Annotated in this window: 36 protein-coding genes (2 of these 36 only partly in view); 13 read left to right on the forward strand and 23 right to left on the reverse strand. The window is 70.5% G+C overall.

All coding sequences use genetic code 11. The features are described from left to right. Positions 1-579, forward strand: partial view of an ATP-binding protein gene (locus tag IOD16_RS06710; RefSeq protein WP_201439317.1) — the final stretch only. The gene continues 1,887 nt to the left of window position 1, outside the view; the window shows 579 of its 2,466 coding nt (coding positions 1,888-2,466); its start codon lies beyond the left edge, outside the window; its stop codon occupies positions 577-579. Between the two features lie 96 nt (positions 580-675). Here the strand turns inward: IOD16_RS06710 and IOD16_RS06715 are convergent, their stop codons facing one another. Beyond that, on the reverse strand, positions 676-1,914 hold the full coding sequence (locus IOD16_RS06715) for a glycosyltransferase (RefSeq protein ID WP_201439318.1): 1,239 nt from the start codon (positions 1,912-1,914) through the stop codon (positions 676-678). Positions 1,915-2,358: 444 nt separating this feature from the next. Here IOD16_RS06715 and IOD16_RS06720 point away from each other — a divergent pair, with 444 nt between their 5' ends. From IOD16_RS06720 to IOD16_RS06730, 3 genes are read left to right on the forward strand one after another with little or no spacing between them, the layout of a single operon-like run. Then, positions 2,359-15,762, forward strand: coding sequence for a hemopexin repeat-containing protein (locus IOD16_RS06720; RefSeq protein ID WP_201439319.1), 13,404 nt, complete (start codon positions 2,359-2,361; stop codon positions 15,760-15,762). Between the two features lie 19 nt (positions 15,763-15,781). Then, positions 15,782-17,254: a ribonuclease domain-containing protein gene (locus tag IOD16_RS06725; protein ID WP_201439320.1), complete on the forward strand. Its 1,473-nt coding sequence runs from the start codon at positions 15,782-15,784 to the stop codon at positions 17,252-17,254. After that, positions 17,251-17,721, forward strand: coding sequence for a barstar family protein (locus tag IOD16_RS06730; protein WP_201439321.1), 471 nt, complete (start codon positions 17,251-17,253; stop codon positions 17,719-17,721). Before IOD16_RS06725 ends, IOD16_RS06730 begins: the two co-directional genes overlap by 4 nt. 182 nt (positions 17,722-17,903) lie before the next feature. On the opposite strand, the gene IOD16_RS06735 is transcribed toward IOD16_RS06730, so the two are convergent. From IOD16_RS06735 to IOD16_RS06750, 4 genes are read right to left on the reverse strand one after another with little or no spacing between them, the layout of a single operon-like run. Then, positions 17,904-18,284: a hypothetical protein gene (locus tag IOD16_RS06735; RefSeq protein WP_201439322.1), complete on the reverse strand. Its 381-nt coding sequence runs from the start codon at positions 18,282-18,284 to the stop codon at positions 17,904-17,906. A gap of 22 nt (positions 18,285-18,306) precedes the next feature. Further along, positions 18,307-19,608, reverse strand: a complete 1,302-nt coding sequence (locus IOD16_RS39965) for a WXG100 family type VII secretion target (protein ID WP_236594790.1) — start codon at positions 19,606-19,608, stop codon at positions 18,307-18,309. After that, complete coding sequence (locus IOD16_RS06745) at positions 19,605-19,910, reverse strand: type VII secretion target (protein ID WP_201439323.1); 306 nt, start codon at positions 19,908-19,910, stop codon at positions 19,605-19,607. The genes IOD16_RS39965 and IOD16_RS06745 overlap by 4 nt, the downstream gene beginning before the upstream one ends. Positions 19,911-19,914: 4 nt before the next feature. Beyond that, positions 19,915-20,358 (reverse strand): YbaB/EbfC family nucleoid-associated protein, encoded by a 444-nt coding sequence (locus tag IOD16_RS06750; RefSeq protein WP_201439324.1) that lies wholly within the window; start codon positions 20,356-20,358, stop codon positions 19,915-19,917. Between the two features lie 336 nt (positions 20,359-20,694). Here IOD16_RS06750 and IOD16_RS06755 point away from each other — a divergent pair, with 336 nt between their 5' ends. Both IOD16_RS06755 and IOD16_RS06760 read left to right on the forward strand, forming a co-directional pair. Then, the gene (locus tag IOD16_RS06755) at positions 20,695-23,709 is read left to right on the forward strand and encodes an AAA domain-containing protein (RefSeq protein ID WP_201439325.1); all 3,015 of its coding nucleotides are present in this window, start codon (positions 20,695-20,697) and stop codon (positions 23,707-23,709) included. Between the two features lie 338 nt (positions 23,710-24,047). Next, a complete protein-coding gene (locus tag IOD16_RS06760; protein ID WP_201439326.1) occupies positions 24,048-24,347 on the forward strand; it encodes a hypothetical protein in 300 nt (99 codons plus the stop codon). Positions 24,348-24,397: 50 nt separating this feature from the next. On the opposite strand, the gene IOD16_RS06765 is transcribed toward IOD16_RS06760, so the two are convergent. The 5 genes from IOD16_RS06765 to IOD16_RS06785 form a co-directional block, all read right to left on the reverse strand. After that, the gene (locus IOD16_RS06765) at positions 24,398-25,684 is read right to left on the reverse strand and encodes a protein kinase domain-containing protein (RefSeq protein ID WP_201439327.1); all 1,287 of its coding nucleotides are present in this window, start codon (positions 25,682-25,684) and stop codon (positions 24,398-24,400) included. After that, the gene (locus tag IOD16_RS06770) at positions 25,653-27,002 is read right to left on the reverse strand and encodes a protein phosphatase 2C domain-containing protein (RefSeq protein ID WP_201439328.1); all 1,350 of its coding nucleotides are present in this window, start codon (positions 27,000-27,002) and stop codon (positions 25,653-25,655) included. The genes IOD16_RS06765 and IOD16_RS06770 overlap by 32 nt, the downstream gene beginning before the upstream one ends. 32 nt (positions 27,003-27,034) lie before the next feature. Next, positions 27,035-27,733: a vWA domain-containing protein gene (locus IOD16_RS06775; RefSeq protein ID WP_201439329.1), complete on the reverse strand. Its 699-nt coding sequence runs from the start codon at positions 27,731-27,733 to the stop codon at positions 27,035-27,037. 79 nt (positions 27,734-27,812) lie between these two features. Beyond that, entirely contained in the window at positions 27,813-28,412 is a 600-nt protein-coding gene (locus IOD16_RS06780) for a hypothetical protein (protein ID WP_201439330.1), read from the reverse strand. Beyond that, positions 28,409-30,214, reverse strand: coding sequence for a hypothetical protein (locus tag IOD16_RS06785; RefSeq protein ID WP_201439331.1), 1,806 nt, complete (start codon positions 30,212-30,214; stop codon positions 28,409-28,411). The genes IOD16_RS06780 and IOD16_RS06785 overlap by 4 nt, the downstream gene beginning before the upstream one ends. Before the next feature lie 926 nt (positions 30,215-31,140). Here IOD16_RS06785 and IOD16_RS06790 point away from each other — a divergent pair. After that, on the forward strand, positions 31,141-32,742 hold the full coding sequence (locus tag IOD16_RS06790; RefSeq protein WP_201439332.1) for a tetratricopeptide repeat protein: 1,602 nt from the start codon (positions 31,141-31,143) through the stop codon (positions 32,740-32,742). 176 nt (positions 32,743-32,918) lie between these two features. Here the strand turns inward: IOD16_RS06790 and IOD16_RS06795 are convergent, their stop codons facing one another. Next, positions 32,919-33,869: a hypothetical protein gene (locus IOD16_RS06795; protein WP_236594791.1), complete on the reverse strand. Its 951-nt coding sequence runs from the start codon at positions 33,867-33,869 to the stop codon at positions 32,919-32,921. Positions 33,870-34,046: 177 nt separating this feature from the next. Next, the gene (locus IOD16_RS06800) at positions 34,047-35,387 is read right to left on the reverse strand and encodes a toll/interleukin-1 receptor domain-containing protein (RefSeq protein ID WP_201439334.1); all 1,341 of its coding nucleotides are present in this window, start codon (positions 35,385-35,387) and stop codon (positions 34,047-34,049) included. A gap of 197 nt (positions 35,388-35,584) precedes the next feature. On the opposite strand from IOD16_RS06800, the gene IOD16_RS06805 reads away from it, so the two are divergent. Then, positions 35,585-35,815 (forward strand): hypothetical protein, encoded by a 231-nt coding sequence (locus tag IOD16_RS06805; RefSeq protein WP_201439335.1) that lies wholly within the window; start codon positions 35,585-35,587, stop codon positions 35,813-35,815. 1 nt (position 35,816) lies between these two features. Then, positions 35,817-37,454 (forward strand): TIR domain-containing protein, encoded by a 1,638-nt coding sequence (locus tag IOD16_RS06810; RefSeq protein ID WP_201439336.1) that lies wholly within the window; start codon positions 35,817-35,819, stop codon positions 37,452-37,454. 338 nt (positions 37,455-37,792) lie between these two features. Here the strand turns inward: IOD16_RS06810 and IOD16_RS06815 are convergent, their stop codons facing one another. After that, the gene (locus IOD16_RS06815; RefSeq protein ID WP_201439337.1) at positions 37,793-39,157 is read right to left on the reverse strand and encodes a TIR domain-containing protein; all 1,365 of its coding nucleotides are present in this window, start codon (positions 39,155-39,157) and stop codon (positions 37,793-37,795) included. Positions 39,158-39,251: 94 nt separating this feature from the next. Here IOD16_RS06815 and IOD16_RS06820 point away from each other — a divergent pair, with 94 nt between their 5' ends. Further along, on the forward strand, positions 39,252-39,740 hold the full coding sequence (locus tag IOD16_RS06820; protein ID WP_201439338.1) for a nucleotide exchange factor GrpE: 489 nt from the start codon (positions 39,252-39,254) through the stop codon (positions 39,738-39,740). Here the strand turns inward: IOD16_RS06820 and IOD16_RS06825 are convergent. The 10 genes from IOD16_RS06825 to IOD16_RS06870 form a co-directional block, all read right to left on the reverse strand. Next, a complete protein-coding gene (locus IOD16_RS06825; protein ID WP_201439339.1) occupies positions 39,718-39,855 on the reverse strand; it encodes a hypothetical protein in 138 nt (45 codons plus the stop codon). The two genes, IOD16_RS06820 and IOD16_RS06825, sit on opposite strands and share 23 nt — an antisense overlap. Then, complete coding sequence (locus IOD16_RS06830) at positions 39,852-41,456, reverse strand: TRAFAC clade GTPase domain-containing protein (RefSeq protein ID WP_201439340.1); 1,605 nt, start codon at positions 41,454-41,456, stop codon at positions 39,852-39,854. The genes IOD16_RS06825 and IOD16_RS06830 overlap by 4 nt, the downstream gene beginning before the upstream one ends. A 1-nt stretch (position 41,457) precedes the next feature. Next, positions 41,458-43,716, reverse strand: a complete 2,259-nt coding sequence (locus tag IOD16_RS06835; RefSeq protein WP_201439341.1) for a GAP1-N2 domain-containing protein — start codon at positions 43,714-43,716, stop codon at positions 41,458-41,460. Next, complete coding sequence (locus IOD16_RS06840) at positions 43,716-44,816, reverse strand: TRAFAC clade GTPase domain-containing protein (protein ID WP_201439342.1); 1,101 nt, start codon at positions 44,814-44,816, stop codon at positions 43,716-43,718. The genes IOD16_RS06835 and IOD16_RS06840 overlap by 1 nt, the downstream gene beginning before the upstream one ends. Then, positions 44,816-47,353, reverse strand: a complete 2,538-nt coding sequence (locus IOD16_RS06845) for a hypothetical protein (protein ID WP_201439343.1) — start codon at positions 47,351-47,353, stop codon at positions 44,816-44,818. Before IOD16_RS06845 ends, IOD16_RS06840 begins: the two co-directional genes overlap by 1 nt. After that, complete coding sequence (locus IOD16_RS06850) at positions 47,350-48,924, reverse strand: Hsp70 family protein (RefSeq protein WP_201439344.1); 1,575 nt, start codon at positions 48,922-48,924, stop codon at positions 47,350-47,352. Before IOD16_RS06850 ends, IOD16_RS06845 begins: the two co-directional genes overlap by 4 nt. Beyond that, a complete protein-coding gene (locus IOD16_RS06855) occupies positions 48,921-50,090 on the reverse strand; it encodes a vWA domain-containing protein (protein ID WP_201439345.1) in 1,170 nt (389 codons plus the stop codon). The genes IOD16_RS06850 and IOD16_RS06855 overlap by 4 nt, the downstream gene beginning before the upstream one ends. A gap of 120 nt (positions 50,091-50,210) precedes the next feature. Further along, positions 50,211-51,722: a TIR domain-containing protein gene (locus tag IOD16_RS06860; RefSeq protein WP_201439346.1), complete on the reverse strand. Its 1,512-nt coding sequence runs from the start codon at positions 51,720-51,722 to the stop codon at positions 50,211-50,213. Between the two features lie 110 nt (positions 51,723-51,832). Further along, a complete protein-coding gene (locus tag IOD16_RS06865; protein ID WP_236594792.1) occupies positions 51,833-52,351 on the reverse strand; it encodes an NUDIX domain-containing protein in 519 nt (172 codons plus the stop codon). Positions 52,352-52,933: 582 nt separating this feature from the next. Then, positions 52,934-54,133, reverse strand: a complete 1,200-nt coding sequence (locus IOD16_RS06870; protein WP_201439348.1) for a helix-turn-helix domain-containing protein — start codon at positions 54,131-54,133, stop codon at positions 52,934-52,936. Between the two features lie 411 nt (positions 54,134-54,544). Here IOD16_RS06870 and IOD16_RS06875 point away from each other — a divergent pair, with 411 nt between their 5' ends. The 3 genes from IOD16_RS06875 to IOD16_RS06885 form a co-directional block, all read left to right on the forward strand. Continuing rightward, entirely contained in the window at positions 54,545-55,243 is a 699-nt protein-coding gene (locus tag IOD16_RS06875; protein WP_201439349.1) for an NUDIX hydrolase, read from the forward strand. A gap of 202 nt (positions 55,244-55,445) precedes the next feature. Then, positions 55,446-56,309, forward strand: a complete 864-nt coding sequence (locus IOD16_RS06880) for a 5'-methylthioadenosine/S-adenosylhomocysteine nucleosidase family protein (protein WP_236594793.1) — start codon at positions 55,446-55,448, stop codon at positions 56,307-56,309. After that, positions 56,306-57,671 carry the 5' portion of a YgaP family membrane protein gene (locus IOD16_RS06885; RefSeq protein WP_201439351.1) on the forward strand. The gene runs 623 nt beyond the window's last position, so only the first 1,366 of its 1,989 coding nucleotides appear in the window; the start codon lies at positions 56,306-56,308; its stop codon lies off the right edge, out of view. The genes IOD16_RS06880 and IOD16_RS06885 overlap by 4 nt, the downstream gene beginning before the upstream one ends.

A 57,671-nucleotide genomic window follows, 5' to 3' on the forward strand; every position in this document is an offset into this window, starting at 1 on the left:
GGCGACTACGAAGCGGCATCGACGATCCTGAACAAGGCGTTGACCCTGTTCTGCGACCTGGGCAACCGCCACGGCGAGGCCAACGCGCTGAACTACCTCGGCGACGTGCAACGCCTCCTCGGCGACCACCCCGCCGCCATGACCAGCCAGACACGGGCGCTGGCGCTGTACCGGGAACTCGGCAACCGCCACGGCGAGGCCAACGCGCTGAACTACCTGGGTGAGGTGCAGCGCCTCATCGGGGAACACGAAGCCGCCGCGGCCTGCCAAGCCCAGTCGCTGCGATTGCACCGCGAGTCGAGCAACCGCCACGGCCAAACCCGGACGCTGATCAGCCTGGGTGAACTGGCACTGGACAGCGGGGACCCGGCAGGGGCGCGAGAGCGCTTCCAGGAAAGTCTCGGCATCGCCCACGCCATTGCCGCCCAGCACGAGGAAGCCGAGTCCTGGGCGGGCTTGGGTCGCTGCGCGAGCGACACCACGTCGGCGGCCGCGGCGCTGCGCCAGGCGCTCGACATCTACCGTCGCATCTCCTCACCTCGAGCACAGGCGCTGGCGGAAGAGCTCTCAGGCTCGTGATCAGCCGTTGAGGGCTCGGTGGGGTCGGCGGTGGTCGTAGTGGGCCGTGTAGCGGTCCGGCACTGTCCGCGGGGTGGTGGACCTGCCTGTGCGGCACTACTGGGAGGGTGTTGGGTTGGCCAGGTGTTCCAGCACGGTGACGGCTGTGCCGGGGCCGTCTTCCGTTGCCACGCGGGTGGCCAGGGCGCGGGCTGAGGGGGTGCGGGACAGGGTGGTGCGCAGGGCGTCGGTGAGGACGTCGGCGGTTGTGCGGGTTCGGGTGGGGGTGGTGGTGCCGACTCCCAGTTCGGTGACGCGGCGGCCCCAGAAGAACTGGTCGGCGAAGAACGGCACGACGACCGATGGGATGCCGGCCAGCACGGCGGCGGCCGTGGTGCCGGCGCCGCCGTGGTGGACGGCGGCGGCGCAGCGCGGGAACAGGGCGCGGTGCGGGACGTCGTCGACGACCAGCACGTCGTCGTCGGTGTCGGCGTGGCGCAGACCGCTCCAGCCCGACAGCAGCACGGCTCGCCTGCCGACCCGGCGGGCGGCGGTGAGCAGCAGGTCGGCGGCGGCCGCGGGGTCCGGATCGGGCATGCTGCCGAAACCCAGGTACACCGGGGGTTCGCCGGCGTCGAGGAAGTCGGTCAGGGCGGGCGGCAGGGTGCTGTCGGTGTCGGTGAACCAGTAGCCGGTGACGTGGTCGGTCGGCGTCCAGTCCCGCGGGGGCGGGACCAGGGAGGGGCTGAAGCCGTACAGGCGGGGCGCCCGGCGTCGCGGCGGCGGGGTGCGGCGGGGCAGCGGCGGGAGGCCGAGGTCGGCGCGCTGGTCGTCCAGCAGGGGGCGGAAAGCGCGCCACAGCAGGGCTTCGGAGAACCGCCAGGTGGCGTGGTTGAGGACGGCGGGCACCGGCCGGGGCAGGGCCGTCATCGGGAACGCCCTGGTCGGCGTGTTCGGGGACAGGTGGGCGGCGGCGACGGGCACGTCCAGGTGCTCGGCAACGGTCGGGCCGAACGCCACCAGCGTGGAGTAGACGATGACGTCGGCGTCGCGGCACGCGTCGACCGCCGCCGTCAGCGACCTGCGCAGCTCCGGGCCGACCACCTCGCGCAGCCTCCGAACCAGCGTGACCGGGTTGCGGGCGGCGAGCAGCGCCTGCCCCTGCGGTCCGGCGAGGGTGGCCTTGGGGTCGCCGGGCAACTCGGCGAAGTCGAGCCCGGCGGCGCGCACGACGGGCTCGAACTCGCGGTGCGTCACCAGCCGCACCCCGTGCCCCTCCGCGCGCAGCCGTCCGCCCAGGGCGAGGAACGGCTCGACGTCACCTCTCGACCCGGCGGTCAGCACCGACACCCGCATCCCCGGCCCCTTCCCCTGCACGACAAGACCGCAAAGGTAGCGCCGGGGCGGTTCGGGCCTGGTGGGCCCATGATCATCCGCCACCTGGCCGTCCGCGTTACCCCTGACGCGCCACCGGTCGCGGCCATCCGGTCCAAATACGTCGTGTGGGCGTAGCGGTGGGTCGGGGTGTGGCGATGTCGGCTTCTAGGGGGCGGGCACCTGTTTCCGCTTGGTGCCCGGGAAGGGCGGATGGTTCGTTTGTGCGTTGTGGTGACGGTTGTAGGGTGCTCGTTCACACCACACCGGCGAACAGCCGGTGAAAACGCTCGACCCCACCCCTGATCTCACCGTGCTCCACCGCGTCGCATGACCACGTCGATCCGTCGCTGATCGTCTTGTGCGCCAACGTTTTCGGTTCGCAGCCGAGTCACTGTGTTCACCAATTCGCCATGAGGGGCCCTAGTGCGTCGTGACCATTCCTTGCCGACCTACGAGCAGCTTTTCGGAGCGCTCGACTTCCGCGCGGTCGACGAGGGGCGTTCGGTCTACTCGCCGGCGGCCTACCTGGCGGATCTCCTCGAACTGATCGACGACAACTTCGACGGCGACCCGCTGACCGGCGCGGATCGGCGGCCGGACCTCGTCGGGATTCCGCTGGACGGCGAGCACGCCTACGCGGAGTCACCGTATCTCGATGTCGTGAACCGGGTGCTCGCCGCCGTCATCGGTCCGGACGCGCACCAGGAGCTGAAGCGGCTGCGATTCCCGTTCGCGCTTCCGTTCGACCTGGACCGGGAAAAGGTGCGCCGCTACCTGGACCACTTCCGGGTCGGTCCGGTCGAGCTGTACGAGTTGTTCGCGCACCGGCCGGACCGCGATGTCGTCGCACGCGAGTTCCTGGGTCTTTCCGCGGTCGACGTGTCGCTGGTGACCACGGTCGTCACCGACGCGGACGACTTGCTGACGACCTACTACGGCGTCAACGGGTCTTTCGCCGACCTCCAAGACGTCCTCGCCTTCATCCGCGCCACGCGGTTGACCGCCACCGAGTTCGACGCGCTGGTCCACCTGGGCGCCGACGCGTTCGTCCACCAGGGCGGGCCGTGCGTGACCGTCGACGCCACGGGCAGGGAACTGGTCTGGGGTGACGGCTCGGGTCCCGTTCCGCCGGAGTGGTTCGAGCGGGTCGGCAGGTTCGTCCGGCTGGCCCGCCGCAGCGGCTTGACCCTCGCCGAGGCCGACGTGGTGCTGCGCCGCTGCTGCGGCAACCGGATCGACCTGGCCGCCCTGCGCGTGCTGGCCGTCGTCGTCCACCTGCACCGCGGCCTGGACCTGCCGGTCGACGTCGTCACCGGTCTGGCGGGACCGATCGACGACGACCTGTTCGAGCGCGTGTTCAACGAGCCGTTCGCCGCCGAGCGCACGGTGATCGCCGGGCCCGCGACGCGGCCGTCGGACGGTGTGCGGGTGCTGGGCGTCTCCGGTGACATCCTGGCGCCGCGCAACAAGGACTACCGCGTCCGCGTCAGCCGCGCGGTGGGCCTGTCGGAAGCCGACCTCGCCACCACGGTCCGGCGGGTGCGGCAGCGGTACGCGGGCACCGTGGCGCAGTCGGGTCCGTTCGACCACGACGACGTCGGCTTGGACGCGCTGTCCTTGCTGCACCGGGTCGGGCGGCTCACCCGTGCGCTCGACCTCACCGCCACCGAGCTGTTCGGCGTCCTGGACGCGTTGGACGACGAGCCGTCGAGCAGGCACGCCGGCGCCTTCGGCGGGCTGCTCGACACCGAACCGGTGACGTCGGACCTGTACCGGATGCTCGAAGCCCCCGACGTCGGTTCGGGCCTGTGCCTGGCGCAACTGCTGCTCGGTGTCGTGAGGTGGATGCAGGCGCTCGGCATGGACAGCGCGGAGCTCGGCGACGTCCTGGGCGGCACCGCACCGGGTGAGGTCGACGAGGACTGGGACGCGGTCCGCGGCCGGGTGGACGACAAGCTGGACGAGGTCGGGCTGACCCCTGAGCTGTTCGTGTCCGAGCGGTTCGGGCGGCGCGCCGCCCAGGTCCTGCACGACGCGCTCACCTGGTCCGATGGTGTCGTCGCACGCGATCCCCGCGTGCTGCGGCTCGACCCTGCGCTGGTGCAGGGGGCGGTGTACGACGCCGTGACCGGCCTGGCGGCGGTCGTCGAGGAGGACTTCCGCGGTCTCGGGGCGGCCGAAGCGCTGGCGGGCAAGGTCTTCACCAACCTCGTGCTCAGCGGCACGCTCGACTCCTCGGGTGTGCTGGTGGTCGACCGGCTCCCGTCGACGGCCGCGCGGTTCGAGGCGGCGGGCGACTTCCAGGACGTCGGGGAACCGCTGTTCGCCCTCGTCGCCGAGCGTTGCGCGGGCGACCTGCCCGGCTTCTACCCCTCGGACCTCGCGACGCTGGGCGGACTCGCCGAGGAGCGCCAGGCGGAGCTGTACGACAACCTGGTCGTGCTGGGCCACCTCGCCCCGTCGGGTGAGATCCGCACGCCGGACTTCTTCCTGGCGCCGGAGAACGTCGCCGAGTTCGCGGTCACCGTGCCCCTCGACGCCGTCGCGCCGGAGGTGTTCGACCTGCTGCACGGGCTCGCCGAGCGGGTGTGGAGCGAGCCGGTGGCGCTCGACCCGGAGATCTTCGCCGAGGTGGCGCTCACCGCGCAGCAGCGGGGCGAGCTGCTGGAAAGCCTGCGGTTCAACGGCTACACCGATGACGAGGACAACTACGTCGACCCCGCGGCGCTCGTCCGCCTGCCCCTCGACGGGTTCGGTCTCGCCATCACGTTCCACCCGCACCGCGCGGCCGTCCTGCACGCCATCCAGGGCCAGCTCGCCTCGGCCCGCACGGCGGCGCTCACCGTGGACGCGGAGCGGTTCGGGGAGATCGCCGACGGCGCCACCGCACGCGCGGTGGCCGAGGCCCTGGCCGGCACGTACCTCGACGACGACGTGGCGCCCCGGGAGACCCGGGCCTTCTTCGCCGATCCGGACAACGTGGTGTCCCTCGCCGGGTCGCCCTGGGCGCGGCTGTTCTCCGCCGGCGACCTGGCGACGATCACCCACCGGATCGCCACCGTCCTGACCGACCAGCGGCCCTACCGGTTCGACCTCGACGCGGTCGCCGAGCTGGGCTTCGACGCCGACGAGACCACCCGGCTCGTGGAGGTCCTCGTCGCCCGGGGCGATCTCCGCGACGACCTCTCGGTGCCCGCCGACCGGCTCGCCTGGTTCGCCACCCCGTCCAACGCCCTCGGCTACGCCCTGCCCGCGTTGGAGGACTACGCCACCGACGTCTTCTACCTGCTGCACATCGCCGCCCGTGAGCTGGTGGCGGGTGTCGCGGAGGTGACCGCCGCCCTGACCGCCCGGGCGGACGTGCAGCGCGCCGCCCTGCTGGAAGTGCTGGCGGACGCGACCGGGCAGCCCGTGACGACGGTCGAAGCGCTCTGCGCGGGGGTGTGCGGCGGAGTGCCCGAGGCGTTCGACGTGCTGCCGGCGCCGGGATCGGCCGGCCGCCGCGCCTACCACCGCATCCGGCGGTTCGCGCTGCTGGTCACCCGGCTGGGTCTGGACGCCACCCAGGTCCGCATCGCCTTCCACGACCAGGACCTGGCGGGCAAGTTCGCCGAGCCGCTCGTGCTGCCGGCCGGCGTCGACCGCGTCGACGCCCTGCTGGACTCCGCAGACGGCGACCGCCACCTGTTCCGCGGCACCGGGTGGTGGACCTACCCGGACGGCGCCGAGGTCGCGACCGGGCCGAGGCCGCTGGCCGAGCTGTCGCCCCGGTTCGCCGGGCTCGACGGCGTGGACGCCGCGTTCACCGACGCGCAGGGCGCGGACTGGGTCGTCGGGCACGACGCCAGCGGGTCGCACGCCTTCGTCCGGAAGCCCGGCGCCGCGCACTGGGACCGCACCACGCAGGTCTGGGGCGCGGTCCGCAACACCTTCGGCGGCGAGCCGTCCCGGATCGACAGCGCCTTCGTGGACGGGGAAGGCCGGACCTACCTGTTCCGGGGCGACCAGTACGTGCGCTACTCCGGCACGGACTACACGTTCGTGGACGAGGGCTATCCCCGCGCGATCGGCGAGTGGTGGGAGGGGGAGGGGCGGCACGCGCCGTTGCCCGACCGGTTCCGGACCGCGGTGGACGCGTCGTTCCAGGACCGCGACGGCACGACCCACCTGTTCTCGGGCGATCGGTGGCTGGCCGTGGGCGACGTGCCGGCCGAGCGGCCGAGCGCCGAGGTCTGGGGCCGGGTCCGCAACGCGCTGGCCGACACCGGGCGGGTCGACGCGGGTTTCGCCGAGGCGTCGTCGCTCGTGCTGTTCTCGGGCAACCAGGTGGTGCGCTACTCCGACAGCGTCGAGAACGACGGCGTCCTCGTCGACGAGACCTTCCCGCGCTCGATCGAGTCCTACCTGCCCGGTGTGCCGGTCGGCTTCGACGGCGCGCTGGACGCGGCCTTCGCCGACGCCGCGGGGGTGGTGCACCTGTTCAAGGACGGCCGCACGGTCGCGCTGGAGCCCGGCGGGGCCGGTGCGGCGGCGCCGGTCGCACCGGCCCCGACCGCGCAGCGCTGGGGTGTGCTGGGGCCGGTCCTCGCCGACGGCGCGGTCGACGCCGCGTTCGTGGGCCTGGACGGCATGACCTACCTGTTCAGCGGCGACAAGTACCTGCGGTACTCCGGCGCCGACTACTCGGTGGTCGACTCGGGCCACCCGCGGCGCATCGCCCCCGACTGGGGCGGGTTGCGGCGGGTCGGCGCGTCCTTCGTGCTGGACGGCGCGACCCACTTGTTCGGCGCGGGCGGAGCGCTGTTCGACCTCCCGGTCGAGCACGAGCCCGACCTGGCCGCGGGCGCCGTGTCCCGGGCGCTGCGCGACCTGCTCCAAGAGCACGGGATCACCGTCGCCGTGGACACGCGCGTCACCGGCGCCGCGCCGGAATGGCGTCTGCAGGCGGAGAAGGGGATCAGGCTCGTCCTGCGGCGGGCGACCGACAAGGTCGAGGTGCGAGCCGATCCCGGGCAGGACGTCCAGTACCACGTCCGCTACTCGACCCGTGCCTACGCGGCACCCGACCCCGGCTACCCGAGGCCGTTGGCCGAGAACTGGTGGAACTTGCCCGACGAGGGGTTCTCCACCGTCGACGCGGTGTTCACCGGCCAGGATGACCGGACCTACCTGTTCTCGGGCGGCCAGTACGTCGTGTTCGACAACAAGCGGCGCTGGTGGTCCGAGCCGAGGCCGCTGGGCGACCGGTGGGACAGCCTGCCGTTCGACCGCGTCGACGCGGCGTTCGTGGGCAGGGACGGCAGGACGTACGTCTTCTCGGGCACCCGTCACGTCCGCTACTCCGGCCACGACCACTCCGGCTTCGACGACCGCTACCCGGCCTCGAACACGGCAGCCTGGGGCAACGTCGTCAACACCATCGCCCGGCACGGCCGCGTCGACGCCACGCTGGTGCTGGACTCCGCCACCTACCTGTTCAGCGGCAACCAGTACGTGCGCTACGACGGCGCGGACCACTCGACCGTCGCCGACGGCTACCCCAGGTCGCTGGAGGCGCTGCGGTCCGAGCCGAGGTTCGCCGGGCTGCCCGGGCCGCTGACCGGTCCGGTCGAGGTGGCCTTCGCCGACCGGCGCACCGCCTACCTGGTGGTCGACGGCCGCTGCCACGCCGTGTCCGACACCCTGCACCGCCGCTACCAGGACTTCGGCGACGTCGGGTGCGCGTTCATCGAGGACGGCTCGGTCCTGGTCGAAGGCGCCGAGGGCTGGCGGCGCTACAGCGCCTTGGAGGGCGCGACCGTCACCAAGACCCCCGTGCGGCCGCGGGTCCTGCGCACGGCGCCGGCGGGGTTCCGCACCGGCTTGGACGCCGTGCTGCGCGGCGCCGACGGCAACACCTACCTGTTCAAGGGCACTTCGTGCTTCGACGTGCGGCTGAACCGGGAGTACCCGCTCGCCGAGGACTGGGGACGCGGCCGCAACACCATCGCGCTGGACAATCACGTCGACGCCGCGTTCGTCGGGCGCGACGGGCGCACCTACGTCTTCAGCGGCGACCAGTTCGTCGTCTACGAGGGCTCCCAGGTCGCCGACGCGCACATCGTCGGCGAACCGCGGTCGATCGCCGAACACTGGGCCGGCCTGACCAGCGTGACCCTGGCCTACGTCCGGGACGGCCTGACCCACGTGTTCGAGAAGCCGGACGCCCGGGGCGCCCAGCGCCACCTGGTGTTCTCCGGGGCCGACTACACGCGGGCGGACGAGGGCTACCCGTCGCGCGTCGAAGCGGCCTCCTGGGACGTCCCCGCCGACCTGCGGCCCGCCGGTTTCACCGCGCCCGACGCGGTGCTGTTCGAGGGCCGGACCATGCTGGTGCTGGTCGGCGACGAGTTCCTGGCGCGCGACGAGGACACCGGCGCGTGGTCGCCGCCCCGGCCGGTGAGCCGGCTGTGGCCCGGTGTCGAGCGCGACTGGCCGGGCGCGGTGACCGCCGCGTTCACCGGGCCGGACGCCGCGACCTACCTGTTCTTCGCGGACCGGTTCACCCGCGTCGCCGCGGGCGCGGTCGCGCCGCACCGGCCGATCCGGGACGCCTGGGGCCTGTCGCGCAACAACTTCGCGGCCGGCGGCCGGGTCGACGCCGCGTTCGTGGACTCGGGCCGGACGACGTTCCTGTTCTCCGGCGACCAGTACGTCCGCTACACCGGCGCCGCCTACCGCCACGCCGACCCGGGCTACCCCAAGCTGATCGCCGACAACCTGCGCGACGAGGACGCGTTCGCGAACCTGCCCGACACGTTCGAGGACGCGGTCGCCGCGCGGATCGAGGCGGGCGCCCGCGCCGTGGTCGATGCCGTCGTCGCCAACCGGCGCACCGCGTTCATGTTCGTCGGCGGTGACTGCCACGTCGTCTCCCGCGCCCTGACCGCGACCTACGACCTCGCCGAACTGGGCCTGGGCCGGGTCCGCAACACGCTCGCCGAGCGGGGCCGGGTGGACGCCGCGCTGGTCGACGACGGCCGCACCTACCTGTTCAGCGGCGACCAGTACGTCCGCTACTCCGGCGACGACCTGTCGTTCGTCGACGAGGGCTACCCCCGGGCGATCGAGACCTCGCTGCCGGCCGAACTCGGCATCACCACCCTGCCCGAGCAGCTGCGCGACGGCGTCGACGCGGCGTTCCGCGGCGGTGACGGCGGCGTCCGCCTGTTCGCCGGCCCGCACTGGATCGACGTGCGGCGGCCCGACGTCCGGCCGGTCGCCGGCGTCTGGGGCCGGGTCCGCAACGCGTTCACCGACCACCCCGGCGTCGACGCGGCCTTCGTCGCCGAGGGTGGTGAGCTGTACGTGTTCCGGGGCGGGCAGTACGCCCGCTACAGCGGCGAGGACCGCGAGTTCGTCGACGACGGGTTCCCCCGCACGGTGCGCGACGACTGGGGCGACCTGCCCGCCGCGTTCGAGGAGGGCGTCGACACCGCGTTCGTCCTCGGTGGACGGACCTACCTCGGCCGGGGCGAGCAGTACGTCCGCTACTCCGGCGACGGGTACCGGCAGGTCGACCGGACCTACCCGCAGGTGTTCCGGCAGCGGTGGTCGGCCGCGGCGGACTACCGGATCGAGGACATCCGCACGATCGCCCGGTTCGCGGGCGCGGCTCGCACCCGTGACGGGCTGGCGGAGTTCGTCGCGACCGGTCCGGGCACGGTCGCCGACCCCTACAGCGGGCTCGCCGGGATCATGGGCTGGGACCCGGAGGACCTGCGCTGGCTCGTCCGGCGCCGCGCCCTGCTCACCGGCACGCCCGTCGACGACCGGGTCGAGCTGGAACTGCTGCTGAAGCTGGTCGACGTGTTCGCCGTGGCCGACGCGCTGGGCGCGGGGCCCGCCACCGTGTTCGACGTCTGGTCCGGGCTGCACGGCGGGCAGCCCTCCGACGCCGCCACGGCCACGCTGCTGCACGACCTGCTGGCGCGCCGGCACAGCCCGCAGGACTGGGCGGTGCTCTCCCGCCAGGTCCACGACGAGCTGAACGTGGTCGAACGCGACGCGCTGGTGCCGGCCGTGCTGGCCAAGACCGGCGCGGACACCTCGCGCGAGCTGTTCCAGCGGTTGCTGATCGACGTCGACATGGGCAGCCGGGGCACGACCTCCCCGATCCGGGAGGCCATCGCGGCCACCCAGCTGTTCCTGCACCGCTACTTCCTGGACCTGGAAGAGGTTTCGCCCACCGGCGGGACGGACGCGCAGGTGCGCGACCGGCTGCGGACGTGGTGGACCTGGATGCGCAACTACCGGGTCTGGGAGGCCAACCGCAAGGTCTTCCTCTACCCGGAGAACTACCTGCGCCCCGAGCTGCGGGCCGGCAAGACGCCGGCGTTCGAGGCGCTGGAAGCCGACCTGTTGCAGGGTGAGATCACGCCCGAGTCGGTGGAGCGCGCCTACAAGCGCTACCTGGACGAGTACACCGAGGTGTCCCGCCTGGCGATCGCGGGCGGCCACGTCTACGCGGCGGGCGACGAGGGCAGCCGCGACCTGGTGCTGTTCGGCCGCACCCGGACCCAGCCCCGGCGCTACTACTACCGGCGCGCCCGGTTCCGCAGCGCCGACAAGCTCACCGGGTCGTGGGAGCCGTGGCTCGACGTCGACGTCCAGATCGACGCCGACGAGGTGCACCCGGTCCACGCGTTCAACCGGGTGTTCGTGTTCTGGACCACGGTGGAGTCCGTCGCACCGGCCACGCCCTCCACGACCACCCTGCTCACCCGCGAGCAGGGCGACGGCCAGGAGATCACCGCACCTCCCGCGACCGAGCGCGTCAAGATCCACTACTCGTTCGGCAACTTGAACGGCGAGTGGGTGCCGGCGCAGACGTTGGCCCTGGACACCCGCAGCGACGGCGCCATCTACGACGCCCGGCTGGCCGTGGAGGTGGCCGGCTCCCGCGCCGGCGGTCCCGAGTCGATCGTGGTGACCTGCACGTACTCGGTGATCACCACGGAGCCCGGTGAGGCCGGGGCCGCGCCTGTCCTGACCAAGTCGACGCACGTCCAGGCCGCCGCGCTGACCCCGGAACTGGTGGAGGAGGTGTTCCCGGTGCGCGCCCTCGGCGCGGGGACGCCCGGTGGCGTCGTCCCGGCCGCCGATCCGATGCACGAGGTCCTCGCCGCGGCCGAGATCGCCGCGGCCACCGGGGCGGGCGCGGCGCACCGGCCCCGCGTGGTCCGGTTCACCAGCCCGAGCGGGGCCGACTACGGCCCCTGGTTCAGCATCGACCACAAGGGCGGCAGCTTCCTGTGCCGACCGGCCGCCGTGGCCCCGGCCGAACCGGTCGCGCGGCGTCCGCTCGACGACCTCGGCCTGACCGGGTGGACCCGGGTCGACGCCGCGGTCGAACTCCCCGGCGGCACCCGGCTCTTCTTCGACAACCAGGCCCGGCGCTACGTCGCCGTCACCGGTGGCAGGCCCGGCGCCGGCGGGACCACCGCGGACCGCTGGGGGCGCGGTGCGACCCACCTGGCCCGCACCGGCGCGGTGGACGCCGTCCTGCGCCGCGGCGAAGGCGACCGCGAGCACACCTACGTGTTCTCGGGCGGCCAGTACTTCCGCTACCGCGGCGTGTTCGGGGCGCTCGACCCCGGATACCCCAAGGACATCGTCACCAACGACGAGGACTTCCCGCGCTGGGAGCGGATCGACGCCGCGTTCACCGACCTCAACGGCACCGAGTGGTTCTACTCCGGTGCCGGCGCGGGCCGGATGGAGCGCAGCGGCAGCATCGGCACCCCGGTGACCGGTCTGTTCGCCGACGGGGCCGGACCCCATCGGTTCGACGCGGCCGTCGTCGACGTCGACGCGCAGCACACCTACGTGTTCGTCGGGGAGGACTACGTCCGCTACTCCGGCAAGGACTACCGCGCGCCCGACGGGAACCGCGCGCACAAGATCGCCGAGAGCGACGAGACCTTCCCGAAGTGGCCGATGATCGGCGCGGCCCTGCGGCTGGGTGACACGTCCTGGTACTTCGACGACTCGACCCGGCTGTGCACCGAGGTCAAGGTCGTGCCACCGCCGGACCGCCGCCCGCACCCCAGGGCGAAGCACGCCGACCCGAAGCACGCCGACCCGAAGGGCGCTGATCCGAAGGGCGCTGACCCGAAGCGCGTCGAGACGACCTGGCCGAGCCGGGACCTGAACCGGGGCGCGACGGCCGGCGGCCTCGCCACGGTGGACTCCGCTCACGTCGAGGCCGGGTTCCTGTACCTGACCAGCGGCAAGCAGGTCGTCCGCTACACCCTGCCCGAAGACGGCTCGGCGCCGGACGTCGTGGACGAGGGCTACCCGCAGGACCTGCCCTGGCCGGTGACCGCCGTGTTCCGGCGCGGCCCGCGCCGCTACGCGTTCAGCGGCGGCCACTACGCGCGCCTGTCGTCCGGCCTGGCCGACCTCACCGGGTTCGCCCCGATCGAGGGCAACTGGGGTGACCTGCCCGAGGACTTCGCCGCCGAGTTCACCGGGTTGTTGGACAGCGAGTCCGACCGGCACCTCTACCTGTTCCTCGGCGCGGGTTACCTGGCCTACCCGACCACGATCGGCGTGCCGCGGCCGTTCGAGCGGGCCGCGTTGCCCATCGAGGTCGTCCGCCTGACCACCAGCACGGCCGCGCAGCTCAACCAGCGGCTGCTGGCCGGTGGCGTGGCGGCCCTGCTGGACCCGGCCGGCCAGGAGCTCGACGAGCGCCCGGCGTTCCGGACCGACCGGTCGGAGCGCAACACAATCCAGGTCCGCGCCGACCGGGTCGTGGCGAACCGGCTGCCCGCCGGCGCGCACCTGGACTTCGAGAGCGCCAACGGGATCTACTACTGGGAGATCTTCTTCCACGCGCCCGTCCTCATCGCGCAGGCGTTCAACGACGCGCAGCGGTTCGCCGACGCGCGGCAGTGGTACGAGTACGTCTTCGACCCCACCGAACCCGACCGGCACTGGCGGTTCCTGCCGTTCCTCGCGGTGGACCTCGCCGCGCTGGCCGACCGGGTGCGGCGGGACGTGGCGGAGCTGGCCGAGCGGCTCACCGCCGCCGGGTTCGACCAGCAGGCCGCGCCGGCCGCCGAACTGGCCCGGGTCGTGGCGGACCTGGAGCGGCTGACGCCCGCGTTCCGGGAGAACCGCACGTTGGACGAAGCGGAACTGGTGGTGCTCGACCGGCTGTCGTCCCCGCAGCTGCACCTGCTGCTCGCGGACGCGGCGACCGCCGCGGCAGCCCGGATCACCCCCCGCACCCGCGAGCCGAAGCGCAGCCAGTGGCTGGGGGTCGTGCGGGCCGTCGAGCAGGTGCAGGAGCGCGCCGCGCTGATCGCGGACCTCCGGCGGCACTACGACCTCGTGAGCGACCGCGACCGGCTCGTCGACGCCTACCGCAGCGACCCGTTCGACCCGCACGCCATCGCCGACCTGCGCCCGGTGTCCCACCGCCGGGCGGTGGTGATGGCCTACGTCGACAACCTGCTCGACTGGGGCGACATGCTCTTCCGCCGGCACACCGGGGAGAGCGTCGACGAGGCGCGGATGCTCTACGTCTTCGCCTGGGACCTGCTGGGCCTGCGGCCCGAGCTGCCCGGGAAGCTGCCGCTCACCGCGTCGCGCACCTACCGGCAGCTGGACGACGAGCCGGGCGACCTCGACCTGCTGACCGAGCTGACCGACGGCGGGCGGCTGCTCGAAGGACCGGGCCGCGTCCACGCCGGGGTGGCCAACCGCTACTTCCGGATCCCGGACAACACCGTGTTCACCGCCTACTGGGACCGGGTGGAAGACCGGCTGCGCAAGATCAGGCAGTCGCTCGACATCCTGGGCATCAGCCAGCCGCTGCCCCTGTTCGAGCCGCCGGTCGACCCGATGGACCTGGTCCGCAGCGTCGCCGCCGGCGTCGGCGTGGACCGGGCCGTCACCGCGGTCTCCTCCGTCGCGGTCCCGCACTACCGGTTCGAGGCCACGTTCCGCCGCGCCCAGGAGATGGTCGACCGGCTCCGCCAGTTCGGCGGTGAGCTGCAGTCGGTGCTGGAGCGCCGGGACTCCGAGGAGCTCGGCCTGCTGCAGAACCGGCAGGAGGGCGTGATCCTGGAGATGACCCGGGCGATCAAGAACGCGCAGGTCGAAGCCTCCGCGGCGAACCTGCGCGAGCTGCTGGCCAGCCGTGACGCGGCCAACCAGCGGATCGCCCACTACCAACAGCTGATCACGAACGGGCTCACCTCGCTGGAGCAGGCCCAGCTCGGGATCATGGGCACGGCCGCCGCCATGCACCTGACCTCGGGCGTGCTCAAGGTCGCCGCGGCCATCGCGCACGCCGTCCCGCAGACCACGATCGGCCCGTTCAGCCTCGGCACCACGTGGGGCGGGCACCACCTGGGCAACGTGCTGGACAAGGCCGCCGAGATACCCCAGGTGCTGGGCGAGGGGTTCTCGGTCACCGGTGAGCTGCTCGGCGTGCGCGCCGAGCAGGAACGCACGCACCAGGAGTGGGAGTTCCAGCTCGCCACCGCCGGGAGCGACCTCGCGCAGATCGACCACCGGGTGACCGAGGCCGAGCACCAGCTGTCGAACGCACGTCGTGAAGCCGAGGTCCACGCCCAGGAGATCACGCACAACCAGGCCGTCGGCGCGCTGCTGAAGGACAAGTTCACCAGCGCCGAGCTCTACGGGTGGATGGCCGGCCGGCTGTCCGGGCTGTACTTCCAGGCCTACTCGATGGCCTACGACACCGCACGGGCCGCCGAACGGGCGTTGCGGTTCGAACGGGGCCTGAACGACGCCGAGTCCACGTTCATCCGTCCGCTGCACTGGGACAGCCGCCGCGCCGGACTGCTCGCCGGGGAAAGCCTCGCGGTGGACCTGGACCGGTTGGGCCAGGCGCACGCCGACACCGGCGCCCGCGACCTGGAGATCACCAAGCAGGTGTCGCTGCTGGAGCTGGACCCGGCCGCGGCGCTGCGGCTGACCGGGAGCGGGTCGTGCGAGTTCACCCTCCCCGAGGAACTGTTCGACCGCGACTTCCCCGGCCACTTCCGGCGCCAGATCCGGACCGTGACCCTCACCTTCGTGGGCGCCGACGGCGAAGCGGCCCAGCCCAACGCCACCCTCACCCAGCTCGGGCACAAGACGGTGCTGGCACCCGACCCGAAAGCGGTGCGCCACCTGCTCGACCCGAAGGAGCCGCCGCCCGACACCCTGCGCGGCGACTGGCGCGCGAGCCAGCAGATCGCGCTGTCCCAACCGGAAGGCCAAGAGAACAACGGGCTGTTCGAGCTGCGCTACGACGACTCGCGCTACCTGCCGTTCGAGGGCACGGGCGCGGTGTCCACGTGGCGCCTGGAGCTGACCGGACGTCGGTCGACGAGGGTGCGGGACGTCGTGCTGACCCTGCGGTACACGGCAGCGCAGGGCGGCGAGGTGTTCGCGAACGCGGTGAAGGGGATGCTCAAGCCCTACCCGGCGGCCCGCTTCCTCGACATCGCGACCGAGTTCCCGGACCAGTGGCGGGAGTTCGTCGAGGGAGAAGCGGACGAGCTGACCCTCCCGGTCACCGCGGACCTGCTGCCCGGTCTCACCGGCCGCCACGTCATCGGCGTCTACCCGCACTTCGGCACGGCCGCCGGCACCGCGCCGCGGCTGACGTTGAACGGCGACCGGTCGACGGTGCTCACCGAGGGCAAGTTGCTCCTCACCCCGGACCTGCGCGTCGGCGACGACTGGACCTTCGCGCTCGACGGCGACAAACAGGACCTGACGGGCCTCGGCCTGGTGCTGGCCTACCGGGCCGCAGCGGTCTGACGACGAAGGAGGACCAGCGATGCCGCCGAAGAAGCGCCAGCCGACCACCGGGAAGCCCGCCGCGGGCAAGCCGACCAAACCGTCCAACACCGCGCCGAAGAACCCGGCCCAGCCGGGCCTGGCCAAGACCAAGGGGACGAATCCGCAGCAGCAGAAGGCGAAACCGCTGACCCCTCAGCAGAGGGTGACCAAGCTGAGGGCGGACGCCGACGTGCTGCTGAAGGCGGCGTTCGGCAAGAGCGTCGACCGCGACGACGACGTGATCACCAACAGCGTGATCGCCGAGATCGTGTTCGACCGCGACGAGGTGCACCGGCTGGCCGTGGCGCTCGCCGACGAGGTCGACGACATCAGGGACAGCCTCCAGAACAACCCGGTCAAGCTGACGGCCGAGGAAAACCGCATCCAAGGCGTGATCGCGACTCTCCGGGACCAGTTGGCCACCTCACGTCGGCCGGTCGCCCGGATGGCGGCGGTCAAGCAGTTCGCCGCCGGGTTCCGCGGTGGGATCGTCGTGGAGACCGACCCCCTCACCGCCGACCTCTGGTTGCTGGCGAACAGCCAGATCACCGAACCGAGACCGGTGGCGCTGCTCGACAACCACATGCCCGACAGCCGGCTCGTCACCATCGACCGGTGCGTCGACGCGATCAAGGGCCGGCTGCTGGACGTCGACAGCATCATCACCACCCTCAACGGGCGTCCCGGCGCCCCGCAGGTGAACAAGATCCCGGATGACCTGTTCACCGCCATGGGTCGGGAGAACCCGGGCACCACCAAGCTGCTGACGGCACTGCGAAGCGGCGTCGCGCTGCAACCCGATCCGGCCGCGTTGAAGGCCTTGCTGGTCGCCGCCGACGTGCCCACCGAGGTGCCGAAGCTGCTGTCGGAGGCCGCGGCCGTCGGCGCCGTGCTGCTCGACGTGCTCGACGCGTGCCGCGCGACCGCACCGCAAGGCGTGCCCGCCCTGCACGGCCAAGCCGCCCTGCAGGGCAACACGGCGCTGGCGGGCAAGCTGCTCAAGACGATCGCCGACTCGGGGCAGAACACCGACTTCTTCCTCAACGGGGCCGGCGGTCAGTCCTTGGCCAACCTCAGGTACGCGACCGTGTCAGCGGACCCCGTGTGGGGCGGTACGACGGTGGCGTCGAGCGACGTGCACTTCGGCCCGATCGGCCAACCGGTGCTCTTCGCGCACATCAGCGCCATCGCCGAGCCGCTGCCACCGCTGAACGAGCACACCCTGCCGCCGCTGCCCGCCGGTGTCGTCCGTGACCGCTACGTCGGTGGGATGAACTTCAACAACTCCGGCGGCGCCATGATCCTCCCGGTCGTCGACAACACCACCAACGCGCAGATCCACTACCGGGAATACGACATCCGGCCGTTCACCTTCACCTACGAGCGAGGCGGCGAGCGGGTGGTGGTCGGCTCCGACGGCAACAAGTACTACACCAGCGACCACTACAAGACCTTCAGGAGAATCGCATGAGCGGGCTCGCCGACCTTCTCCGCGCCGGACCGCCGTCGTTCCACCTGACCGGCGCGAGCCACGCCGTCCTCGGCAAGTCCGCCGTCGAGCTGACCCTCGAACGGCGGACCGCGGCGGTGCGCCGGATCAGGGGAACCCGGTGCCGGACCGCGACAGCGCTGTTCGACGAGATGGCGGCGGCGCTCCAGTTCCCCGCGCACTTCGGCGGCAACTGGAACGCGCTGCGCGACGTGCTGTCGGACCTGAGCTGGGTGCCGGCCGAGGCTTACCTGCTGGTCGTCGAAGACGCAGACGACCTGCTCGCGGACGAGGCGGACGAGGTCCTGGCCACGGGCCTCGGCGTGCTGGCGGCGTCAGCGGAGTCGGCCGCACCCGTGCCGTTCCAGTTCGTCCTGCAAGCCCCGCCCACCGGCCGCGTCGCCCGAACCCTGACCGCCAACGGAACCACCTTCACCACCCGTCCTTGACGAACCGCGCAGGCCGACCACGCAAGGCGATGGGGCAGGGAGTGGACGAGGGGGAGCGGAGTGCGGCGTTGGTGACCGGTCCATCGGCCATCAACCCGTGACCTGCCCCCTCGCCCGCGCGTGCCGAGGCCGTCAACCGGTCGACACCGCGCCGACCGGGGCCACTGACCGGCCCCGCAGGGTCAGTAGTACCGCAGGAGTGCGGTCTCGAGCTCGTCGGTGACCTCGACGTCATCGACCGCCCGGTAGTCGTGGGCACGGACGTGGTCGAGGAAATCGGGGTCGATCGGCAGACCGTGCGCGGCCAGGTGTCGAATCGAGTCGGTGCGCCAGACCCACACCCCGTCGGTCACCAACGACGAGCCGCTCTTGACCTTGGTGGTGCCGTCGACCAGGTCCACGGTCACGTCGAGCACGTCGAACGCCGGCGTGACCGCCCGCATGTAGTCGACGACCCGCGCGCGGTCCGCGATCTCCACCGGCTGCTGCCGCACCGAGGGCAGCTCCGGCCTGGGCTGGGCGTAGGACTCGGCGTAGATGCCCACCGGGCGAAGCTCAACCACGAAATCCACCATCCATTGTCGGTCAACTCCCACTGTAGTTCGGCAGGAACCAGCGCCAGCCCGCGCCCGGCTCGTGCCCGCGCACCCTGGCGACGGAGTCCGGCCTTCGAGCCACACCGACCGCGTCCACCGGCGCCATGACCGGCACGCCGAGCCGGTCCGCGACGTGCTGTGCCCAGCCCACGTCGTTGCCGCTGTGGCAGGCCAGGAGCCGGATCGGCTGGCTGGGGTCGCGGTGCGGGTTGTTCCTGATCGCCTCGACGATCTGCTCCGGGTTCGTGTTGTGCCCGTGCCCCGGGACCGGCCAGCCGTCGGACGAGCCGTGCACGACCACGTCGTGGTGTCCCTCGTTGCGCACGTTGTCGCGCACCCGCTGGGTCTCCGGATCGTTGCCGATGGACATCCGGTCGTCGCGGTAGACGACGCCCTGGTCGTTGGCGAGGTAGTTGTCGTAGTCCTGCCCGTCGCCCGACATGGAGTCCACGCCCTCGTGGGAGGAGCCGGGCGCATCGGGATCGCGGACGGTGGGGGCGTCGGGTCCGGCCCCGCCCGGTGTGGCGCCGGGACCGCCGTCGGCGCGACGACCGAGCTTGGCCAGCTTCTCCATGATCTCGCCGAGCTTGTCGAGGACTTTGCGGATGCGGGGGGTGACGTTGCCGATGGTCTTGACGAGTTTGCGGACGAGGTCGGCGATGCGGTTGCAGACCTTGGCGATGGTGGAGGTGGCCTGGGCGACGATGAGCGGGGTGGCCAGGCCGAGGGTGGCGACGGCTTCCAAAGCCCAGGCGATGAGCTTGCCGACGACTTCGGCGACGAGGTCGCGGATGATCTCCCGGACGGCGGCGACCACCTCACCCATGATCATCACACCGGCGCCGACGCCCTCGGCCAGCGAGCCCGCGCCGGCGATGGCGTCCGCGGTCTGGGCGGCGTGACCGCGGTAGCCGTCGGCCGCCGGGCCCCGCCAGCCCGGCGCGTGCTGCGTGCCCAGCTCCTCGGCGATGCGGGCGACCTCGGCGGCGACGTTGGACCAGGTCTCGCTGAACGAGCGGATCACCGGCGGGTCGCCCGCGAACCAGTCCAGCGCCTCCTTGAGCGGCTGCACGTGCTCGATCAGCCACGACACCCCGTAGGAGGCGACGGTGCCGATGGGGTCGAGCACCATCGACAGCACTTCCAGGCCGACGCCGATGCCGCCCAGCCCGGCCGCGACCCAGCTGCCGTCGGAGATGCCCTGCGCCAGGTCGTTCGCGGACTCGGCGATGCCGATGCCGGTGACCGCCGTCGTGTCGCTCTCCGCCGTCGCGACGAGAGGGTTGTTCACGTGTTCATCCCGTCGAAGCGCGCCGACTCACCAGTCTCCTGGGCGTCGTAGGCGCGGGAGGTCTCCCGCAGCTCGGCCGCGTTGTCCGACACCGTCTCCGCGGCCTTGGTCAGCACCTGCACGCCCATGTCCTCGAAGGGCTGGAGCAGCATCGCGAACGGTTGGCACACCACGCCGTAGGCGGAGTCGTTCATCGCCACCGTCCGGGCCGCGTCGGCGGCCGTGCGCAACCGGTCTGCCAGGCCTTCCACCCGACCGGCCAACGCGGCGATCTCTCCGGTGACGGCCTCGTACCCGGTCATCGCGTCACCTCAGGTAGCTCTCGTCGGTGAAGTCACCGTCATCACCGGGCCGTCGACGCCGCGGAGGCGACGGTGCGTCCGGCTCCGGCTGGGGGAAGTTCCGCTCGGCCACCGCCACGATGTGCTGCCCCGAAGGGGTCTGGCCCACCGTTTCCCCGACGATGCGCGCCAGCTCGGCCGGGTAACCGGCCTGGGCCTTGCCCATCGCCTCCATCACGGCCGCGGCGATCTGCTCCGGCCGCAACCGGCTCACCCCGTCGGTCATCGTCACCGCGCTGGGGATGCCGTTGGGTCCCACGGTCACGCTCACCGCGCCACCAGCGGCAGACGCGGTGATGGAGATCCGCTCGACCTCCTGCCGCATCGACTCGTACCGGGCGGCCTTCTCCTCGACGTCACGCTCCCAGTCGTCCACCAAGCGCTGCACGTTGGCCAACGGATCGGTCATCGGCTCCCCTCCGGTGACGTGAAGATCCGGGCCAAGCTACTGCGCCTGGGACGATGCGCCGTGCCACTTCGCTCCCAAGATGACCGGATCGGCTCAACCTGCTGTCCCCGATCGGTGTACTCGCCGTCACCTCTGCCTCGTGGGGTGAGCAGTCGGCGGCACGTTTCGCGGCACGGGCGGCGCAGGGCGGATGAACATCAGGTGGCGCGCTGCTCGACGACGCCGCGATGCGCGCAGCAACGAGACACATCCACCTCGCATCCCTCGGATCGGTGACGTCCGATCGTTCACGCCCGGTACGCTGAGTCACCGGTCGTGTGCGTTGAGGGAATCGGGGTGCTCGAGGTGACCGCCGAGGCAGCTGGGGGCCGGCCGGAGCTGGCTGAGCTGTTGCGCGCGGTCCGCGCGGAGATCGATGCGACCCTCGGCTCGGAGACCGGGTTCGACAAGGTGGTCTTGACCGATGGTCGGGCGGTGGGCGGTGACGGCGAGCAGCACGAGTACTCGTTCGCCGCCCGTGGCTGGAAGGACTCGTTCTCCGACCGGCCGCTGCTGGTGCGTCGGGCCCGGCCGCGTGCGGATTGGGAGCCGGCGGAGCTCGTGGTCGCCGAACGCGGCCGGTTACGCCTGCGCACGTCCGCCGTGCTGGGGGAGAAGGCCGAACTCCGCGAGGACGACACGTCCGGTCTCGTGACGCTGGCCGAGCAGCTCGACCAGGCCACCTCCGGATCCGGCGGGTTGAACCTGACCGCGGCCGGGTGGCTGGTCGGCCGGGACCTGCCGACCGCGGGTCAGTGCCCGAACCCGGAGCGGTACGTGCGCGACTGGCGGACCCTTCAGCTCAACGGCCGCCAGCGGGCTGCGGTGGTCCGCGCCCTGGGCAGCGATCTCACCTTCATCTGGGGGCCGCCCGGCACGGGCAAGACAGAGGTCGTCGGCCACGTCGTGGAGGGCAACTACCGGCAGGGGCACCGGGTGCTGTTCCTCGCGCCCACCAAGGTCGCCGTCGACCAGGCGGTGGAGCGGCTGTGCGAGCTGTTGAGCGGCGAGAGCGGATTCGCCGACGGGCTCGTCCAACGGGCCGGGGACATCGCGGTGGACTCGCTCAAGGAGAAGTACGGCGACCAGATCGAGCCGCAGAAGATCGTGGCCCGGTTGAGCGCAGCCCTGACCGCCGAGATCGACGCGCTGCGCGACCAGCTCGACGTCGTCGACGGCCGCTTGGCGTTGCACCGCGAGTACGCGGAACTCGCGCGTAGCTCCGCGCGACTGCGCGCCGCCGCCGGGCAGGCCGCGCGGAACGCCGCCGCGGCCGCGGCCCAGACCGACCAGGCCGGACGGGAGGTGGCCCGGCTGCACGCCGAGCTGACCGGGATCGGGGTGCCGTCCGGCCTGTTCGCCGCCCGGCAGGCGCGACGACGGGACGAACTCCTCGTCCAGCTCCAGGCGGTCAACCAGGGCATCGCCAACCTGGCCGCGCAGCACCAGTTCGCCACTGCCGAACAGCAGCGCTGCACGGCGCAGGCGGAGGCCGCCGAGCGCAAGGTGAACGCGCTCCTGCCCAAGCTGGCAGGGATCGCGCCCGCCGACCAACTCGCCACGACGGCGAAGAATCTGCGGGAACGCCTCGAAGCGCGCCAGGAGGAGCTCCGCACCGTCGTGGAGGTGGTTCGCGGCAACTGCCGCGTCTTGGGGACGACGGTGGCCAAGGCGGTGCAGACCCGGTCCCTGATCGACAAGTTCGACACCGTCGTCATCGACGAAGCGGGCATGGTCAACCTCCCCTCGGCGTGGTACGCGGCCGCGCTGGCCAAGAAGCGGGTGGTGGTGGCCGGTGACTTCCGGCAGCTCCCCGCGGTGACCCGGGCGTCCAGTGACCGCAACTCCAGCCCGGAGACGCGGTCGCACTCGGAACTCTGGATGGATCGCGACGCCTTCCACGCGGTCGGACTCGTCGACGGCCGGGGGCGGGTGCGGCCACACGACTGCCTGGTCGGGCTGAACACCCAGTACCGGATGCACACGGCGATCTGCGCGGTCGTGAACACGATCGCCTACCCCGACGCGCCGTTGATCACCGGGCGGCCCGACACCAGCCGGTTGCCGCCGTCGCCGTTGCTGGAGGCGCCGCTGGTGCTGGTCGACACCGCGTCTCGGCGCTCGGCCGCACGGGGCGGCGCGGGCGGCCACAGGTCCAACCCGGTGCACGAAGCCGTGATCCATGAGCTCGTCCGGGGACTCCAGCACGACGGGGTGCTGCCCGCGCGCAAGGAGGACGGCGGGCCGCCCGATGCCCGGCCTGCCGCCCGGATGGCGGTCATCGCCCCCTACCGCGACCAGGTCAGGGCGTTGCAGGGGAGCCTCGCCTATCGGTTCGGCGCCGACTACGACGGTGTCGTCGACACCGTGCACCGGTTCCAGGGCAGCCAGCGACCCCTGGTGGTGATCGACACCGTCGCCGGCGCCGGCGACAAGGTCGGCTTCTTCTACGAGGGAACGGGCCTGTCGTCCGCGACCTGCCGGCTGCTCAACGTGGCGGTGAGCCGCGCGCAGGACCACCTCGTGGTGGTCGCCGACGTCGACTTCCTGAACCGCAACCTCAAGCCCCACGGCGAAGCCGCCCGGATGGTGGACTACCTCCAGCGGCACGCGCACCGGCTCGACGTCGGCGACCTCGTCCCGTTCCGCGCGGCCGCCGACCTCGCGGGCCTCGGCCCGCACGAACTGACCAGGCCGGCCTTCTTCCCGGCCGACGAGGTGCCGCGCGCCGTCGCCTGGGACATCGCGCACGCCCGGCGCAGCATCGAGATCTACTGCGCGTTCCTCGACCCCACCCCGGTCGAACGCTGGCTCTCGAAGCTGAGACCCCGGATCGACAGCGGGCTGCGCGTCACCGTCCACACCCGACCGGCCCGGCGATCGGACGACGAGAAGCAGATCTCGGCGCTGGAGGCAGCGGGTTGCACCGTGGTGCGACGCGAACGCATGCACGAGAAGGTCGTGATCGTCGACGACGAGGTGCTCTGGCACGGCTCGCTCAACCTGTTCGCCCGCACCGGGCCCACCGACCTGATGATGCGCATCACCGATCCCGGGGCCTGCGAACGCGTGCGCCACATCGTCGGGCGCGCCCACCCCGACGCGCCGCTTCGTCCGGGCGGGTCCGCTCGCTCCGAGGTGCGGGCCACGTCCGAGCCGGGCGCCACCGGTGCCGGCCGCTTGTACCTGAACGTGCCGTTCGAGGAGAAGGAAGCGGCCAAGAAGACGGCGAAAGCCCGGTGGGACGCCGGGGCCAAGCGCTGGTACGTGCCGCACGACACGCCCCGGCACCTCGTGGAACGGTGGCTGTAGCCCGCCTGGTGCGTGGCGACCGATGTCGTGTGGGTGCGACCGGTAGTAGTGGGGGTACCGGTCGACGACCGGGCCCGCGGCAGCGGGAATCGAGAGGCTTCGGTGCAATGCCGGTGGCGAAGGGACATTGCCGGTGAAAGCCGAGGGCGGCCACTCGATCGGTGAGAGGTGCTCGGTATTCCGGGTATACCGTTATTCCGGTAGTCCGCCGCGAGTCGGTGGCCGCCTGGTTACGGCCCGACAATCAGTCCTCACCGGTGTGGCACGTGCACTATGCTGATCGGATGAGGGCGGACGTGTTGCTCGCGCGGTGTGGGCGGACTTCGGGGTTGTACGGGTTGAGGATCGAGTCCCGTCCGGATGGCTGGTATGCGACCTGGGCCTTTTCGATCAACGAAGGCAAGGCGCGCAAAGAGAAATACGAAGCGCACACCCTCACGGGTCCGCTGATCGTCGATTACGAATTCCCCGGATGCCCGCAGTGCAGGGCTTCTTCTTTCGTCCTGTGCCGGTTGTGCGGCAAGTTCAGTTGCTGGTCGAGAGATGAGCGGGGATGGCATTGCGGGTGGCCCCCGTGCCGTTCGTACGGCACACCTGAAGGAACGATCGAATCCTTCGCCGCGATCGAGGACCGCTAGTCGAGAGGTCCTCCGGGTGGAACCTGGTCCCAACCCGGAGGACCGCCCCGTCAGACCTCGACCACGGCGTTGATCGAGCCGAAGCCGATCTGGGTCCCCGGTTGCAGCGCGATCGACTGCCCTGGCGCGATCGGCCGCGTCGCCTTCGCGTCGGGTGGCGTCGCGAACCACTGCGAGCCGCTCAGGTTCTTCAGCCCGTACAGGTCGTGGACGGGGTGTTTGGCGAGCTCGGCGATCGGCGAGCCGCCCGCCGCACTGCCACGACCGCCCAGGTGCCGCTCGAACAACCTGGTGTCGGGGTTGAGCACGACGACCCGTCGCCCGTCCACGACCAGCCTCGGCGGCGTGCGGAACGGCGTGTCGCACCCCCAACACCTGCGGTCGGGGAAGGTGGAGCAGTAGAAGTTCTGCCGGCCGCAGTCGTGGCACTCGAAGACCGCGTCCAACGCCGAGAAGAGCGCGCTTTCCCACTGCCCGAACGAGGGCCGCTGCCCGGGGCTGGCCATCCCGTCGGTGAACACCTTGGTGAAGATGTCCCGCACCGCCTGAGGGTAGAGCTGCCAGAAGACCGGCGCGTTCAGGTGCACACCACCCACTGGACGGTTGGTGTTGTTGTTCGGGTCGAAGATGAACACCGGGTTGTCGCCGTAGATCTGCTTCATCGCGGCGGCGTCGAACACGTGGATGCGCGCCTCGGCCGCGCCGTGCAGCGGGTGGTCGTTCATCAACAGCAGGAAGAGCAACACGGCCATGGAGAAGCTGTCGGTCAACGCCGAGGGCTTCTTCTCGCCGCGCACGATCTCCGGCGCCATGAACCGCGGCGTGCCGAGCACACGTGGCACGGTCCTGGTCGAGCCGACGTTGTCGTTGTCGCAGATCAGGACGTCACCGGTGGCGGGGTCGAGGAACAGGTTGGCATCCGAGATGTCGCAGTAGAACAACCCCTTGGCCTGCAGGGCCTTGAACGCCGCGACGATGTGCCCCGCGGCGCGGACCAACTCGCGGAACTTGATCGGCACCTTCCGCCCGAGCACCTCCGCCATGCCGACGTAGCCGTTCGGGCGCAGGGGCATGACGTAGCCGAACTGCTCCTCGTCGAGCGCGATGTCGGTGGGCCAGAGGAACAGCGGTGACGGTGACTGCACCTGCACGAGCGCGGTGATGTTCTCTTGCAGCTCCTGAGTTTGGAAGTGCGGCAGGTACCACTTGATCGCGACCTCCCGACCGTCGGCGGTCAGTCCGGAGTAGACCTCCCCCTGCCCGCCGGTGCCGAGCAGGTCTCCGACCGTGATCGACTCGCCGGCCTCAGTGCTGAGCTGCATGCCCGTGGTCAGCATCGTGGTCGAACTCCTCTCTGTCGGGCATTTCCGTGGGCTGGTCGACGTGCGGGTTCACGCCTGCCTCCGGTCCTTCGTCCTGGACGACGACCTCGTGGATCGGGCCGCCGGGCCGGTCGGCCGGGGCCGGCCTCTCCACCACCCGGGCAGCCGAGGGCTCCGGCGGCGTCGGGTCGGCGTGTTCCTCGACGGCCGGATCGACCTGGTCCGCCGCCGGGAGCGGGTCCGCGGTCGCGGTCGGAGCGAGCCGCTCCGGTCCGGGCTCAGTGGCTGCCGAAGGGTCGGGATCGCCGGTCTGCCGGGACGGCAGCTCCGTGGCCCACGCCAGCGCGACGGTCATGTCGTCCCCGCTGCCCCGGCGCGAGAGCTCGGGCAACCACCGGCTCAAGCCCTCGGCCAGGTCGGCGCCCGACCGCGCGCGGTCGGCCAGGTCCTCGCAGAACCCCAGGAACCGCTCACCGTCCTCGTACGAGTTCGGCAGACCGTCCGTGGTCAGGATGACCGCCGACGGCACGTCGCGCTCCTCGATCGGCACCGAGTCGATGACGATCTTCAGATCGGCGTCGTCCTCGCACAGCGAAGGGGTCTCGTTCGCGAACGCCTCGGCGGGTGGCCCGACCAGGTGCCGGGCCTTGCCACCGACGATTTCCACCATCGCGCCGTCGCCCAGCCTGATCCAGTGCATCGACCTGGGGCCGATGAGCACGGCCAGCACCGTGGTGCCGTACGCCCGGGCCTGCCAGCTGCCCAGCTTCGCGGCGTTCCAGGTCGGATCGGTCGGCAGGGGCAGGGGGCCGAGTGACGCCGGAGCGAGATCGCGGAGTTCCCGGGCGTACTCGGCGAACCAGTGCAGTTGCAGGTAGAGCTGGTAGTTCTGGGTATGCCGGCGGTCCGCGACGAACTTGTCGAGGAACCGGATGACGCCCGGCTCGCCGCCGTCGGGACCGGGTAGCAGCGGTGGGTCGGCGACGAGGTCGGCGTGCACCAGTTCGCGCCACCTCGGAACCACACCGGCGCTCTCGGCCTGCCACAGCTCCGCCAGCGCCCCGATCGTGGGCTCGCCGTCCAGCTCCGCCAGCCGGTCGCGGAAGGAGGTGATTACCTCCTCCACGACCTGGACGGCGAACGCGGCGCCGCGTTCGCTGCGGAAGTAGCGCTCGGATCCATGACCGTCCGCCACCACCGCATAGGCCCACCGGCCGTCGTCCAGGACACGACTGGCGCTGCTGTCCTGGCAGCCGATCGCGTTGTTCAGGTGGGCGGCGCCGGTGGTCGAGTGGTGCACCGTCCGCCACGACAGCGCATGGTCGGTCCTCACCTCACGGCTCGTCTTCCGCGGCCAGGGCATCTTCACCAGACGACGTCCTTGTCGGCCAGGGTCGGCGGCGGGGGCGGAGGCGGCGGCGGGGTGCCGATCAACTGGGTGCCCGCGGTCTGGCTGGCGGGCGCTGATGCCGACTTGAGCACGGTCGTGGACGCATACCTGATGAAGCGCACCAGGTCCTGCGGGTTCTTCGCCGTCAACGGCTCGATCTCGGGGTGTGCGATGAACTTGCGCAGCACCTCCTGGTCGGCGTCGTCGCCGATCGCGATGGCGATCCGCACCGCGCGCTTGCCCCACGGCTCGTCCAGCAGCGCGCGCAACCCGCTGTCGAAGTCGTCGGTGGGCTGGCCGTCGGACACCAGCACGATCACCGGTGGCAGCCCTCGTTCCGGCATGTTCCCGACGGAGAGCTCGGCCGCCATGCCCTTCAGCGCCGCCCCCATGTCGGTGATCCCGCTGACCGACACGTCGGTCCAGACGAAGTCGCCCAGCGCCACCGGTTTGGGAGTCATCCACTGGAAGCCGGTGCTGAACGTCATCGCCCGCACCTCTACCGCCGCGTGCGGGTTCTCGCTCGCCGAGGATTTCATGTCGTCCAGGGACTCGCGGATGGCGTGGTTCAGCTCGCCGATCTTCTGGCCGGCCATCGAGCCGGACACGTCGAGCATCCAGAAGAAGCGGAGTGGCCGATGGGAGACGCCCCCACCGGGAAGGTCGGAAACCATGTCGAACTCCTGTCCGGGGCGACGGCAGTCCCGTGAGGACGCCGGAGCCTGGTGTGATCGGTCTGAAGAATCGGTGGGATCAGCAGTTCACCGGGGGCGGTTCGGTCAACGGGCCGTGCGCGCCTTCGATCAGCGGGTAGACGTTCACCGTGATCGCACCGTCCGGCTCGCCCTCCTTGGGGTTGCCTCCCCAGAAGGCACGGCTGGCGACCACACTGCCGTCCTCGCGGTGCGAGAACCGGCCGAGACGGGGCAGGACCTCGGCGTTGAACGCGGCCGCGCTGACTTCGCCGGGATCCGCGTGGTCGGCGGTGCCGAACGTGAGCACGACGCCGGCCCGCCGACCGGCCAGGTCGGGCTGGGCCAACCGGGCCCACATCTGGTCCTCGACCGACTTCAGAGCGGCGTCGCGCTGCGGTGATGGCGACTTGTCCCTCAGCACCACGTCGGCGGTGACGAGGAAGCACACGTAGCCGCTGTCCACAGCCGGTGGGGCGGTGGACGTAGTCGTAGTGGGAGTGGTGGTCGAGGTGGTCGGCGCGGGCAGGCTCACCGCGCCACCCGTCTGGGTCGCCAGGAACACCACCACCAGCACCAGCAGCGTGTCGGCGAAGATCCACCCGACGACACCGACGAGGTTGCCGTCGGATCGACTCCCGCGGCGCTTCGAGCGCTTCACCCGGCCACCCGACCGTCGACCCGGCCCGACCCGGACCAAGGCCATCGGCGCCGTTTCGGCCCCGAGCCCTGCGACGAGGTGCTGCCGTTGTGCTCGGCGAGCCGGTTGAGCGACTCGACCAGCTCGCGACTCTGATCGAGGCTGCGCGCGAGCCCGTCGGACGCCGCCCGCAGGTCTGGTGCGATGGACTCGGGCGCCGCGCGGAACTCGTCCGCGGCTTCCCGCAAGGCCTGGGCCGCCTGCACCGCCGCCCCGTTGAACTGGCCCAGCGCCCCACCGACCTCGCCGGCGGCGGATCGCCGCTCGTCCAGTTCACGGTCGAGCGCGGTCAGGACGGCCTCTCGCAGTCGGTCCATCTGGACCGGCAGGGCTTGCACCGCGGCCTGCAGCGCCTCCTCGATCCGCCGGGCCTCGTCCACCGAGCGCTTGACGGCCTGCACGGTGGCGAGCGGGATGTCGACGAAGTAGCCCAGCTCCTGCGTGACGACCTCCTGCCGGGCGTAGATGTCGTCCAGTTTCCGACCCAGGTCGCGGACACCCGTCAAGACGTCCAGCACGCCTTGCTGGGCAGCGGGCAACTTCTCGTTCACCCCGCGCGACTCCTGCACCAACGACTGGACGTGGCCACCGAACTCGGCTGTCGTCGTTGTGAGCGTCGTGAGGTTGGCCCGGAGGTGATCTGAGCTGTCGGAGATGGCACCACTGCTGTCTGCCATGGTTCGCGCGGCACGCGCCAGCTCGGCGACGTCGACGCGCCCCCGGTCGAGCGAGGACGCCAGTTCCTCCCTGGCGTGTGCCAGCTCGGTGGCCGCGGCGCCGTGGGCCGCGGTCTCGGACCGCAACTCCTCGATCCGACCCGCGTAGACCTCGCGCAGGTCGCGGTTCAGGCCTTCGACTTGAGCCACCACCTGGTGCAGCGCGTCACGTGCGCCCGGCAGCCCGGTGGTCACGCCGGACAGGCCGGACACCAGCGAGCCGACCGCGGTGTCGACCTCTCGCACATGGGCGGTGAGCGCGGCCGTCGGGTCTTCCAGGTCCTTCACGCTCGCGGCGATCGTGGAGCCGGTGTGCGCGAGGTCGCCCGTGATGCGGGAGAGCTCGGCGATGTTGCCGCGGCCGGCGTCGACGAGCCCGATCATCTCGCGCTGGGTGGTGACGAGGTGGTCGAGCGTGTCCTGGTAGAGGGGGAGCAGCTTCTCCGTCTTCGCGGCCAGGCGGTCGATCGCGTCGCCACCGTCGAGGTGCACCGCGAGCCCTGCCTCGATCAGCAGGACCTGGAGGGCGTCGACCCTCGCCAGCCTGTCGTCCTCCTCAGCGGCTTCGGCCTTGCGTTGCAGCCACGTGCCCAGGAGGGAGAAGACGATGACGCCGAGGATCGCGCCGGAGTCCAGCAGGGCGACCACGTCGAGGGTGATCCAGGTGCGGTCACCGAACCCGCGGGTCCACATCTGGAGGAAGGACGCGTCGGCGAACTGGGCCTGCTCGGCGGCCGGCGCGTTGAGCAACGAGCGGTACGCCTGCACCGCGAAGTAGATGCCGCCCCAGGTGATCAGCAGCGGCAGGAACAACAGCAGGTTGCGGACCAGTTCGACGTGCCGGGCGAGTCGCGCGCCCGCGCCTGTGCCGTTGCCGGTGACGAGGTCGGCGTCGAAGAACGCCAACAGGTCGACCTTCCGCCACGGTGTCGTGTTCCCCGCGTCGAGGTCACCGGCCAGCCGGGTCAGCGCCGGGGCGCAGTTGCGGTAGGCGGGTCGACCGGCCAACTCCCTCAACTCGGCCGCGACCGCGCTCGTAGGCCTCACCCGAACCTCGCTCCCACTTGTCGGTGCAAACGGCACAGTGCCGGACTGCGACCTTCACCGCTATCGCGCGCACTTCGGCACCCGTTACTGACGGATCGCCGGGTGACAATCACCCTTTAGGGATCGTAACCGAAGAGGTGTGCCGCGCGAGAAGGGTTCCCATCTCCTGTCGCTGCCGCAATATTGCGGAACCGCAGGTAGCGCACCAGAAATGCGAGCAACGCTCGACCGGATCCTCTCCGTCGGCGGGGGTCGGAGGTGAGGTGCTATTGCCGTGACCGGTCGTGGCAGGTGAGGTGCGCTCGCTTGCACACGGAAGTTGTGTGTTGACGAAGCGGTGCTCAAGACGTCGGGCGGGACGGTCGGACGTGGCTCGACGAGCTGTTTCGTGCGATTTCAGTCCGTTTTCGTCAAACATGCGGTGTTGTGCTCGCCCGGCGGTGAAGATGATTCACTGCCGGGAGTCGGAGGCGTCCCCTGGCATCGGGAACTCCCGTGCCACGGCATTGCAGGTATGCGTCCGCCCGGCCGCGTCGGCGGCCACGCTCGGAATTTGTGAGACGTCGAACACCTCGGCGGGCCTTGACCACCGACACGATGAGGAACCAGGTCAGGGACGTGGCGTCGAATGCTTCACCGCCGCGGCCTCGCACCGGGGGACTGCCGCCTCCTTGCCCAGGCGGTGGTGGGCGGGCAGGGGGCGAACGCCTTACCTCTGACAAAAGCCATGCACCCGATGACAGCGGTGTGGTCCCCTATCGCCCGGTCGGGGACACCGTTGTGGGGGGTTTGGGATGAGTGAAGACAGATCGAAGGCACAGCCACCGGCGGCTGGGCCTTCGGAGGAAGTGGTAGTGCCAGGGCCTGTTGTGGAACCGGCACAGGCTGAGGGCGCGGTTGCGGGGCCGGCGGGGGAGTCCGGACCGGTGACCGAGGTTTCGGCCCACCCCGCCGTGGCGGCGAATCCGTGGGCGCGGCCGGACGGGCCGCAGGAGCAGGCCGTGTGGGTCGACCCGACGCCGACCGACCCGATCCCGCGGATCCTCCTGCCGTTGCCCGAGCCGAAGTCCACCGCGGCCGCCGTGCTGCTGAACCTGACCGGGGTCGGCGCCGGTTACTTCTACCTGCGCCGCCGGTGGCGGGCGTGGACGGCGGTCGTTCTCGCCGTCGTGCTCGTCGTGGTCGCCTTCGCCACCAACGCGTCGGCCGACCCGTGGTTGTGGCGGGGCCTGGCGGCGGTCTGGCTCGTGATCCTGGTGCTCGACGCGCGGCGGATCGCGGTGAAGCACCCGCCGGTCGCGAACCGCCGGCCCGTGGTGGTCGGGGCGGTCGCGGTGGTCGCCGTGGTGGGCGCGTACACCGGTTACGGCGTGCTGGGCCGCAGCGCCTACGACGACGGGCTCGCCGCTCAGGGGCGAGGTGACTGCGCGGTCGCGACCGACCGGTTCAAGGCGGTGACCGGGCCCTACGAGGTGACGCTCAGCTCGGACGTCGCCGCGGCGGATCGCGGCCTGGTCGAGTGCGCGGACTTCACCCGCGCGGCCGAGTCCGAGGACGGGGAAGTCGCGGTGCGGCGCTTCGTCCAGTTCCGCGACGACCACCCGGACAGCCCGCTGAAGCCGTTCGTCCACGACGAACTCGTCGAGACCTACACGACCTGGGCGCGCGGCCTGCGTGACGAAGGCCGGTTGGCCGACTCGATCAAGGTCTACCGCGACCTGCTCGCCGAGGACGAGTCGTTCGGCGACGAGGTCGCGGACGCCTACCTGCGGCTGGCGAAGAAGGTCACCTCCGAACCGCCCGTCAGCGCCGGCGCGGGCGCCACCGCGCTCGAGGCGATCGCCGACGAGTTCGCTGACACGCCGTCCGCCGAGGAGGTGCCCGCGGCGTTCGACGCGCTCTACGCGGCGGCCACCGCGCCGCTCGCCGCCGGCGTGCCGTGCCAGGCGGTGGACGTCCTCGCCTACTTCGCGGGTCTGACCAGCAAGGCCGCCACGAAGGTGGTGGGCCAGGCGAAGGAGCAGTACCCGAGCGCCATGCTCGACTGCGCGTTGAGCCAGCTGCGCGACGGCCAGGCGTCGACCTCGCTCACCACCCTCGACCGGTTCACCAGGACCTTCCCGGACCACGGCGGCCTGCCGCAGGCCCAGTCGGCGCGGATCGCCGCCCAGGTGGCCATCGGCACCGACGCGCAGGTGCAGGTGCCCGCGCCCCTCGGCACGGGCGGCCCGATCACGATCACCTTCTACAACACCGTCAACAGCTCGATCACCATCAAGCTGGCGGGCTCCACCGCGCACGAGTTCACCCTGCCGCCGTGCACGACCTGCCCGGAGTCCCACGCGCCCGGCACCGGTGCGGACGCCTGCGACTCGCCCGCCGGGCGGCCCCTGTTCGCCGTCGGCCTGGGTGAGGGCACCCACCACCTGCTCGCCGAGTTCGAGCTCAGCGGGGAGCTGGTCAAGCAGTTCGACGCCACCGCCGGCGGGCCCGACCTGTACTGCCTGTACGTGGAGCGGAAGAACTGATCCGGGGCACACCGCCGGACCCGGCGACAGGGTCCGGCGGTGTGCCTCCGGGTGGGGATGAGCTCAGGTCCGCGGAAGGCTCGGCCGGCGCCGTCCCGGCGGTGTCTGATCGAAGCTCGTGATCAGCGGGCCTGCGACGCGTTCGGGCATCAGGGTGACCGCGCGCCCGACTCGGATCAGCGCCACTGCACGCCGTAGCAGTACCCGGTGAAGAGGTCCCGGAACTCGACGTGGACCTCGTGCGCGCGGTTCATGGTGAGCAATTCTCCCGGAACGCCGTCCTGCACCGCGCTGTGCGGGTCGCCGTCGTGCTTCCACACCAGACTGGGCAGCCGAGCCGGGTCGAATCGGACGCGGAGCACGAAATGCCGGTACTTCCGTAAGGGCACGCACACGTACCGCGGTGCCATCGACTGACCCGGGGGAATGCGCGCGATCATTTCGTACATGTGGCGTTCACCGCGAACCAGAGGTTTGGAGAGTTCGACAACGGCGCTGACGTGGGTGCTCGACCGGCGGTCGTTGCCGATCAGCGTGCCACCGTGCACGACTTCCCAATCGAGGCTGTTGGGCGACTGGCTCCCGTTCCCCGACCGAGGTACGTCCGCGGAAATCGTGATCTGCTCCAGTTCGGGTGCGGTGACCACGATGGTGCTGCGTTCGATCGCTTCCGGCGTGGCGACGTCGAAGCGCAGCGTCACGTCGAACGTGTCGACGTACCATCCCGCGCTGCTGCGGCCGTCGTCGGGACCGAGTCGTTCGCCGGCGGCGGCTTCCGCGACGAGTCGGTAGGCGTGGTTCATCCACCGCCGCACGGTGCGGAGGTCCACGTGGAGTTCGGCGGAGAGCCCCTCCAAGCGCTGCTGGAGGTTGCGTTCGCGGTCGGACGTCAGGTTGAGGGAGACGCGGGTGACCCGCTGTTCACGGGTGGGTAGGCCGACGACCAGTTCCTCCAAGTAGTCGACCAACCGTGCACGGAGGGTTGCGGCGTCGTCGAGGGGAGCTGCGAACAGTGCTCGGAATTCGGGGTCGATCCGCTCGTCCAGATCGCTTTCGAGCAATCCTCGCCCCTTCCGGAGCGTCTCCAGCGTCTTCAGCACGATCGGCTTCACGTCCGGCACGAACATTCCCTGCCATCTCGAATAGGTCCCGCAGTGGCGACTTCGGGTGTGACAGCGTATGACATCCGTTCTGTCATGTCTTGACCCATGACGGGCACACCGTGTTCTGCCACCACCTGTAGGAACACATGCAGAGCCCAGTGGTGATCGACCGGCGTGCAGTCGAACCGGAGCACCGTCTGGTCAGGAGCGGGTGACGTTCACATCGCTCCACTGCTTCCGCAGTGATGTCACGTGTGCGTCCAGCTCCGCGGCGGCGTCTACCCGGACCCGGCGCTGTTGCCGGTACAGGAGTTCGACGGTCACCGCGGCGAGCCCCAGCGTGATGGCGACGAGCTGCCATGCGCCGCGTGCGAGGCCGACGGTCGCGGCCACCCAAGCCAGGTAACCGGTGCTCTGCACCGGGTGGTCCGCCAAGGCCCATCGAGCACGGCTTCGCCTGGCGTCGCTTCTGAGGCGGTCGACGCCTTCCGCCAGTGATCCGAGGGCGTAGGCGCAGCGCACGCGGACCCGCGTCGGCAATCGCCTGTGGTTGCCGCGGTGCTCGGCCAGCTGTGCCTCCAGAAGCGCCACTTCCCGCCGCAACGCCACCGGCCGCACCGGCGTGGAGAGCTGTTGCGGCCACAGGCGAACCCGCTGCTCCTCCCTCCGAACGCCATCCTGTCGCGCCGACACCACCATGATCGTGAATGCGATCACTCCCACGCCCAGGGTGACCGCAGTCACCGGGAGCGGCGAAGACACCGCGATCAGCGCACCGAGCGCCACCATCCCGGAGATCCCGATCGGCAACCCCGCTCTGATCAAGTAGGGCTCCGCCGGCATCAGGTGGAGGTCGGCCTCGACCCGCGACGTTCCCCGGGCGACCGCGTACATCACACCGGTCAGGACCGCGACCACGACGAGGCACAGCACTGACGCCGCCAACAGCCGGTACGGCTCGAGCGGCGACAGTGCGAGCCCGAGGACCAGGGCCGCCAGACCTGACAGCGACGCGGAAAGCACCGCCCGGATCGTGGGTTGTGAGGATCTCGCGCGTTCCGGCGGCGCGGGCTCGAACCTCTCCGGCACCACGGTGACCAGTTCTTCGACCAAGGCGTCGACGTCGGACTCGGAGCGCACCGAGCGGTACTGTCGTTGCGACAACCAGCGCAACTCGGGCGGGAACTCCTGCTCGCCGGGGAACTCGGCACCGTCGACGAGCACGGGGTAGACCGGGATGTCGCGCCTCTTGGCGAGTTGCAGCTCTTCCACCAGCCAGTTGCGCGCCGCTTTGTGGACGTTCAAGTCCCGCAACCAGGTGGGGTGGACGATCGCGACGACGGCGTTGGCATCCTGCAGTCGGTTCTCCAGGTCGAACGTGTACTCGGTACCCAGGTCGATGGAGAACTCGTCCAAGAACACCCTTCCCAGGCCGAAGACGTTCTGCAGCGCCTTGTGGAGCGCCTGCACGGTCTTCTTGTGCTCGCCTGAGCGGTAGTTGAGGAAGATGCCGCCGCTCGTGCCTCCGGGGACGTCGGACATCAGGCTCCCATCCTCACGCCGGGTCGCGCCACGGGGTCGACGCGCACCACGGACGGTACCGCCGGCCAGGATCGGCTCGCCGGCACCACAGGACGGTCCCACCACGTGCGAACCGGGCACGACGCGACAACTCCACGTCCCACGGCCCGCGGCTTCTGCCCTGTCCCCGATGCCTCGAACGGCCCCATAATGCAAGGGTGGAGCTGGAGGTCGACTTCGATACGGGCTGCTCCGGTCGACCAGGGCTCTCGGTGCGATCGTCGGGGTCAGGCCGGCAGCCGTCCCACCTCGCCCCGGCGGACAAGATCACGGCCGCGGCGCGCGAAGCCGACCTGATCGAGTGCGCGGATCCCGACACCCCCGCCCTGTTCATCGCTCTGAACAAGCGACTCGGCTTCGAGATCGCCATCACCACCGAAGGTGACTGACTTGGACCGTCGGGGAATCTTCCTCAACTACCGGCAGAACCGCTACGCGTCACCCGAGCGCGACGACCTGGAGAAGGTCCCGCACGCCCAACTCGTAGAGGCGATCGCGGACCGCCTGCGCAGGCACTTCGGCGCGCACGTCGTCTTCTTGGACACGGAGCTCCGGACCGGTGCGCACTACCCGTCCGAACTGCGGCGCAAACTGCGCGAGAGCGAGGTGTTGGTCGCCGTCCTCCACCCCGGCTGGACCGACGACCTGACGGACCGGCGGATGCGGTTGAGACCCGACGAGTACGACTGGGTGCACCAGGAGATCGGCATCGCCCTGCGCGAGGGCATCCACGTGTTCCCGTTGCTCATCGGCGAAGCGGAGCTGCCGCCGAGGAACCGGTTGCCCGAGGACATCAGGGACATGAGCTTCGCGCAGGCGCGGTGGATCCGGTTCGGGTCCTGGGAGCAGGATCTCCGGTTGCTGATCCAGGCGCTGGAACACCACGTCAGGGCCGCGGCGGTGCCTGAGATGAAGGTACCCGCCGAACCGGCGCTTCGACCGAGGTGGGAATTCGCTGCGGCTTTCCTGCTCGGCGTGCTGCTTCCGGTGGGGATGACCTGGTTGTTGCAGGACGATCCGTGGGAACGCGCGGTGTTCCTCACCGCGTTGACGATCGTCGTGCTGCTGATGATGGTCCTTTGGGCCGGTGGTCTGTTCCTGCTGTACCGGATACGCCGGTGGTTGGACACCGTGGACGAGGCGGCGGCCAAGATCGCCCACGACCAGAAGAGCGCGGTGATCATCGGTTCGACCGTCGCCGGGTTCGCCGTCGCGTTCCTGTTCACCGACAACACGTTCGACAGCCAGACGCGCATCCTGCTCCTCGCCGCGATCGTCGCCATCGCCATCACCTCGGGCGCGAAGTGGATCTTGCGGTTCCGCACGCCGCAGGACTGGCCGAAGTCGGAGCTGCCCGCCTCCACCACGAACGTCCGAGCGGAGCTGGACCTGGTCGCCAAGCACATCTCCGGCCACGAGCCGTTGCTGACCCGACTCCAGCGTGACCAGGCGATGTTCTCGTTGCGGCAGATCGAGGAGACGACCGCGGTGCTGGAGCGCCTGGCCGCGCGCGGACGGTGGGAGTGGCTGCGGTCCGCCGTGCCCTGGGGCTGGGCGAACGCGCTGCTGATCGGAGCCGTCTGGGGGGCAGCGGTCGGATCGGTGGTGAACTACCTGGTCGGTGGTGGGACGGCGTGGTGGGCGCCGCCGCTCGGGCTGCTCGCCTGTGTCACAGCAGCCGCATCCCTGTGGGGTTGCACCGAGTTCGCGTTCCTGCGTCAGCGCTGGCAGCGGTCGGTGGTGGTACGAGCCGTGCCGGCACGACTCGCCGAACTGACGGAGCGACTCGCCACCTCCAGCATCGCACCGTCCGGGGAACGACAAAGCGACGTCCGCACTGCTGCTGACGGTGGCGTGCGGCACGGCGACGGTCACCTCGACGGCGCTCAAGCCCTCGGCTTCTCCGACGAGGACGCAGACCACCACGGTCCTGCCCACGGGCGCTCCGGCGGTGCCCGACCTGGTCGGGATGCGACCGGCACAGGCGGAGGAGCGCTCGGCGGACACGGATCACCTGGCCGAAGTTGAGGACGTGCTCCCGCGAACCGATCCGTCCCTCGCGAGTCGGACGGGCGACCCGGGCCTAGGGCCAGGCCGACGAGGCCCGTTGCCGAGAAGGCCTGCGGTTGCAAGGTCAAGGGCTCCGCAGGTAACGGCCGCCGACGATCGACGGGGAGATCTACGGGCGGCGCCACGCGGTCGAGTGCGGTATGAGCTCGGCCAAGCAGCACGGGGGTGGCCGTCCGCCACGCCACCTCGCCGCCCGTCACCAGACAGACCACCGTCACGGTCACCGTCATCGGCATCTGGCTACGCCACAGCTGGAACACGGCTCGGTGGTGCCGATCCGGGAGTGCGGGGTCGCGTCAACGTCCTCGGATGTGCTCGCGGAGGAACACGAGAGGGCCGACAGTCCGCTGCCATTCGGTGAGCTCGGCTGCCAGCCACCCGGCGTCACGCCGCTTGACCAAGCGGTCCAAGGTGATGCAGGCCGCGGCCACGGCCGAAGCCACCAGGGCGATCACCCCGGTCGACAGCAGCAAGCGTGCGGGATCGGTGTGCATCGCAGCTGCGGTCACCATCAGGCTGATGACGCCCACTGCCCAGGCGGCGAAGACGAGCGGGTAGTTGCTGTGCTCCGCCGTGAGCCAGGACCTCCACGGGCAGTCCCGCCTGGCGAGCAGTGCCACCTTGGCCTCTGCCAGGTCCAGGTAGACCTGTGCCGCCTGTTCCTGGTGAAGTCGGGAGCGCGGCGGCCGCCAGTCCGGCCAGGTGGTCAGGCGCTCCCGCAGGCGGATCGCGGTGCGGCGGATCTGATGGCGTTCCGCGGACGGCTGCGGTGGCCACTCCTCGTCGTGGTCGGTATATCGGCGCAGCAGTTGGTGACTCCAGAAGACGACGCACACGGCGATCGCCAGGACGAGGGAGAATCGCCAGTACGCACCCTTTCGGACAAAATCCACCAGCACGCTCGTCAGCATTACGCCGAGCAGCCCCAGGGTGATCCAAGTCTTGCGGATGTACTGCCGGTAGGGCATTGAGTTGAGGCGGACCTCCAGTCGGTGGACCGGCTTGAGGGCCAGGGTCAGGGCGGTCAGCACCATCAGATACGCGATCATGGCGAAGAGTGACATGAGCGCCATCATGGCGAATTCTTCCGCACCTCCGTCGACGAGCAGCGGTGGCGCGAACGGCAGGACGAGGGCGCATGCCCACAGGTGGGCGGTGCGGAGCCACCACGCCCGGTGACGGGCCTCCTCGCGTGGCCGCGGGGGAAGGTCCGGTGCGATCCAGCGCTCCAGGTTCAGGACGAGTCGGTCCATGTCCTCGGCCAGGTGGGCCGCTCGCAGGCGGGCACCCTGCAGCAAGGCGAACGCTCGGATGTCCTCGGGCAAGGCCCCCTGCGTCGGGGTGTCGACGTCCTCCAGGTACACCGGCACCACCTCCGTGGCGTCGGACAGCGCTTGCGCGATCTCCCGCCGCACCCAGTCGGGGTCGCGGCGGCCGAACTCGTCCGCCCACCCCTGGTGGACGACGGCCACCAGCACGTCGGCGTCCGCCAAGCGCGCGCGCAATTCGTCCGGGTAATGACTGCCCGAGTTCATCCGGTGATCCACGAAAACACGATCACGGCCGAAGTGCATGCTGAGTCGTTCGGCGAGAGCGGCGACCGCGACGGAATGCGGACCGTGCCGGTAGTTGATGAATATTCCACTCAAGTCTTTCTCCATGAATGCCAACCAGAGGTGCGCCCGGTGGGTGCAACTCTGATTCCAGGGCGTCGGAGAGCTTGTCCGACGCCGTCTCGTTCATTATGTTCTGGTTGTGGTCGACGACATCGAATCAGTGCTCGCCGGGATCAATTCCGAACTCGCCGGGCTGCACGCGCAGAGCAAGTTCCTCAACGAGGTGATCGACCGCCTGCACGCGGAGAACGAGAGGCTGCGCAACGCCGAGGCGCAGCGTGGCCTCCAGCCCGCGCTGCGTGAGTTGGTCAAGCTGGCCGATGACTGGCGCAGTCGGCGGGCCGCGCTCGAGGTGGACGGTGGTGCGGACCTCGTCCGGCTGTGTGACGAGATCGTCGAGGACGTGACCCTGGTGTTGGAGCGCCAAGGCGTCGACGAGTTCCACGCCGAGGTCGGCGCCGAGTTCGACCGCCACGAGCAGCGGTCGGTCGGCACCCGACCAACGGACACGCCCGACCTCGACGGCCGCATCGCCGAAGTCCGCCGCCCGGGGTACCGGGTGGACACGAAGGTGGTCCGGTTCGCGGAGGTCGTCGTCTCCAAGTTCACACCACCACCGGCGCCGTGACCCACAGCGCCAGCATCCACAGCGCGAACAGCGTCGTGACGAGCACGGCCGTCACCAGCAGCGCCATCGACACCTTGCGCCCGGTGGCGACCGAGGCGGGCACCTGACCGGTCATGTCGGTTCCTTCCGGTTGAGCAGCCACCTCAGTGGGGCAGCCGGGTCGTCGTTGACGGCGGCCCCACGCTCGGCCACCTCGATGGCGTCCTGGTAGCTGACCGCGAAGCACGACACGGTGGCGAAGTGGTTGTCCAACGAGGTGATCAGGTCCCGCTGGCCGACCTCCGCCAACCAGGTGCGGACGACCCGGTCGCGGTCTTCGCGTCCCACGCGTCCCAACCCGCTGTACGGGTGGGTCGTCCCGGAGGGGTCGAGGAGCCCGTCGCACTTGGTCAGCACCACGGCCACCGGGATGGTCATCCGGTTCCCCCGGCGGGAGAACCCCCTTTCGACCAACGCCTCGACGAACCGCTCCAGCACGTCCTTGGGCGCGGTGTTGGACGCGCTCACCTTGCCCAGCACCGAGCGGTCGGTCTCGGACCGCACCTGGCGCAGCGAGAAGGGGTCGACGATGAACACCACACCTTTGGTGAACTCCAGGAACTGGGCGTCGGCCATGTGGTCGACGCTCTCGACGTGCTCGCCTGCGGGGTCGTAGAGGTAGAGCAGTCGTCGAGCCCGACCCGAGCCGACGAACACGTTGTAGGCACGGGGTTTCACGGTCGCCGTCTTGAGCGCACGACTGGGATCTTGGAGTACTCCCAGCTCGACGTTGCGCTCGAAGGAGTCCTTCGCCCGAGGGTCGGCGAACTCGAAGTCCTCGTCGGTCAGCATCAGCCGTGAGACCGCGCTGTGCATGAAAACCGACTTGCCCGCCTTGGGGCCCGCGATCACCGGGATGTGCGCTGTCGGTGCGGACAGCCCTTTCGCGGGCAGCTCGTACCGGCACCGGCCGCACTGGGCGCTCAACCTGGTCTTGCCCAGCGCGAGCAGGGTGGGCAGGGTGTTGTGGCACCGGCAGGTCCGCCGCAGCACACCTGCCAGTCCCGGCACCAGCTTCCGGTGCGCCGCGCCGCACCCCGGACAGCGATAGATCGGACGCGTCACCCGCTCGTGGCACGACGGGCACTCGACGGTGATGCCGCGCAGGAACAGCAGGCCGAACTCCACCAGCCGTGAGCCACCCGCAGTGAGCAGCGCGCCGATCACCAGTGCCACCAACAGCACCAGAAACACCGCGGACGCGGTCCCCACGAACGCGATGGCGGAGAACGCGCCACCGACCAGTCCCACCGTCGCCGCGAGCGCGATCGGCACCGCCAGGAGCGCGGGTGTCGTGGTCCGCTCCCGCCACTGCCACACGCGGCCCACCAGCGGCACTGGTAGGACGCGCGTCCCATCGTCCGGACCCTTCGCCACGATCTTGGCCCACACCTGCTGGAACGTGGTGGTGAGCACCTTCCGGTAGTCGCGGAGCACGGGGCCCGCGTAGTAACTGCGGAACGCCGGGTCCGGTCCCTTCTCGGACTCGTCGGGAGGCTCGATCCGCAGGTGTGCGATCGGTCCGCCGGGTGCGAACCCGGCGATGGCGGCAGTCACGTACTCGACCAAGCCGATGACGAAGGCGATCAGCGCTCCGACGAGCATGGTGAACCCCAACACGTAGGGCCCTACCGAGCACAGCGCCAAGAGCAGGATGAGCAGTAACGGAAGCGGCACGTCACACCTCTCTGCGACGGAAGAACGACAGCGGCCCGCGGCGCTCGTGCCGTCCCCGCCAGCTCTGCCACCAACGGTTCCAGTTCGGCTTGGGTGTGGACACGTCCAGCATGTCCGCCATCGGCTTGAGCTCCGCACCGATCTTGTCCAGGTGCTTGCGCCGGCGCCTGAGCAGGGCTTGGGCCAGTGTTTCCTCGATGAGGGAGTCACGGGTGGACCGGCCGGCCAGGCCACGCCACGCGGCGATCACCGCCGCGACCTGACGAGGCTGGGCGCCGGCCAGGTACTCGCGCGCGGCGTCCCGGTACGCGGGCAGGAACACTGCCGCGTGTGCTCCGAGGGCCGCATCGAGCAGGTCCCGGTGAAGGCGGTTGTCCGCACGAAGCACGAACGCCGCCGCGGCGGCGATCAGCCTGCGTCCGAGCTCCCTGTCCGCAGAACCCGCGGCTTCGAGGGCGGACAGCACGACCTGGACACTGCCGCCACCGGGGGTGGAGCCCTGGAAGTACGCGATCCTCCTGGCCGCGTCGAGCCCGGCGCGGTCGGTCCGCTCGAGCTGTACCGCGATCGGGGAGTTGAGCAGTTCGTCGACGAGTTTGGCGTCCTTGGCGCCCAAGCCGTCGCGGCTCGCCAGGTCGAGGGCACGAGCGACGATCCGCATGCCGAGCCCGCTGTCGATGACGACGCTCGCCGGCATCTGGCGCAGCAGCCGGACCGCCTCGTCGGGTGACGGGTCCTGCGGCCACAGCAGCGAACCGAACCGGCGCCAGTCGACCGCGTGACGGCGGTACGGGTCCGTCACCACCTGCACCGGGTCCCGATCACCGCTCCGGACGAGCACGAGGTCCACGAGCAGCTTCACCCGTTCGGATGCTCCTGCCTCGAGCGCCCGCGCCACCTCCGACGGCAACTTGGCGGCCAACCGGGCGGTTTCGTCCTGGTTGGCGAGCTTGAGCTCCAGCACGCGGGCCAGTGCGCCGAGGAGAGGGCGCTGTTCGCACAGGCGCTGCACGACCGAGTCGGGTGGCGAAGCGCGCAACGAGGGCAGGACGACGTTCTCCGCGATGTCGTCCAGGTCTGCCTGTGACAGCTCCGGCAACCACAACCGGTCCTGGCTGCCCAGTGCCGCGATGAAGTAGGTGCCGAACAGCTTCGCGGGCACCGGCTCACCCCGCTGCCGTGCGGTGCGCAGCACCTCCGACCAGGCCACGACGTCCGCCGGGCCTCCGGCGTCCTGCACCGCGTCCCCGATCCGCTGCCAGACGTGCGCGGGCAGGCCACCCGATAGCCGGCCCACGACGAGCCGAACGGCCGCCAGCAGCATCTCCTCGTCCGGCTGCGTGCCCACCGGCAAGTCGTCCGACATCTCGAGCAGTACCGCGAACGTGTCCAACTCGGCCACCGTGAGACGCGGTTCCACCTGGTTCGCGAAGGCCAGGGCGGAGGCCACCGCGCCGCGTTCCCAGAGCTGACCGATGGCTGACGCGTACCGTGTCCCGTTGGGGTCGCGCCGTAGCCGGGTGGTCAGGTCGATCGTGGTGAAATCACCGTAGGCGGGCAGCCGGACATCGGGCGTCGTGCAGCTGAGCAGCGCGCCGGACTCCTCTGGCCGCGCCGTGTAGGTGGTGAACGAGATGTCCAGGCACAACGGGTGCGGGAAGGACCGGCAGGCGGCGGCGACCCACAGCGCGGCAGTCCGGTCGTCCGGCACCACCAGAACCAACCGACCACGTCTGCCGGTGAGTGCGCGCTGGATCCCGCTGATCACCTGCTCCAGCCCGTCGGTGCCACCCGGGGCGGTGACGAACCGCCGCGTGTTCACCTCATTCGCCTCGTCGCCCGGCGTGAGCGACGTCAGCTCGGGCAAAGCGCTGCCGTTGATCCTGGAGTTCACCCAAGCCCGACTGCGCCACAGGTCGATCGGCAGCACGTCAACCAGTTCGCGCTCCACGTCGTCGAACAGCAGGGCGTGCGCGAAGTAGTTGCCCATCCGGCCGGTGAAGTCCGCGCCCGTGTACTGGCTCTGGAACACCGCCGCACCGCGACCCGTCGCCGCGTAGCCGAACGCGACGGGGAAGCCGCTGAGGTCGTGCTCGTGCAGCCGACCCACCAGACCGGGACCGGGTTCGTAAGCGCTGGCCCGGACAGCGAGCTCCACCAGCGGTCGCGGCGTGCCGGGCGTCATCGCGCTGACCTGGAAACCCTGGATGCCTTCCAGGCCGTCCTCGCACGAGGTGTAGTGCAGTTGGCGTACCGCCATCACTTCCCCCTGGACCTGATCGCCCCGAACCGGGCCAACAACCACAACATGGGGTCCTCCAAGCGATAGGGGTGCACACCGGCGGGCGCCAGCCGGGTGCCGCTGACCGGCGCGGCGCCGAGCGCGGACAGCCCGAAGTACCGGTAGGTCCGGAACGAGTTGGCGACTGTGCGGTCGAACGCCGGGTCGTACCATCGGTCGAGCCAGCTGCGGATCTCCTCGTGGACATCGCGGCCGTCGTGCTCGTCGTAGACGCCGTCGTGGCGGGACGGCCTGCGCAGCGGCGACTCCGGCCCGAACGTGTCGCGCAGCAAGTCGACTTTGGTGAGCGCGATCGCGAGCGGTGTGCGGAGCAGCTTGGCAGGGGCGCCGTGGCCGCGTTCGCGCAGCAGCTCGCCCAAGCGGTTCACGACGTGGAGCTGCTCGGTGAAGCCGGTCTTGGCGGTGGTTCCGATCATCTCCCTCACCCTGGGCATCTGCACCGGGTCGAGGAGCAGGACGATCCCCTCGGCCGCGTGCAGGTAACTGATCAGCTGGTCCATCGCCTGCGCGCGGGCCACGTCCTCACCGGCGGTGTCGTAGAAGACCGTCACCACCGGCGCCACGCGCGCCGGGCCGATCCGGCGCTGCTGTGGGAATCGGAGGCTGAACATCAGCGGCTCCGGGGTGGTCCGCAGCGCGGTGGGCGTCGGGTTGACCGGACGACCCTCGTCGAACAGCGGCGTGGCGAAGTCGCGTGCGTAGCGCACCCTGGACGCCTCGCCCAGCAGGTCGAGCGACATGCCGGTGAACCGCGCGCTGACGTCGCCGCGCTGGAACTCGTGCACCAGCACGCCGACCCAGGTGCTCTTGCCGGAGTCCGACGAACCGATGACCGCGATGTTGCGTCCGCCGCTGTCGATGTACTCCCGCAGAAGATCCTTCCCGCACTCCGGGCACACCCGACGGCCTTGGGGCAGGTTGCCGTGGGGGCAGCGGCCCTTCTTCAGGTCGCGCTCCGCGAACCTGGTGGCCTGGTCGCCACAGCGCTCACCACAGCTCATCCGGAGGTCGGCGCGCTTGTGCGTGGTCCAGCAGTAGGGACACTTCGTAGTCGCCATCATGTTCCTCGCACGATCAGGTCGTCGGGTCGCGACGGGACGAGCACGACGTGCTCGTCGAGCGAGAACGCCCGCAGGTGCACCGGTCTGCGCAGGGTCCGAGGCACCTCGAACTCCCCGTCGTGCGCCGCTTCACCGCCTTCCACCCGCAGGAGCACTTCGCCGTCGTCGGCGCTCATCGGCCGGACACCCGACTTCGCCACCACGACGAGGTCCGGTTGGTCGCCCTCCACCGACAGGACGCGTCGGCGCGAGAACAGGTGGGCGCGGCGGATCGAGTAGTGGGTGGTGCCGGTGGCGACCTCCCGGCCGAGGGTGAGCGGACCGAAGCTCGGCACACCGTCGACCGAGTGCGAGGTGCACACCCCGAACCAGTAGTCACCCGCCGGCACCGGGACGGACACACCCCGGCTGTCGTAGTCGACCCTGGTGACGTCCCTGACCGACGCTTGGGGGTCGGTCGGTCCGACCGGCTTGACCGTCCGCCGCCACACCACGCGCGCCGCACTGGCGCCTTCGGGCCACTCCCACGTGAGCCGCACCGTCGAGCCCAGCCGGTCGAGCCGCAGCGCGGTCACCGGTCTGCGTCGCGCGTCCAGCTCGAACGGCGTGCCGATGGCGGCGAGGTCGCCGAGCACCGTGATGGGCACGAACGTGCGCTGCTTGCCGGGCGCGGAGGCCCGCCCCCGCAACGTTCCGCGCCCGCTCAGATCGGCACGCACGGGCACGCCGTGCCGGCGGGCCCGCCCCGCGGACACGACCCTGGGCTCGGGAGGGTCCTCGCCGGCCCTCAGCTCCAACAGTTCGACGTCGCCACGCCGCGGCGGGGTCCACCTCGCCACCAGGTCCTCCCCGTCGAACTCGGCGACGAGGTCGACCACCGCGACCGGCACCTCCTGGCAGGTCGCGGTCAACCGCACGCCGGCGCTGAGCGCGGTCGCGCCGTCGGGCAGCCGATAGCGCGCCCGGACCAGGTACTGGTAGGACTCGCCGGGTCGCACGTCGTGATCGGAGAACGAGGTCGGGTAGACGTCCCGGACTTCCCCGTCGGAGCGGGTGACCAGCACACCGATGGCGCCGTCGGGCAGCCGCCAGCGGCCGGAGACGGAGTCCGCGTCGCCGTGCGCCTCCGCGTCCAGCACATCGCCGAGCACGGTGACGGGCGTGGTGTGCGCGGCGTGCGACGACGGGTTGCCGTCCCGCAGGGTGTGCACCTGGTAGACCAGAGGTGTGCCGTTCGGCGGGTCCGGGTCGACTACCTCGCCCGCTGTGGTGCTCTCGCTCAGCACGGTGCCGTCCCGGCTCACGCGGTAGGCGATGCGTCCGGCCGTCGCACTGCTCGGCCGCCACGTCACGACGACCCGACTTCCGCGCACCACTGCCGTCGCGGACGGTGGCGCCGCCGGACGGCACCGCTCCAGCGCGGTGTCGATCCGGTCGTCGACCAACGACTCGCGAAGGCGGTGGTAGCCGGCTACGGCCGCCTCGACATCGGTCTGCTCCGCGGCACGGCACCGTTCGAGTTCCGAGTCCAGCTCGGCCAGCCGTTGCTCCAGCTCCGCGCGCCGACGCGGCCACTCACCGGGTAGTCCCGGCTGCTGTTCGAGGACCGCCAGCGCGGCCCGCAGTCGCAGGTCGTGCACGGCGCGCTGGTAGTTCTCCTGCCAGCTCGGTTCCGCCGATGCGGAGAACCGGCGCTCGCACCACACCGCGTACGCCACTGAGAGCGGGTCCGAACCGATGCCCAGCGCCCGCAACCGGTCGGCCGCCGCTTCGGCGGCGTCCACGGCTTCGGCGTACCCGTAGGCCGCACGGTCCGCCAGGTAGCCGAGGACTTCGTGGCGGAGCACGTCCCCGAGGCTGCCCTGCTCCAGCCACCCCTGGATCAGGCGCAGGAGCGTGGTCTCCGCGGCACTGTCGGAGGACCGCGAGACGCGGAGCTTCCCGCGCCGCTGTGCGAGGTGGTGCTCGGTCGTGGTCGGGCCACCGAGACCCGCGAGGTAGTCCCACAGTGAGTCGTGCCGCAGCTGTGCCAAGTGGCCGCGGGTGTCGGCCCACCGGCCGGGTTCGGCCGGACGCGGGAGCTCCGCGGGTTCCCGCTCGTCGCCTCCACACTGCCGCAGCGCGGCCAGGACGGCGCTGCGGGGCAGCTTCAGCGTCCGAGCCTGGGCGTCGACCTCGGTCGGGGGGAGCCCGGGCGCGCCGTCCAACCGCGATCGGAGGGTGGTCGCGAGCTTGCCCCGCGCCGCCTCGACGCGGGATCGGTGCGCGGTGCGCCGAGCCGGGTCGAGCAGCGTCTCGGACACCGCCGCGTGCTGCCCGCGCAGGATCTCCAGAGCACGGCGGAAGGCCCGGTACTGCTGCTTGGTGAACTGCTTGCCGACTTCGGCCACCGCGGTTCCGATCGTGTCCCGATCGGTCACCTCGACGGGTAACAGGTAAACGCGGAACAGGTCCTCGTCCGGCCGCCAGCCGTCCTGCACCGGCTTGAGCACCTCGTCGACGAACCTGGCCTCGTCGAACCGCCAGGTGGTCACCGCTGGATCGCGGGCAGCGGCGCCCGCTTGACCTCCTCGGGCACCATGCCGCTGATCTTCGCCTCCAGCTTGATCTCCTGACCGTCGGCAGCGGTCGCGGTGATGTGCAGGATGCCGTCGGCCTCCAGGTTGAACGAGATCTCCAGGGGCTGGCCCGCCGGTCCCGGCGGCAGGTTGCGCAACGTGCCCTCGACCAGCTCGAGGTTGTCCGGGAGTTCGTCGCTCAGCACGTCGGTGGTCGACTCGTAGACCGAGACGTCCACCTCCCGCTGCCGGTCGTGCACGGTGCGGAAGGTGTCCCGCGGGCGTGCCGGGATCTCGTCGTTCGGCTTGATCAGCCAGGCCACCACCAGGTCGCTGTCGGACTTGCGGCTGTCGCGAACGACCGCGACGCCGTAACCCTTGGACGTCACGTTGACGATGTTGGGGAGGGCGTTGCCGCCCGGCAGTCCGCGGGCCGGCGACTCGACACCGTCGGTCTCGGCGACGCTGTTGGCCGCGAACAGCGCCGCGCCCTTCGCGACGATCTGGTCCGGATCGGTGAGCTGCGGGATCGGCAGGTCGGGGAACTCCGCCCGCAACCGATCCTTGATCGCGGGGGAGTGGGACATGCCGCCGACGAGCAGGAACTCGTCGATGTGGGCGACTTCCTTCGCCGCGGCGTGCCGGAGCACGTCCCGGGTGAAGTCGAGGGTCTTGCCGATGAGGTCGGCGGTCGCCTCCTCGTACTCCGCCCGAGTGATCTCGATCTTGGCGCGTCGACCGTCGGCGATCACCGTGGTGCCGTAGGTGTCGCGTCGGCTGAGGGCCTTCTTGGCCTCCTCGGCCAGCAGCTCGATGGACCCCGCCGCGTCGAGGTCGGTGCGCGGGTCGGAACCCGGGTACTGCTCGGTGAACTTGTCGCACACCAGGTCGACCAGCCGCGCGTCCCAGTCGGCGCCACCGAGCTGGTGGTCGCCGCCCGTGGCCACGACCCTGATCTCGGTCGGCGAGACCTTGATGATCGTGACGTCGAACGTGCCGCCGCCGAGGTCGTAGACGAGCACGCTGCGCTCGTCGCCCTCGGACATCAGCCCGTACGCGATCGCCGCCGCCGTCGGCTCGTTGATGATGTTGACCACCTGGAGGCCGGCCATCTCGCCGGCGTCCCTGGTGGCCTGGCGCTCGGCGGCGCCGAAGTAGGCGGGCACGGTGATCACGACGTCGGCGAGCGTGCCGTCCGCCGGTGCTTCGAGGCCCAGCACGTTCAGCGCGTCCTCGACGATCTGTCGCAGGATGATCGCGGACACCTGCTGGGGGTACAGCTCGCGGTCGTCGATCTCGACCGTGTACCCCTCCACGCCCATGTGGCGCTTGATGAGCGAGATGACCCTGCCCGGCTCGCTCTTCAGCTCGTTCTTCGCGAACTTGCCCACCGTGACGTTCCCGCTGTGCTCGAAGAACACCACGGACGGCGTGGTCAGGTCGCCTTCCTGGTTGGGCAGTACGGACACCCGGTGGTTCTCGTCGAGAGAGGCGACGCAGGAGTAGGTCGTTCCCAGGTCGATGCCGAGAACAGGACGACGGGTCATGGATTGTTGTCCTTCTTGGTGGGTGGTTTCCGGTCGAGGAAGTCGAGGGGCATGGACCGCCGTGCCGGCGGCGTCGGGTCGTCACCGCCTTCGCCGGGCTCACTGCTCCGGCCTGTTCCGCCTCCGCTGTGGGGTGCGTCCACGCCCTTGCCGCTGTCGCGCAACCTCTGGGCGAGGTGAGCGTGGTCGATGGCGGACGGGGCATCGGCCTTGGTCGGTCTCACCGGTTCGTCCACCCGGACCGGGACGCGCCTCCTGCGGTACAGCAGGAAGGCGAGCAGGCCGATCGCCACCACGACGGCGAGGGCAGCGAGCAGCGCGTTCCGCCAGGGGAACACCGCCGGTTCGGGCTTGGCCAGGGCGTCGAACGGGACGCCGCAGGCGCTCGCCATGATGTCGTACAGGCGGCGCAGCAGGCTGGACTGCTCTCCGATGAAGTAATCCTGCTCCGCCTGCGGCCCGGTGACGGCGGCGAGGTTGCCGTCCGCGCCGGTTGCCAGGTCGATGCCGACCGCGACCACCCGGGTGCCCGCGCTCTTGAGGCGGTCCGCGGTGGCGACGGCAGCGGCCAGCGGGGTGTCCGGGCCGTCCTGCGCCGGGTCGCCGTACGCGGTCGGCACCCCGTCGGTGACCAGCACGACGAGGTCGAGGTCGTGCGCCGCGGCCGCGGCGAGCGCGGCCTCCCAGTTCGTCGCACTGCCGGTGCCCTCGCCGACTTCGAGGAGGTCGACGTCGTCCTTGAGTTGTCTCCTGCTGTCGTCGTCCGAAACGTCCACGTCCGACCGGACGGTCCGTGCGACCGTGCCGAATCCGATGATCGTGACCTTCGAGGGCTTGTCGCGCAGTGCGTCGACGACGTTCCGGGTTGCTTGTCGCACTTCGCCGAATCGGCCCGACATGGAGCCGGACTGGTCGATCAGGAGGCCGACCGCCAACGGGCACCGCGCCGGCCAGGGAGGGTTCGGCACGGCCTGTTCCGCCGTCGCCGGAGGCGCGACGAGCGCGACGGCCAGGAGCGCCGCGGAAACTCGGCCGAGCATGCTGCTTCCCCACTTCGACTGGCGCTCGCGCTGATCGCCGCAGCGCGGCGGGCAATGGCCCGGACTGCCGGGATAATGATTACCACAGTTCGATGGTCGTTGGCCGGACGTTCCGATTTTGTCCAACCGCAATTGTGCGGATTACTTCCGGCTCTTCAGTGGTATCCGGTCGGTCGTTGTGATCAACGACTTCGCGGGTTCATTCGGATGGTTATGAGTGCGACTCGGAACGAAGTGGTCGGCGGGTCAGTGCCGCTGTTCGTCTCTTGAACGGTGGGCCAGGACGGGAAGGTGGTCGTAATGTCCGTTTCCGTCTGTCCGGGCGCCGTTCGGGTGTCCGGATCTCGCCGGTGGCGGTGGAATGCTGGACTCCTCGACCCGGGTGCGCAGCCGTGCCAACTCCGCGGGCAGCTTCTCCAGGACCGCTTCCTCGCCCGAGCGCCGCAACCGGTAGGCCGCTTCGATGGCCATCAGGTAGAACGCGACGCCGGACAGCAGTCCCGCGCCGAACCAGATCGGCGCTGACCAATGGCGGTAGCCGGTGGCCCAGTAAGTGGCCAGGGCCGCCACCGAGGTGCCGACCGCGCTGCCGGCCAGCACCCCGTGCGTGACGGTGATCCAGGGTGACGCCGCGCGCAGCCAGGTGAGCCGGCTGCGGGCAACGGACTCGCGCATCCGGGTCAAAGCGTCCTCGACCAAGTCGAGGGCGAAGCACGCCTGCTCGCGTTGCAGGCGGTTCAGCTGTGGTGCGAACTCGTCGAGGTGCCACGACACTTCGTTGAACGCGACCACCACGCTCACGGCGTCCACCTTCAACCGCGACCGCGGCCAGGTGATCTCCACGCGCGAGGCGCGCAGCAGCACCGCGCCGGAGACGATCACCACCATCTCCAGGCCGCCGAACACGGCCATGCGCAGTTCCAGGTCGACCACCGGCAGCGTGCCGAGGGTCAGGATCGCTATGGAGGCGATCACCACACCGATGAGGACGTGCAGCTTGAGGTTGTGCGGCACCGCGCCGTACTCGCGGTTCAGCAGGTCGATGACGTGCCGTCCCCAGTAGGCCAGTGCGCTCGTCCCGGCGATCACGAGCAGCAGGAACACCCACGTGCCGGCCAACGCGATGAGCCACGCGGTGCGGTCGTCGGCCGACCGCATGAGCGCGGTGATCACCGCGAACGGCAGCAGCGCCCCCGTCGACCACGCCAGGGGCAACTCCGCCCACCGCCGCGGCGCCGGGATCGCGGGCTCCTCGCGGACCGGCAGCACGACCGGCGACACGTAGTGCTCGACCTCTTGGATCAGGAGCCGCACATCGCGCTCCCAGTGGCCGAAGTCGATCCGCCGTGATTGCTTGAGCGCGACCGGCCTGATGTCTTCGGGAAGGGCGGTCGGGTCGGGGAGGCCTGCCTGGTCGATCAGCACCGGTAAGACGTGCGTGCCCGTGTCCAGCGCGGTCCTGATCTCGTGCCGCACCCAGTCGACGCCCTCGGAGCCCGTCCGCTGCTCCAGGTCCCGGGACCAGGACCGGTGCAGCACGACGACGAGCAGTTCGGCCTTCGCCAGCTTGTCGCGCAGCGCGCTGGGGTAGTGCTCACCCGCTCGGATGCCGGTGTCCAGGAACACCTGGTCCGCGCCGAAGTGGCGACGCAGGCGCTCGGTCACCGCCTCGACCACCTGCACGTGCGGCAACCTGACGAGCGCGCCGTCCCGCAACTCGTTCTGCCGGTAGTTGACGAAGACGACCTCGTCCGGCATCGCAAGCCTCCTCGTCCGGCCAGGTGGGGAGCTCATGACCGCATTGTGGTCGGCGACGAGATGACACGACAGGTCGAGAACGTGACACCGGTTGACACCTCAGACCGGGGTCACCACCGGTCGGTGGCCTCCCGGCGAATGCCGACGGCGAGCAGTCCGCACACACTGCCGGCGTGCCGGATCCCACCGTCGGCCACCAGTTCCAGCGCCTTGCGCATGGGCACCCAGTGCACGTCCATGTCGGCCTCGGCGGCTTCCCTGCTCGGCGTGCCGAGCGTCAGGCCGGTGGCGAGGAAGACGTGGTCGACGTGGTTGGTGAAACTGTCCGCGCCGTTGACCTGGGCAACCGGCTCCCAGCGGACGGCGCGGACGCCGGTCTCCTCGGCCAGTTCCCGCTCCGCGGCGGCGCGCGGATCGACGTCGACGGCGTCGATCGCGCCGGCCGGCAGGCGCCACTGCCGGGCCGCATGGGTGTAGATCCACTGCCGGGTCACCGCGACCCGGTCGTCGTCGTCCACGGCGACCACTGTGATGGAGCCCGGGGACACCACGTGGTGGTACACGTCGTGCACCCCGTCGGGGCGAACGACGTTGTCTTCACGGACCTCGAACCACGGGGTCGTGCGCACTGCGCGCGTGGTCAACCGTCGCCAGGTCGGGTGGTTCTCGCGGTCCATCCGTCAATCCAACACGGTGTGGCACCGGATGCGGAAGACCTGCCCCTCGGTGTCCATTTCCCCCGTCTATCGCACCACGGAAAACCGGGGTCGAACGGACCAGGGGAAGAGGGTTCGAAGCGGGTGTTCGGGCTGGAGAGAGGCGGTCTCCGGCGGTCCGCCACGAGTTGCTGTCGGAGGGACGGGCGACCCGTCGGTTCGCAGGGCTGCTGCGGTTCCGTGATCGATTGACGCGGTGGTGGGGGCTCCGGCCGTTCGGGACGGGGTCGGGTGGACGGAACGGTGGGTGCCCGAAGTCGAACAATTCGCAGAAACGGAAATGGCGTGACCGCCACGACGGCCACGCCATTTCACGACGAGTTCTGATCAGCCGAGCAGCAGGGCGAGCAGGGCGATGAACAGGTGCGGCTCCATGATTGCACTCCTTTGGAGAGGGTCTGTTTGGTGAATCACCGGTGTGCACACCAGGATCAACCGTCCCGAAGGGGTTCGTAAGTGGTTGCCGGTCGCGTCTCGCGGAGGAAACGGGAAACCCTAGACCGGATCGTCGTGCAAGGCGGCGATGATCTCGACGTGCAGTTCGCGGGCCGGCCGGTGGCTGTGCCTGCGCTGCACCGCCCAGGACAGGCGGGACAGCTGGCTGCGGACCGTCGTCGAGCCGAGCGGTCGGGCGGCTTCCAACGCCTGCAGTGCGGTCTCGCACATCCGGTCCAGTTCACCCGCCGCCTCGTAGGCGAGAGCGAGGCGTGCGCCGTGCAGCGCACGGGCCCGGCGGGCCTCCGGTTGGGTGCGCGACAGCGCGCGTTCGAGGAGTTCGGCCGCCTCCGCGGGGCGGCCGAGGTCATACAGGCACCAACCCGCGACCACGGCGCCCAAGTCGGCGATCGTCGACGAACCGAGCACCGGACCGCCAGGTCCGGCGTCCGACGACGACTCGTCGAGCGCCCGTTCGGCGTCGTCCAGCGCGGCGCGGCACAGCGAGTACTCGCCGCGCTGCGCGTATCCCTGTGCCAGTCGGTGCAGCGCCAGGCCCCGGATGCGCGCGTCCGCGTGCGGGTCCCGAAGTGCCCGCTGTGCCAGTTCGACCGTGCTGATCGCATCGCCCACGTACATCGCCAGCTCCGCGCGCCGCACCAAGCCGTACGAGGCGAGCCCTGGATCTCCCGCGGCCACCGCGAGCGCCGCGAACTGCATGGTCCGCTTCTTCGACTCCTCCTGCATCCCTGCTTCCTGGGCCATCCACCCCATGTACTCCACCGACCGCGCCGCCAGCAGACCGAGCCGGCGTCGAGTTTCCGGGTTCCGCGCACCGCGCAGCACCGCCTGCACCACCTGTATCTGCGCGGTGAGTGCCGGGATGACCAATTCGGGTGCCAGGCGCTTGCCCATGTCGCGGATACCGTCGAACTGGGCGCGCAGCAGTTGCTCCGTCGCGTCGTCCTCCGCGACGGTCTCGGCCGCGGTCCGGCTCACCCGCAGTTGCGGCAGGTCCCACAGCGGCACGAGAGGGTCGTCCTGGCTCGTGGTGTCCGGCAGGTCCGCGGGCACCAGCCTGCTCAGTGCGCCGTCGGCATCCAGGACCGCGTCCGCCAAGCGCGCGAACTGCGCAGTCGGCTGCTTCATGCCGGTTTCGATCTTGCTGATGTGGCCCTTGCTGTAGTGGAGGTCGCCGGACAAGGCCATGAGCGACTTCCCCGCGGCGACGCGCCGCCTCCGCAACTCGACGCCGAACACCCCGCTCTGGTTGTTCATGCTCCACCCTCTCATCCACCCGCACCCAGGGCCCACTGTTTCCTGTTGCCTGTCGCGGTGGCGATCGATCACCCCTGTTCGCGGGCGTGCCCCCTGGTCACAGTGGGTGGGGCGAGTCGAGCGAGGAGGAAGCCATGCTTTCGGTCATCGGGTACGGGTTGTTGCGGGTCGTCGTGGTGGTGCTGGTGGTGGTGTACGTCCTGTGGGCGGGCTTACTGGACTCGATCTTGGTCGACACGTTGACCGGAGCGCTGGTCGGGGCTTGGAGCGGGTGCGGTTTCTCCCACACCGGCACCTGCCGTCGCGTCGATCCGGGTGCCCGTCGGCAGTCACGAGCCGGTACGACTTCCGGCGTCGAGCGTGGGATGAGGGCTCGGTAGGTAGTCTCCGCGCATGAGCCGCGCACGACAGACGGTCACCCTCACTGCCGACTTGGTCATACTGACCATTCGGGAAGGTGCGTTGACCGTGCTGCTCGTCGAGCGGGAGAACGAGCCGTTCCAGGGGCGGTTGGCGTTGCCCGGTGGGTTCCTGCGCGGTGACGAGTCCCTTGAGCGGACAGCCGCGAGGGAGCTGGCCGAGGAGACCGGTCTCGACGCCGGGACGATGCGGTTGCGGCAGGTGGGCGTCTACTCCGAGCCCGGTCGAGATCCGCGCCATCCCCGGGTGGTGACCTGTGCCTACCTCGCGATCGCCCCCAACCTGCCGGTGCCGGTCGCCGGATCGGACGCGCGCGCGGCCCGGTGGGTACCGGTCGCCGAGGCCACCTGTGCCGCGCTGGCCTTCGATCACGACCGCATCCTGGTGGACGCCGTGGACCTGGCGCGCACGCTGTTGCAGTTCAGCACGATCGCCACCGCTTTCTGCGGCCCCGAGTTCACCATCGGCGACCTGCGTGAGGTGTACGAGGCGGTCTGGGGGGTGGCGTTGGACAAGCCGAACTTCCACCGCAAGGTCACCGACGCCGACGGCTTCGTCGAGCCCACCGGCGACAAGCGGCCGTCCCCGAACGGCAGGCCCGCGGCCCTGTACCGCGCCGGCGGGGCGACGGAGTTGGTCCCACCGATGATGCGGTCCCGCTTCGGCGCCTGAGATCGTTCTTGTCAATCTGACCATTGGCTCTACAGGGTGACTTGCGTCGATCGCCAGTTGATGTCACTATGACAATAAGCGCGGTGTCGCGGGCATGGCCCAATGTCGCCGTCACACCACGCCCGATCTTGCGAACGTCTCGCAGGTGTCCGATCCCAGGGCGCCCCGAATCGTGTTGGAGTGAGAATCGGTGAACGTCATCATGACTGCGCTGGATGTGGAACACGAGGCCGTACTCGAACACCTGGACGATGTGAGGCCGCATCGGCATCCGTCCGGCACCGTGTTCGACGTCGGTGTGGTGGCAGGCCACCCGAGGCATCGCCTCGCACTGGCGCTGACCGGGCCGGGCACCACCGCGGCCGCCACGCTCACCGAACGGGCCAACGCGGAGTTCGCTCCCGCGGCCATGGTGTTCGTCGGCGTCGCCGGCGGCCTGAGGGATTGGCTGGCCATCGGCGACGTCGTCGTGGCTACCAAGATCTACTCCTATCAGGGGGGTCGTAGCGAGAGGGACGAGTTCCTGGTACGTCCCTCCGCCTGGTCCGTCTCGCACCGCCTCGACCAGGAGGCGAGGAGACTGCGGCGTGGCGACGCCTGGCACTCCTTCCTGCCCGGTGGGGTCGGGGACTCGACGCCGGCCGCCCACTTCGACCCCATCGCGGTGGGCGATGTCGTGCTCGACTCCCGCACGTCGGAGTTGGCCCACCGGCTGCGCACCTCCTACAACGACGCGGTGGCCGTCGAGATGGAGGGCTCCGGGTTCGCGCACGCGGCTCATCTGGGCAACCAGGTGCACGCGATGGCGGTGCGCGGCATCAGCGACCACGCCGACGGACGCAAGGCCAAAGCCGACCGGGCAGGCGGACAGCGCCTCGCCGCCCGCAACGCCGCCGCGTTCGCCATCGCGCTGATCACCGCGCTCGAACCCGACGAGGACGTCCCCGTCGACGAGGAACCGCCCTCCGCGGTCCCGGTCGTCCACAACACCAACACCGCGCGGGACAACGCCCGGGTCGGGCAGCAGATCGGCGTCAACTTCGGCTCCACCAGGAGGTTCCGATGACGGAAGACTTAGCCGACTTCGACGTCGACAACCAGAACGTCGCGTCCGACAACGCCTACGTCGAGCAGCAGATCGGCGTGCAGTACGTGGAGAGCGTCTACCACGAGACCAAGATCTACACCGTCGACAAGGGAGCCGGGCCCGACCGTCGACACGAGGTCGCGCTGGCCTACCTGGCCGGAGGTGTCCCGCGGCGGGCCGAGGAACTGTTCGGCGACCTCGTCTTCGGGAGCCACCCGTCGACCGAGCGGACCTATTACTACGTACTGGCAGTGCTCAGCGAGCGCGGGTTCGGAGATCTCACCGCGGAACTGGTCGCCGGCATCCGCGATGCCTGGAAGATCTGTGATTCGTTGCCGGAGGACCGGTGGAAACGGGCTCACCGCGTCGTTTGGGAGATTCTCGATCACGTCCGCTCGGCTGACGCTCAGCGGTCGTTCACGGCGGTGGCCGCGTTCGGCAGGCTCTCCGCCGAGCGGCAGGACGAGATCAGCAGACACCTGTCGATGCTGGTGGACGGCCTGGTCGAGCAGCAGTTGAACGCCGAGCGGAAGCACGAGGTCAGCGCTGAGCGCTTTTCCGGGAACCGGATCGACCGGGCGAAGAAGTTCTTCGAGCCCAATCCCGCGCCACCTCCCCGGTACGAGCCTCGGATGCTCCTCCGTGAAGCCAAGGACCGCAGGCGCGCGATCATCGGGGCCGTGGTCGCGGCGCTCGCGTTCGCCAGTCTGTTCTTCGGCGCGAAGACGTTCTCCCTCTGGGGAGGGGTGCTGCTGTTGGTGACAGGTTGCGTCGTCATGGCCCGTTACGGCATCGAGCACACGGTGCACTTGTTGAACCTGGCTCTCCGGCGCGACACCGCGGAGGTCGAGGGCGAGCAGTCCGGACCTACGCCCGTCGACAAGCTCATCGAACGCTGTTTCCGAGAAGCGCGCCCCGAGTACGCCAAGGACTGGCCGCGATACGCCATCGGGTATCGCACACGCCTCAAGCAGCGCTTCAACGCCCAGATCGGGCGCAGCGGACAGGACGTCAGAGAGCTGAAGTGGCTGTTCGACTGGCATGCCCGGCGGGTTGCGGAGCGGTGGCCCCACCACGACCCCTACGGTCAACCGGAGCCCACCGCCCCCGGTGGCGCCCGCCTGTGGCAGGCCGCCGGCGCACTGGTCGCCGTGGCGGGTTCGCTCCTGCTGCTGTTCGCGGCGCAGCGCCTGCAGGCCGTGCCGATCCTGGTAGGCGGTTGGTTCGCCATGCCCACGTTGGTGGAAGTCGTCGCAGCCGGCCGTGCGGCCCTGCTTCCGCGCAAAGAGGCGAACGAGCTGTTCGAGGAGGAGAAGGCCGAGTACCAACGGTGGCGGAAGG

It is taken from the genome of Saccharothrix sp. 6-C, assembly GCF_016695385.1.
GTDB lineage: Bacteria > Actinomycetota > Actinomycetes > Mycobacteriales > Pseudonocardiaceae > Actinosynnema > Actinosynnema texasense.

Coding starts and splice junctions, on each gene's coding strand:
- IOD16_RS06840 (WP_201439342.1), bottom strand. CDS start 44,816: ATGGCGACTACGAAGTGTCCCTACTGCTGGACCACGCACAAGCGCGCC.
- IOD16_RS06775 (WP_201439329.1), bottom strand. CDS start 27,733: ATGGTTTCCGACCTTCCCGGTGGGGGCGTCTCCCATCGGCCACTCCGC.
- IOD16_RS06765 (WP_201439327.1), bottom strand. CDS start 25,684: ATGCTGACCACGGGCATGCAGCTCAGCACTGAGGCCGGCGAGTCGATC.
- IOD16_RS06825 (WP_201439339.1), bottom strand. CDS start 39,855: ATGACCGGTCAGGTGCCCGCCTCGGTCGCCACCGGGCGCAAGGTGTCG.
- IOD16_RS06880 (WP_236594793.1), top strand. CDS start 55,446: ATGACTGCGCTGGATGTGGAACACGAGGCCGTACTCGAACACCTGGAC.
- IOD16_RS06875 (WP_201439349.1), top strand. CDS start 54,545: ATGAGCCGCGCACGACAGACGGTCACCCTCACTGCCGACTTGGTCATA.
- IOD16_RS06745 (WP_201439323.1), bottom strand. CDS start 19,910: ATGACCGGGTACGAGGCCGTCACCGGAGAGATCGCCGCGTTGGCCGGT.
- IOD16_RS06795 (WP_236594791.1), bottom strand. CDS start 33,869: ATGTTCGTGCCGGACGTGAAGCCGATCGTGCTGAAGACGCTGGAGACG.
- IOD16_RS06860 (WP_201439346.1), bottom strand. CDS start 51,722: ATGCCGGACGAGGTCGTCTTCGTCAACTACCGGCAGAACGAGTTGCGG.
- IOD16_RS06850 (WP_201439344.1), bottom strand. CDS start 48,924: ATGACCCGTCGTCCTGTTCTCGGCATCGACCTGGGAACGACCTACTCC.
- IOD16_RS06800 (WP_201439334.1), bottom strand. CDS start 35,387: ATGTCCGACGTCCCCGGAGGCACGAGCGGCGGCATCTTCCTCAACTAC.
- IOD16_RS06815 (WP_201439337.1), bottom strand. CDS start 39,157: ATGGAGAAAGACTTGAGTGGAATATTCATCAACTACCGGCACGGTCCG.
- IOD16_RS06750 (WP_201439324.1), bottom strand. CDS start 20,358: ATGACCGATCCGTTGGCCAACGTGCAGCGCTTGGTGGACGACTGGGAG.
- IOD16_RS06730 (WP_201439321.1), top strand. CDS start 17,251: ATGAGCGGGCTCGCCGACCTTCTCCGCGCCGGACCGCCGTCGTTCCAC.
- IOD16_RS06835 (WP_201439341.1), bottom strand. CDS start 43,716: ATGGCGGTACGCCAACTGCACTACACCTCGTGCGAGGACGGCCTGGAA.
- IOD16_RS06715 (WP_201439318.1), bottom strand. CDS start 1,914: ATGCGGGTGTCGGTGCTGACCGCCGGGTCGAGAGGTGACGTCGAGCCG.
- IOD16_RS06725 (WP_201439320.1), top strand. CDS start 15,782: ATGCCGCCGAAGAAGCGCCAGCCGACCACCGGGAAGCCCGCCGCGGGC.